This is a genomic window from Mesorhizobium sp. M0045 (genome assembly GCF_040323385.1).
In the GTDB taxonomy this organism is placed as follows: Bacteria; Pseudomonadota; Alphaproteobacteria; order Rhizobiales; family Rhizobiaceae; genus Mesorhizobium.
In genome coordinates this window covers 1-55,110 of the sequence record NZ_JAMYUY010000018.1, presented here as the reverse complement: position 1 = coordinate 55,110, position 55,110 = coordinate 1, and the positions used below count along the sequence as shown (strand labels likewise).

The window sequence follows — 55,110 nt, the reverse complement described above, 5'->3', positions numbered from 1 at the left end:
CGCCGACCAAACGGCTGGCGATGCGGTTGTCGGCACCTGAAAGCGGCCAGGCCTCCTCGACGACGTAAGGCCCGCCACCGACCGAATCGCGCGACGACATCAGCACGAAGCGGCCGACCCGGAACGGCAGCGTCGAAAAATTGCCGCGTGCCGACAGGTACTGGGCGACATCGAGCGGGCTCGAATTGCGCAGGCGGGCCAGCGTCACATGCGGCATGAACTTGCGCGGGTCGGCCGGGATGCCGAGCCGCTGGCAGATGCGCACGATCTCGGCCTGCAACGCGGAAAGATCGGGCGAAGCGGCGACCCCGGCCCACACCGCATGCGGCTTCTTCTGGCCGAAGGCGCCGACGCCGGACAGCGTCAGCGGGAAGGAGGAGCGGTGAACACGGTCGAGCGCGTTGGCGATTTCGTCGGCGACATGGCCCTCGACATCGCCGATGAAGCGCAGCGTCAGATGGTAGTTCTCGACGTCGATCCAGCGGGCTCCGGGCAGGCCGCCCCTGAGCAGGGACAGCGAAAGAGCGGCATCACGCGGTATTTCGAGGGCGGTAAAAAGACGCGGCATGGGAAGCCTCCTGTCCTCGAATCGAACTCTTGCACCTAGCGAATCATCGATATTCGAACGGGGCAAGCGGTTTGTTGGTCGCAGGGCTGCCTAAAAGCTTCCCCTACGGAATGTAGTGCGGCGGCGAACCCTCGCCTTCAGGAATTACCCCGCACCGTTGCAATGGCCTTCTCCACACCGGGCAGGATACCCTCGACGATGCGGTCGACGCCTCCGGCGTTCGGATGAAGGCCGTCCTCGAGCTGCAGGACGGATTGACCAGCGATGCCCTCGAGAATGAAAGGATAGAGCGGCACGCCGTATTTTTCAGCCAGTCGCGGAAAGATTGCGTCGAACGCCTTCTGGTAGTCGGCGCCGAGATTGGGCGCCGCGCGCATTCCGGCAAGCAAAACGGCGATCTTGCGCTGCTTCAGTTTTGCCAGCATGGCGTCCAGGTTTTTTTCCGCTATGGCGGGCGAAACGCCGCGCAGCATGTCGTTGGCGCCGAGCTCCAGGATGACGAGTTGCGTTCCGTCCGGCACCGACCAGTCGAGCCGTGACAGGCCGCCGCTCGTCGTATCGCCGGAGACGCCAGCATTGGCGACCGTGACATCGTAGCCCTTGGCGCGAAGCGCCGCCTGCAGCTTTTCGGTGAAGCCCTGACCTGGCCCGAGGCCATAACCCGCCATCAAGCTGTCGCCTAAACCGACAATGGTGAAGGGTTCGGTGCTCGCCGACGAAATGGCGCCGCAAACGGCGAGGAAAAGGGCGAAGGCTGCGGCAAAGGTGTGTTTGAAAGCCATGCGGCAGGCCCCATATGAACCAGGAACATCTGTTGGCGAAGGCGGGTTTTCATCTTTGTCGAGCATCGGATGCTCTAGCCTTCATCCTCCATATAGGACGATTTGATTTTGGAAGAAGCCGTCATTTCGCTGAAAGACGTATCGCTGACGCTCGGTGAAGGTGGCTCCTCGGTCCATGTGCTGAAGGGCGTCAGCCTCAATGTGGCGGGCGGCGAGGCGACAGGCATCGTTGGACCCTCCGGTTCGGGAAAGTCGACACTGCTGATGGTTTTGGCTGGGCTTGAAAGGGTCGATTCGGGCACGGTTCGAATTGCCGGCGAGCTGCTCAACGGCAAAAGCGAAGACCAGATCGCATCGTTTCGGGGGCGAAACATCGGCATCGTATTCCAGTCTTTCCATCTCATCCCCAATATGACGGCGCTGGAAAACGTTGCCGTCCCGCTGGAGCTTGCCGGCCATGCCGATCCGTTCGGCGTGGCGGCGCGCGAGCTGGCGGCGGTCGGTCTCAGCGATCGCGTCACCCATTACCCCGGCGAATTGTCTGGCGGCGAGCAACAGCGCGTGGCTATCGCCCGGGCGCTGGCGCCGTCGCCGCGCATCTTGATCGCCGACGAGCCGACCGGCAATCTCGACCAGGCGACGGGGCGGCACGTCGCCGACCTGCTGTTTGCCAAGGCCGCCGAGCGCGGCATGACGCTGGTGCTGGTCACACATGACCCGGTACTCGCCGCGCGCTGCTCGCGCCAGGTGTCGATGCGGTCGGGGCTGATCGAGGACGCGCCTGAGCCGGCCACCAGGGCCGGCAAGGTGACCGCCTGATGCCGCTGTCGCAAACACTGAGGCTCGCCTTTCGGTTTTCGCTGCGCGAAATGCGTGGCGGGCTGTCCGGCTTCCTGATCTTCCTTGCCTGCATCGCGCTCGGCGTCGCGGCAATCGGCGGCGTCAATTCTGTCGCGCAAGCGATTTCCGCCGGTGTTGCCGACCAGGGCCAGACGCTGCTCGGCGGCGATGTCCAATTCCAGCTCAACCAGCGCGATCTTACCAGAGCCGAACGCAGCTTCCTCGACCGGCTTGGCACGGTTTCGCACAGTGCCAACATGCGCTCGATGGCCAGGCTCGAGGACGGCTCCGACCAGGCGCTGGTCGAGGCCAAGGCGGTCGACGGCGCCTATCCGCTCTATGGCGCGCTGGAGACCGAGCCGGTGCTGTCGCGAGAGGATCTGTTCGGCGAAAAATCCGGCGTCTTCGGCGCCGCCGCGCCGGACCTTTTGTTCGAGCGGCTGAACCTTGGCATCGGCGACCGGCTGAAGCTCGGCAGCGCGACATTCGAGCTGCGTGCAAGGCTGGTCAACGAGCCGGATGCGGTGTCGGATGGCTTCGGCTTTGCGCCGCGGCTGATGGTGTCGACCGACGGGCTTGCCGCTTCCGGCCTGATCCAGCCGGGCAGCCTGGTCGAGAACGCCTATAAGGTCCGGCTGCCCGGCGGCACCGGCGACGCACAGATCAAGGCGATCCAGGAGCAGGCGGCAAAAGAGTTCCCGCAGGCCGGCTGGTCGATCCGCACGCGCAGCAACGCGGCGCCGGCGTTGTCCTCGAACATCGAGCGGTTCTCGCAATTCCTGACGCTGGTTGGGCTGACGGCGCTGGTGGTCGGCGGCGTCGGCGTGGCCAATGCCGTGCGTGCCTATCTCGACGGCAAGCGCGGCGTCATCGCCACCTTCAAGAGCCTAGGGGCTTCGGGCGGGTTCGTCTTTACCGTCTATCTGGTCCAGATCCTGATGATCGCCGCCCTCGGTATCACGCTGGGCCTGGTGCTCGGCGCATTGATGCCATTCGCGGCCAGCGCCGCACTCCAATCGGTTATTCCTGTGCCGGCGGAAGGTGGGTTCTATCCCGGCGCCCTCGGCATGGCAGCGCTGTTCGGGCTGCTGGTGACGCTGGCTTTCGCCTTGCTTCCGCTCGGCCGCGCCCGCGACGTGCCGGCAACGGCGCTGTTTCGCGAAATGGGTTTCGAGGGCCGCGGTTTTCCCCACCCGCTCTACATCGCCGCGGCATTGGGCATCGCCCTGCTCCTGGCGGTACTGGTGATCCTGTTTTCCGACGACCGCCGTATTGCCTCGATCTTCATTGGGGCCACGGTGGTGTCGTTCCTGGTGCTGCGTGTCGTCGGCTCGCTGGTGCAGTGGGCGGCAAAGAAAAGCCCGCGCGTGCGTTCGACCGCGCTCAGGCTCGCCATCGGCAACATCCATCGGCCAGGCGCCTTGACGCCATCGGTGGTTCTGTCGCTTGGCCTCGGGCTGACGCTGCTGGTGACGCTGGCGCTGATCGACGGCAATCTCAGGCGGCAGATCTCGGGCAGCCTGCCGGAACGGGCACCGAACTTCTTCTTCGTCGATATCCAGAGCGGCGACGTCGATGCTTTCTCTGCGCTGGTCGCCAAAGAGGCGCCGCAGGGCAGGCTGATCAAGGTGCCGATGCTGCGCGGCCGGGTGATGGCGCTCAACGGCGTCGCTGTCGACAAGGTCAAGGTTCCGGCCGAGGGCGCCTGGGTGCTGCGCGGCGATCGCGGCCTGACCTATGACGCAAAGATGCCGGAGAATGCGACGCTGACCGAGGGCAGCTGGTGGCCGGAGAACTATGCCGGCGAGCCGCTGGTCTCGTTTTCCGCCAAGGAAGGCAACGAGATCGGGCTGAAGCTCGGCGACACCGTCACCGTCAACGTGCTCGGCCGCAACATCACGGCCAAGATCGCCAATTTCCGCCAGGTCGAATGGGAAACAATGGGCATCAATTTCGTCATGGTGTTCTCGCCCAACACATTCGCCGGGGCGCCACACGGCTGGTTGGCGACGCTTACCGAGACGAATGCGTCGGCAGCCGACGACGCTCATCTTCTCAATGCCGTCACGCGTGCCTTTCCCGCGGTCACGACGGTCAGGGTCAAGGACGCGCTCGAAATCGTCAACCGGCTGGTGGCGCAGCTCGGCACAGCAATCAGGGCGGCAGCGGGCGTGGCGTTGATCGCCTCGGTGCTGGTGCTGGCCGGCGCGCTCGCCGCCGGCAACCGGGCTCGCATCCACGACGCGGTGGTGCTGAAGACCCTGGGTGCGACCAGGAAAACGCTGATCGCCGCGTTTTCGCTGGAATACATGCTGATCGGCCTTGCCACCGCGATCTTCGCGCTGGCGGCGGGCGGTGTGGCGGCATGGTTCGTCGTCGCGCGCATCATGACGCTGCCATCGCACTTCATGCCCGAGGTGGCGGTGGCGACCATCGGCTTTTCACTGGTGGTCACGGTCGGCATCGGCCTTGCCGGCACGTGGCGGGTGCTGGGCCACAAGGCGGCGCCGGTGCTGCGGAATCTTTGAGCCAGAGCCGGTTTTGATTAAATCTCGTTAATGTTCCGGGCGGGAAGGCCAATAAAACCGGATCTCCCGCACTTCACGGCGCATTACGTTTGGTTACGGTCTTGTCCTTTACACCAAGAACCATCATATTTCGGCGCAGGCATGCTGGAGCCCCGCCAGCGGCGCCTGGGTTCAAATGGACCTGACACCGGACGGGGCAGAAGCAATATGAGGATTTCCATGGCTGATCCCGTTCGCAATTATCAGACGCGCGCCGTGCCCGGCGCCGGCGTCGATGCTGCCATCGACCAGGGCCTGCGGGCCTACATGATCAAGGTCTACAATCTGATGGGGCTTGGCCTCCTCATCACCGGCCTTGCCGCGGTCGGCACAATCATGCTGGCCACGACCAGCGATCCCGCCTCGGCGGTCGCGACGTTGCCAAGCGGCGAGATGCTGACCTCGTTCGGCTACGCGATCTTCGGCTCGCCGCTGAAATGGCTGGTGATCTTTGCCCCGCTGGCAGCGGTGATGTTCCTGTCGTTCCGCGTCCAGTCGATGAGCGTTTCGGCCGCGCAGACGACGTTCTGGGTCTACGCCGGCCTCGTCGGCCTGTCGCTGTCGTCGATCTTCCTGGTCTACACCACCGCCAGTATCTCGCAGACCTTCTTCGCCACCGCCGCCGCCTTTGGCGGACTGTCGCTCTACGGCTACACGACCAAGCGCGATCTCTCGGCATTCGGGTCGTTCCTGGTCATGGGCCTGGTCGGCCTGATCATCGCGATGGTGATCAACATCTTCCTGCAGTCGTCGGCGCTTTCCTTCGCCGTTTCGGCGATCGGCGTGCTGATCTTCGCAGGCCTCACCGCCTACGACACGCAGAACATCAAGGAGATGTATTTCGAGGGCGACGAGACTGATGTCGCCGGCCGCAAGGCGATCATGGGCGCACTGAGGCTCTATCTCGACTTCATCAACCTGTTCATGTTCCTGCTGCAGTTCATGGGCGACCGTCGCTAAATACGGTTTCCTGGACCAGCGAGTTTGGAAAGGGCGGCCCAATGGCCGCCCTTTTCTTTTGTGCCGGCTTTTGCTGTGATATAGGGCAGATGAACGACGTGCCTAAATTATGAGCAGCATCACCTTGCGGGCCGCGACGTCGGCCGATCTCGACCGGATCACGGAAATCTATGCCGACGCGGTGACGAATGGCACTGCCAGCTACGAACTCGAGCCACCAAGCCGCACCGAGATGGGCGCGCGCTTCGACAACCTGATGGCGGGCGGCTTTCCCTATCTCGTTGCGGAAAAGGCCGGCAGCGTGCTCGGCTATGCCTATGCCGGGGCGTTCCGGCCGCGCCCGGCCTACCGCTTCGTCGTTGAGGATTCCGTCTATGTCGCGCCCAAGGCCAAAGGGCAAGGCGTAGGGCTGCTCTTGATGCAAGGGCTGATCGAAGCGGCCAAGGCGGCAGGTTTTCGCCAGATCATCGCGGTGATCGGCGACGGCCGGCCCGATAGCGCCTCGGTGCGGTTGCACGAGAAGCTCGGCTTTCGTCATTCCGGCCGCCTGGAAGGCTCAGGGTATAAGCACGGACGCTGGCTCGACACGGTGTTCATGCAGTTGCCGATCAATGGCGGGGCGTCGATCCCGCCTGATCCGCAGTCGCTGCCCGAGCAGAAGTTCCGCGAACAAAAATAAGAGGTTACGCTTCGACCAGCTTCAGCGTTCGGTCGAACACGCCAAGCACCCGGCCGAGCTCCTGGCCGCGCTTGAGGATGCGTCCGCCGGCGGCGATGACGGCGAACGCGCCTTGCCGGCGCGCCAGCTTCGGATCCTTGACGATCTGGAAAAGCGGCACTTCGCTGGTGCGGCGGAAGACAGAAAAAACGGCGCGGTCGGCGAGATGGTCGATGGCATAGTCGCGCCACTCATTGGCGGCAACCATACGGCCATAGAGCCTGAGGATCTGGTCCAGTTCGCGCCGGTCGAACTGCACCGGCTGGTCGAGGCGTTCGCGTCTTGCCTCATGCAGCGGGATCAGTATTGCGGATGCGTCCCCATCCTCCATCCCGCTGCTGCGATCAGTCATGCCTGGATCCTCGCAATGAATCGTACGCCGACCAAAGTTGGCGCTTTCGTTGCCGAATTGCAAGGCCCGGCCGGGCAAGGGCAGCGCCGTGCGGTTTCTCCAGCGTCCAGTCACGTTTGCGAAACGCCTGTTGGAATTGGTGATGCTTCGCCACAATCCTGCCTTTTTTTATCCGTGCTCATGCCCCAATGTCCGACGAATTTACCGGTGTTGCCTGAGACGGTTCGGTCCGGCACCGGCTCGTAAACCCCAAGCCCCCCGCCCACGGGTCTGCGTCGGATCGAACCAACCTCGGTTTTTCCTTGGAAAGATCGGGTGCGACGATCCCAAAACCTAAATGACCGGCGTCAGAAGCAAGCTGACGCCGGTTTTTTATTGGCCCGAGCCGTGGCGGTGCGATCCCTCCAGTAGGCTGTCGTCGGAGGCTTGAGCGCGGTTATCCCTTCTCCCACAGGGAACAAGGAGGAGCGCTCTATCTAAGGCTTGCGGATAAAGGCTGCGCCCAGGATCGGACCGGGCATGCCGTCCTTGCCGACCGACTGCAGCAGCACGGCGCAGCCGCCCTTCTTGGCGATCTCGCTCATCGGCAGTTCGTAGCGCTGCGCCTTGCCGTGCCACATGCCGGCGGTCTGGATGCTGGAGACGGCGTTCCAGTAGGTCATGCTGCGGCCGCTGTTTTCGCCCTTGCCGATCTTTATCGTCTGCGGCGGGTTGAAATAGACGATGACGACATGCGCGTCGGCGGGGCCGGTCACGGCGTCGCCGGCATCGATCATGACGCGATCGCTGGTCCGGCTGACTTTGATGCCGACGCGCATGCCTTCGCCGACCCTCTCCATGCGGGCCAGCGCGCCGTCGACTTCCTTGCGGCTGGCGCCGTTGACATGGCTGCGGCCGTTTATGACGGCTTGCGGGGTGTAGACGGAACGGCTGCCGAAGGCGCGCATATACTCGTATTGCCGCTCGGTATTTTCCTTGCGGCTCAGCGTGTCCTGCCAGCCGAGGTAATCCCAATAATCGACATGATAGGCGAGCGCGACGATGTCGTCCTTGGCGGCGAGCTCGGCGAAGAATTCATCTGCCGGCGGACAGGAGTTGCATCCCTGGCTGGTGAAGAGCTCGACGACGCCTAACGGCTTGTCGGTTGGCTCGGCAAAGGCACTTCCGGCAAATGCCGAGAGGGCCAGCGCAAGGGCCGCAAGCCGCAATGGTCTTCGAGATGGCATGGCCGTTCCGATCCCGCCGGTGACGCCGGCTTTGTTCTGGTTGTCGAAATATGTGGCAGAAGCGGCAGTCAACGGGAAGTCACGTTGCGGTGAAATTTTGCCGTTGCAACCGCTGGCAAGGGCGCAATAGGTGGACTTGCACTAGACGATGGAAGCGATTCGGGCGGCAATCAGCATGTGGCAATCTCTCCTGGCGCCGGTCGACCTGTACTGCGAGCGGACCGGGCCGGAACTCTGGGCCGAACCGCTCAATGCGCTCAGCAATCTGGCTTTTTTTGCCGCCGGGCTGTGGGGTGTCTGGCAGGTGCGCAAGCGCGGCACCGGTATCTTCGCCGAAGTGCTGGCCTGGTGGGTGGTGGCGATCGGCGTCGGCTCGTCGCTGTTCCACACCTTTGCCAACCGTGGCACGGTCTGGGCCGACGTGCTGCCGATCGCCGGGTTCACGCTGGCCTACACGCTGTTCAACCTGCGGCGTTTTCTCGGCATGAAATGGGGCAAGGCGATCGCCATCTTCGTCGCCTTCTATGCCGTCGCCGGGCTGGTGACCTTTGCCGTGCCGGACTGGCTGCGCGAGGCGTCGAACGGCACGACCGGCTATCTGCCGCCCTTCCTGGCGCTCGCCTTCTTCGGCGCCTTGGTGGCGGCGAGCGGCAACCGTGCCGGCTGGTACAATCTGGCGGGCTCGGCGATCTTCGTCGTGTCGGTCATCTGCCGGATGATCGATCCGCTGGTCTGCGGCAGCTTCCCGCTCGGCACGCACTTCCTGTGGCACATCCTCAACGGGCTGATGCTCGGTGTGCTGCTGGCGGCGACAGCACGGTTTGGAAAGCCGGGAATAGGGGAATAGGGGAAGCGTTCCCTATTCCCTTACTGCCGTACTCCCCTCTCTCTATGCTGCCAGATCGCGCAGCACGTATTGCAGGATGCCGCCATTCTTGAAGTAGTCGAGCTCGTCCAGCGTATCGATGCGGCAGATGATCGGGACCTCTTTGACGCTGCCGTCGCCGTAGGTGATTCTGGCGATCATCTTCTGCCGCGGCTTGATGTTGCCCAGTCCGTCGATCTCAACCAGTTCGTCGCCCTTGAGGTTGAGCGAGGCCCATGAGGTGCCTTCCTCGAAGACGAAGGGGATGACGCCCATACCGACAAGATTGGAGCGGTGGATGCGCTCGAAGGACTGGGCGATGACGGCGCGGACGCCCAGCAAATTGGTGCCCTTGGCCGCCCAGTCGCGCGACGAGCCGTTGCCATATTCGACGCCGGCGAAGATGACCAGCGGCACGCCTTCCTTCTTGTAGCGCATGGCGGCGTCGTAGATCGATTCCTCTTCTTTCGACGGGTAATGGATGGTGTAGCCGCCCTCGCGGCCGTTCTCGCCCAGCATGTGGTTGCGGATGCGGATGTTGGCGAAGGTTCCGCGCATCATTACCTCATGATTGCCGCGGCGCGTGCCGTACTGGTTGAAATCGGCGACGCCGACACCGTGGTCGGTGAGGTACTTGCCGGCCGGGGAGGCCGCCTTGATCGAACCGGCCGGTGAAATGTGGTCGGTGGTGATCTTGTCGCCGAACAGACCGAGCACACGTGCGCCCTTGATATCGCCGATCTTGCCGAAGCCTGACGTCATGCCGGCGAAATAGGGCGGGTTCTGCACATAGGTGGAATTGTCGTCCCAGGCGTAGGTCTGGCCTTCCGGCGCCTTGACGTTCTGCCAGTACTCGTCGCCCTTGAAGACGTCGGCATATTTGCGGGCGAACAATTCGCGCGTGACGTTCTTCTCGATGAATTCCTGGATCTCGACCGAACTCGGCCAGATATCCTTGAGATAGACCGGATTGCCGTTGCGATCCTCGCCGAGCGGCTCGGTGGTCAGATCCTTGGTCACGGTCCCAGCCAGCGCGTGGGCGACGACCAGTGGCGGCGAGGCGAGATAGTTCGCCTGCACGTCGGGCGAGACGCGGCCTTCGAAATTGCGGTTGCCGGACAAGACTGCCGCGGCAATCAAGCCCTTATCATTGATGGTCTTGGAGATCGGCGCCGGCAGCGGGCCGGAATTGCCGATGCAGGTGGTGCAGCCGAAGCCGACCAGGTTGAAGCCGATCTGGTCGAGTTCCTTCTGCAGGCCGGATTTCTCGAGATATTCGGCCACGACCTGGCTGCCCGGCGCCAATGAGGTCTTGACCCACGGCTTCTGCTTGAGGCCGAGCCGGTTGGCGTTGCGCGCCAACAGCCCGGCGCCGATCAGCACGCTCGGGTTCGAGGTGTTGGTGCAGGAGGTGATGGCGGCGATGACGACATCGCCATGGCCAAAATCGTAGTCCGTCCCCTCGACGGCATAGCGCTTGTCGATTTCGGCGGCCTTCTTGTATTCGGTCTCCATCGCCTTGGCGAAGCCGGCCGGAATGTCTTCAAGGGCGACCCGGCCTTCCGGCCGCTTGGGGCCGGCCATCGACGGGACGACGCTGCCGAGATCGAGCTCCAGCAGGTCGGTGAAGACCGGATCGGCCGAGCCGGCATCGCGCCACAGGCCTTGTGCCTTCGAATAAGCCTCGACCAGGGCGATGCGGCTTTCGTCGCGACCGGACATGGTGAGGTAGCGGATGGTTTCGCTGTCGACCGGGAAGAACCCGCAGGTGGCGCCATATTCCGGCGCCATGTTGCCGATGGTGGCGCGATCGGCCAGCGTCATGTTGGATAGGCCCGGACCGAAAAATTCGACGAACTTGCCGACGACGCCCTTCTTGCGCAGCATCTGGGTGACTGTGAGCACCAGGTCGGTAGCGGTGACGCCTTCCCTCAACCTGCCGGTGAGGCGAAAGCCGATGACTTCCGGCAGCAGCATGGAAACCGGCTGGCCGAGCATCGCGGCCTCCGCCTCGATGCCGCCGACCCCCCAGCCGAGCACACCAAGACCGTTGATCATGGTGGTGTGCGAATCGGTGCCGACGCAGGTGTCGGGATAGGCGGTGGTCTGGCCGTCTTCGCTGTTGGTCCACACCACCTGGCCGAGGTACTCGAGATTGACCTGATGGCAGATGCCGGTGCCGGGCGGCACCACGCGGAAATTGCGGAACGCCTGCTGGCCCCATTTCAGGAATTTATAGCGTTCCTCGTTGCGCTCATATTCAAGCTCGACATTGCGGGCGAAAGCCAGCGGCGTACCGAATTCATCGACGATGACCGAATGGTCGATGACCAGATCGACCGGCACCAGCGGATTGATCTTTTGCGGGTCGCCGCCGAGCGAGGCCATGGCGTCGCGCATGGCGGCAAGGTCGACCACAGCCGGAACGCCGGTGAAATCCTGCATCAGAACGCGGGCCGGGCGATAGGCGATCTCGACGCCGGCAGTGCCCCGGTCGGTCAGCCAGCCGGCGACCGCCTGGATGCTCTCCCTGGTAACGGAACGGCCGTCCTCGTTGCGCAACAGGTTCTCCAGCAGCACCTTCATCGAATAGGGCAATTGGGCAATGCCTGTGAGGCCGTTCTTTTCGGCCTCGACAAGGTCATAGTAGATGTACTCGGTGCCGCTGGCGGTCAGCGTGCGGCGGCAATTGAAGCTGTCGAGTGATTTGGACACGTGCGATCCCTAACTGTCGGTTGCCGGGAGGGAACGGACGCCAGTGGGCATGCAAATCACGCGCAAAGGTGCGGGTACGGCCATTTCCGCTGTCCGTTCCCAAGCGTCCGGGCCGTTCAAGGCGGCACGCGCGCTGGTTCGGCGCAAATTCGGTTCCCGCGCCGACCGCTGGCACGGATGATGCGGATATAGAGAATTTTCTGGAATAGTTCTAGACACGGAATCGCCATTTTTGCTGCGGCGCACCGAAGCCGCATTTGTACTTTTCGGCGAAGGGGAACGGATGCGGCTGATCGCCGAAAATCTGGGCGGCGAACGCGGCGGCGAGTCGGTATTTTCCGCCATCGAATTCGCGCTGGGGGATGGCCAGGCGCTGGTCGTCACCGGGGCGAACGGCGCCGGCAAATCGACGCTGCTCAGGATCATCGCCGGTCTGTTGCCGGTGGCGGCAGGCCGTGTGCGGTTCGAAGGTGGTGGCGAAGACTTCCCGTCGGTCGCCTCGGCCTGTCACTATCTCGGCCACCTCAACGCGATGAAGACGGCGCTGAGCGTCAAGGAGAATCTGTGCTTTTGGCGCGATTTTTCGGGCGCGGGCTCTGCGGGTGTCGAAGAGGCGCTGGAAACCGTCGGCCTGGGCCGCATCGGCCATCTGCCGTTCGGCTATCTCTCGACCGGCCAGCGCCGGCGCGCGGCGATTGCAAAACTGCTGGTCAGCCATCGGCCATTGTGGCTGCTTGATGAGCCGACCGCAGGACTGGACAAGGTTTCGGAGGAGAGAGTCGGCGAATTGATGGAGAAGCACCTCGAGAGTGGTGGGATCGTGGTCGCGGCGACGCATTTGCCGCTGGGGATCGAGCGGGCACAAGGGCTGGTGATGGGCGAGGCCGTTTGATGTTGGTGCTCTACGGCGCCCCCCTCTGTCCTGCGACGGAACTCCATCCTTTGCTTGGCCTTCACGCCTGCATCGGGACCAAACCATAATGTGGTCCCTCTTCCTGCGCGACATCCGCCTGAGCATCCGCGCCGGCGGCGGAGCGCTGACTGGAGTGATTTTCTTTCTCGCCGTCATCGCGACCATCCCCTTCGGCGTCGGTCCCGACCTGAGGCTGCTGGCCCGCATCGGCCCGGCGATCCTGTGGATTGCCGCCTTGCTTGCCTGCCTGCTCGGCCTCGACCGGCTGTTCCAGGCTGATCGGGAAGACGGCTCTCTCGATCTTCTGGTGCTTGGCAACGACCGGCAAATGCTGGCCTTGACCGTGCTGACGAAATGCCTGGCGCATTGGGCGGGAAGCGTGCTGCCGCTGGTCGTCGCCGCTCCCCTGCTCGGCCTGTTCATGAACATGGAGCCGGCCGGCATCGGCGCCACGGCGCTGACGCTGCTGGTCGGCACGCCGGCGATTACTTTCATCGGTGCCGCCGGTGCTGCGGTGGCGGTAGCGTTGCCGCGCGGCGGGCTGCTGATCTCGGTGTTGGTACTGCCGCTGACCATTCCCGTGCTGATCTTCGGCGTATCGGCAAGCTATGGCGCGGTAGCGGACCCCGATCCGTTCCTGCAGCCCTTCCTCATTCTTGCCGCGCTGACCCTGTTCCTTGCCGTGCTCGGGCCGGTGGCGGCGGCGCTGGCGCTGCGGCACGGAACGGATTGAATGTGTTGGCTTCAGCTCATCCCTGCGGCGCGGCGAACAATTGCGGAGCCGATGGCGCGGCGTTAAGAGAAGACATGTCGGAACAAGGCGAGACGGACCGTTTGGAAAGCGCCGCGGAGCGAAAAGCATGAGCGTACACGCGCTTTATGTCACCGCCGCCTATGCGATCACGGCCGTGGTGCTGGGCGGGCTGATCGGCTGGATCCTGCTGGACCAGCGCGGCCGCAAGCGAGAACTCGCCGAGCTGGAAGCATCCGGCGTGCGCCGGCGCTCCGATAGGGCAGTCAAGCCATGAGCACGGAAACGGAAACACCGGCGCGCCGCCGCCTGATCGTGCTGCTGCCGCTGCTGGTCTTTCTCGGGCTGGCGGGATTGTTCCTGGCGCAGCTCTTGTCCGGGCGCGACGTGTCGGAAGTGCCGTCGGCGCTGATCGGCCTGCCGGCGCCGCAGACCAACCTGCCGGCGCTCGAGGGCACCAATTTGCCGGGCCTCGATTCAAAACAGTTCGCCGGCAAGGTGACGCTGGTCAACGTCTTCGCGTCGTGGTGCGCGCCGTGCCGCGAAGAGCATCCGGTGCTGCTGGCGCTGTCGCGGGACAGACGCTTCGTCATGGCAGCGTTGAACTACAAAGACCAGCCGGAAAACGCCCGTCGGTTCCTTGGCGATCTCGGCAATCCGTTCCAGGCAATCGGCGTCGATCAGGCCGGGCGCACGGCGATCGACTGGGGTGTCTACGGCGTGCCGGAGACCTTCGTCATCGGCAAGGACGGCAAGATCGCCTACAAGCATGTCGGGCCGCTGACGCCGGACTCGGCGCAGACGCTGCTGCTGCCGGAGATCGAGAAGGCGCTGGCCGTGCCGGGCTGATTGCCCGCCGTTTGTGATAGGTTGACCGAAGACTCAGCCGTAGATCTGCTTGTGGACCTGGTAGAGCATTTCTGAGCGATCGGCGCGCATGTCGGCGAGGTCGCGGCTGGTGAAGCTGTCGATTTCGGCGACGAGGCGGTTGTAATGCCGGCGCTTGGCGATGCTGGCGCGAGCGCGGCTCATGAGGCTGTCGATGATCATAGCGAGTCTCCTTTTGCGCCGCATTTGCGGCCAGTTGTTCCTCCCTTGATCGATACGAAGCATGACATAGTTATGGTGCGTTGCAAAAATAAGATGTTGCAATGCACCATTGCGCTGGGCGCATAGCCGGTTAACCGGATGTGACCTGCCGTCCGGGCCAGCATTCGCTTCCACAATGCTTCTGACGCATCATCGATCTTGCCATATCGATCGCAGGCTGGCTTGATCGCGCCTCGCCAAGCGACTGCTACCGGGAGGAACCATGGCCAGCGAATTCTACGAAGTTCTCGATCCGCGCTTTTCGCGGCTGTTCAACGGCAATGCACAGGTCGACAGGCTGTTTACCGGCTGCCGATGGGCGGAAGGACCGGCCTGGTTTGCAGCCGGGCGCTATGTGGTATGGTCCGACATCCCGAACAATCGCATGCTGCGTTACGACGAGACCGACGGCAGTGTCAGCGTGTTCCGTCAGCCGTCGGGCAATTCCAACGGCAACACCGTCGACCGGCAAGGCCGGCTGGTTACTTGCGAGCATTCCGGCCGCCGTGTCAGCCGCACCGAGCATGACGGCTCGGTCATCACCATCACCGACAAATGGCGCGGCAAGCGGCTTAACTCGCCCAATGACGCGGTGGTCAAGTCCGATGGCTCGATCTGGTTCACCGATCCGAGCTACGGCATCGATACCGATTACGAGGGCGACAAGGCCGAAAGCGAGATCGGCGCCTGCCATGTCTATCGGGTCGATCCCGGCACCGGCGAGACCGAGGCGGTGATCACCGACATGGTCAGGCCCAACGGGCTCGCCTTCTCGCTCGACGAGCGCCAGCTCTATGTCGCGGACACCGGCCGCACGCATGGTGCGCAAAACCCGGCGCACATCCGGGTGTTCAATGTCGGCCAGGGCGGCAAGACGGTCTCAGGCGGAAAGGTCTTTGCCGACTGCACCGCCGGCCTGTTCGACGGTTTCAGGCTGGATGCGGACGGCCGCATCTGGACCAGCGCCGCCGACGGCATCCACTGCTACGATCCAGACGGGACGCTGATCGGCAAGGTCAAGGTACCGGAAGTCGTTGCCAATTGCGTGTTCGGCGGCAACAAGCTGAACTGCCTCTATATCGCCGGCACGACCTCGCTCTACATGGTCCGGCTCATGGTCAACGGCGCCAAAACCTACTGAGCGGCCGCCAAGCATATCCAAGGGAGGGAACCATGCCGTTCGTGAACATCCGCCTGGTCAAGGAGGTGATTGCCGATGACCCGGCCGGCAAAAAGGCCGCGATCGCCGCCCAGGTGACAGCGGCCATAACCGGCGTCACCGGCCTGACCAACAACGATGTCTGGGTGGTCTTCGAGGAGGTCGCTGCACGCGACTGGTTCGTCGGCGAGACCGACGTCGAGACGCGGAGAGGCAAGGGTTGAGCGCCGCTCAGCCGACGCGGATGAACTCGGCGAAATCCGAAACGGCGCCGCGCATCGCCAGCCGGTTTTCCGGTTCCGCCAGGATTTTCTCCACCTCCGGCCGCCTCTTGCCGAGCAGCGCGATTTCGAGCGCTGCTTCCTCATAGAGCGCGAAAGACATTGTCCGCATGACCTCGACCAGTGCGGCGCGGGCAAACAGCGAGCGCGGCGAGGCATGCACCAGCATGGCTGGCTTGCCGACGGCGGCATCGCGCGACACCAGCCAGTCGAGCGCGTTCTTCAGGCCGCCTGGCACGCCGTGTGCGTATTCCGGGCAGGAGACGATGACGCCGTCAGCGGCGGTGACCGCATCGATCAGCGCCGCTGCTTGCGGCGGCGTCCGCTCGCCTTCGTCGTCGGGGTTGAAGATCGGCAGCCGACCAAGCCCGTCATAAACGGAGACGTGACAGTCCGGCGGCGCGTTTTGCGTGAGGGCCGCGACCAGGGCCGAATTGGTCGAGGCGGCGCGCAGGCTGCCGGAAATGGCGAGAATGTTCAGCAAAGGGAGCGGCTCGGCGATTCGTTGCCGGGCACGCTACCACATGGTCTGCTTGTAATCCTCGTCAAGCCAGCGGTCGGTGGCCTCCGCCGTTTCGGCAAGCGCCAGCTGGTCGCGCAGGATCTGGCCAAGCGTCGGCAGCGTCGCGCGGTCGTACCAGGTTTCGGGCTTCCACAGTTCGGAGCGCATGAAGGCCTTGGCGCAATGCATATAGGCGGCCTTGACCGTCACCACGACGACGCTTTGCGGTGCCTTGCCGTCGACCGCCAGCCGCTCGCGCAATGCCGCATCGACGGTGATGCGGGCATCGCCGTTGACACGCAGCGTCTCGTTCATGCCGGGAATGAGGAAGAGCAGCCCGACCGAGGGATTGAGAAGAATGTTCTCCAGCGTGTCGAGCCGGTTGTTGCCCGGCCGGTCGGGGATGGCGATGGTCTTCTCGTCGAGCACTGCCACAAAGCCCGGCCTGTCGCCCTTGGGCGTCACATCGGCATTGCCGGCGCCGTCGGACGAGCCGATCAGCACGAACGGGCTCTTGCCGATGAAGGAACGGCAGTGGCCGTCCAATGTCTTCAATTCCTTGCGGATCGAGCCGTCGGTCGGCCGAGGCGTCTTGTAGATCGTCCTCAGCTCGTCGCGCGTGATGATGAATTCCATCCTCGTCCCCTCCTATTCTGACGCAATTCCCAGGGAAACCGCAGCACTCATCTTTTCCTGGAATTGCTACTTGCTGGCCTTTCCCGCTTTCTCGGTCTTGTCCTCGAGCGAATGGCGCAGGATCAGCGGCATCTGGCTGAAGGTGAACAGAAGCGTGATCGGCATGATGCCCCAGACCTTGAAGGTAACCCATGTATCGGTGGAAAAATTCCGCCAGACCGCTTCGTTGACAAGGGCTAGGAACAGGAAGAACAGGCCCCAGCGGAAGGTGAGCTTGCGCCAACCCTCGGCGTCGAGATTGAAGGCCGATTCGAAGACATAGCCGAGCAGCGATTTGCCGAAGAACAGGCCGCCGAGCAACACGCCGCCGAACAGCGTGTTGACGATGGTCGGCTTCATCTTGATGAAGATATCGTCCTGCAGATAGAGCGTCAGCGCGCCGAAGATGAAGACGACGACGCCCGACACCATCGGCATGATCGGCAAGGTACGGGTCAGCAGCCAGGAAGCGATCAGCGCGATCGCGGTCGCGGCCATGAACAGGCCGGTCGCGACGAAGATCGGTCCGCCGAACTCGCCCAGCGCCGGGAATTTCTGCACCAGCCATGCGCCGCGCGCATTGGCGAAGAAGAATACCATCAGCGGGCCAAGCTCCAGCACCAGCTTGAGCAGCGGATTGACGGCTTCCTTCTTCTGCTTTTGCGGGTCGGATGGGTCGCGTTCGAGAATGGGTGGGCTCATAAGGTCCTTCTTACGCATGATTCAATCCAAAAAGCCTGCACCTTATTGGGATCATGCTCGTCAAGCCACGCCAGCGATCGCCCTGGCGAATTCGCTTGCGGAAAAGGGTTCGAGGTCGTCGACCTGTTCGCCGACGCCGATGAAATAGACCGGCAATTTATGCTTTGCCGCGATCGCCACCAGAATACCGCCGCGCGCCGTGCCGTCCAGCTTGGTCATCACCAGGCCGTTGACGCCGGCGACATTGCGGAAGATCTCGACCTGGTTGAGCGCGTTCTGGCCGGTGGTGGCATCGACCGTCTGCAGCACCGTGTGCGGCGCTTCCGGATCGAGCTTGCCCAGCACGCGGACGATCTTTTCCAGTTCCGCCATCAGTTCGGTCTTGTTCTGCAGCCGCCCGGCGGTGTCGATGATCAGCACGTCCGAGCCGGCCTCCTTCGCCCGCTCGAATGCGTCATAGGCGAGGCCAGCGGCGTCGGCGCCGAGCTTCGAGGCAATGACTGGCGAGTTGGTGCGCTCGCCCCAGATCTTCAGCTGCTCGATGGCGGCTGCGCGGAAAGTATCGCCGGCGGCGAGCATCACCGAGAGGCCGCCATCGGTGAGCTTTGCGGCGAGCTTGCCGATAGTCGTTGTTTTCCCGGTGCCGTTGACGCCGACCACCAGGATGACATGCGGCTTATGGCTGAGGTCGAGTTCCAGCGGCATGGCGACATGGGACAGCACCTTCTCCACCTCGGCCGCCATGATGGCGCGGACTTCGGTATCGGAGACGTCCTTGCCGTAGCGGCTGGCGGAGAGTGCATCGGTTACGCGCAAAGCCGTCTCCATGCCGAGATCGGCGCGGATCAGCACGTCCTCCAGGTCCTGCAGCGTGTCCTCGTCGAGTTTCCGCTTGGTGAAGACGCCGGCGATGTTGCCCGACAACTCCCGGGAGGAGCGCGCAAGCCCGTCTCGCATGCGCTGGAACCAGGAGCGCCTCGGCGTCGGTTCGGGCGCCTTCTGCGGCTCGGCTTTCTGCTCGACCTTCTTGGTTACGGTGACTTTGCCGGGGGCGGGCTTTGGCTCCGGCGATGGTTGCGGGACGGCCTCCGGCTCGGGCGCGATCTCGGCGAGCGGCGGCTTCGTCTCGACGGGCGCTGGCTGGCGGATCGGGGGCGGGATTTCGGCCGGCGGCGGCGCTTCGGGTGCTGGTGGCGTGATTTCGGCAGTGGGTGCCGCGTCTTGCGCAGGTTGGCGCTGCCCCTCACCCTCACCCGTTCCGGGGCGCGCCGCTTGTCTCACCCGTCCTTCGGACCCCCGTAAGGGACGGGGAGAGGGGGGCGTCAGCGCCGGAGCTTTTTCTTTGCCGCTTTCAAAACGAGGCTCGGCGTGACGATCAGCACCCTTCTCCCCGTCACTATACGGGGAGAACGTGCCTGCAGGCGGATGAGGGGCAGCGCCACGTTCGGATGGCGGAGGCTCAGTCTGGACGATTTCTGGCTGCGTCGGCTCTGGCTCAGGAATTTCCTTCGGCTCTGGCTCCGGGGCTGGCTCGGGAACGACGGGAGCGGCGTCTGACGCAGCCTGTTCAGCAGGCGCCTCTGGCTCCTCGACCGGAGCGGGTTCTGGCTGGGTGTCCGGCTCGACCAGAAGGGTCGGCGCAGGTTCGGGCTCGGCCTCTTCAACAGGCGCCGGCTGCGGCGCGGGTGCTTCCGCCTCGACCGGCGGTACGGCTTCGGGGCGAGGCTCTTCGCGTTTCAAAAACTCCGGAACGGTCTGCTCGGCGGCCGGCTTCAGCGCCTCCAGTTCGTCCCATTTGATCGGCGGCAGCGGTGCGGTCTCGTCGGGCCGCTCCTCGACCACTTCCTTCTTGCCGAACGAAAATATCTTCTTGAAAAAACCAGCCATGTCTTGCGCTCTCAGACGCCGCGGGCGGCAAGCGGCGCGGCGATCAGTCTGATACCGTCATGGCCGGCGATATCAGCCTCGACGATGTCGCCAGGCGCGCCCGCCGACAACACTGCCAGCGTAAACCCCTCGGTGCGGCCAAGGCCGTCACGCTCGACCAGGATCGACTGATGCGTTCCGGCGAGCGAGGCAAGATGGCGGCGATAGGCGGCCTCGCCGGCGGTGCGCAGGCGTGCCGCGCGTTGCTTGACGACGTCGCGGCGGAGCTGCGGCATGCGCGCGGCGGGCGTGCCTTCGCGCGGCGAAAACGGGAAGACATGAAGATGCGTCAGGCCGCATTCCTCGACGATCTCCAGCGAGTTTTCGAACATGGCGTCCGTCTCGGTCGGGAAGCCGGCGATGATGTCTGCGCCGAAAACGATACCGGGGCGCAGTTTGCGCACATCCTCGCAAAAGCGGATCGACTGGTCGCGGCTGTGCCGGCGCTTCATCCGCTTCAGGATCATGTCGTCACCCGATTGCAGCGACAGATGCAGATGCGGCATCAGCCTGGGCTCGGTGGCGATGGCGTCCAGCAGATCGTCGTCGGCCTCGATCGAATCGATGGAGGAAAGCCGCAGGCGCTTCATGTCGGGCGCCTGCTTCAGGATGGTCTTGACCAATTTGCCGAGCTTCGGTGCGCCAGGCAGGTCGGCGCCGAAACTGGTCATGTCGACGCCGGTCAGCACGATCTCGGCATAACCATTGCCGACGAGTCGCTTGACCTGCTCGACCACGGCGCCCATCGGCACGGAGCGCGAATTGCCGCGACCGTAGGGAATGATGCAGAAGGTGCAGCGGTGGTCGCAGCCGTTCTGCACCTGGACGAAAGCGCGTGCCCGGCCCTCGATGGCGTCGACCATGTGGGCGGCCGTCTCGCGTACCGAAAAAATATCGTTGACGCGCGCCTTTTCGGTGTCGTTGACGCCGAAATCCGGCAGCGCGCGATAGGAATGCGCCTTCAGCTTTTCCTCATTGCCGAGGACGAGGTCGACCTCGTCCATGGCGACGAAATCCTGCGGGCCGGTCTGCGCGGCGCAGCCGGTGACGATGATGCGGGCGGCCGGGTTCTCACGGCGGGCTTTTCTGATCGACTGCTTGGCTTGGCGTACAGCCTCGCCGGTGACGGCGCAGGTGTTGAAGATGATGGCGCCGCCTTCGAGGCCGCCGAGGCCCGCACTTTCGGCTTCACGCCGCATCACCTCGGATTCATAGGTGTTCAGCCGGCAACCGAAGGTGACGACCTCGATGCCCTTGTTGCCAAGAGGAGCCATCAGGCGGCGCTTTCGGTGTCGCGCGCCCACGCCCCGGTCGCCGGATCGAAGCTGCCGGAAAATTCCCATTCGGCGGCACCCGTGAGGATGACGTGGTCGTCGTCGCGCCACAGAACATGCAGCGAGCCGCCGCCGGGCGTTATCAGTGTGACGCTGCGGCCGGTGCGCCGGGTGCGGGCCGCGGCGACCACGGCGGCGCAAGCGGCCGAGCCGCAGGCCCTGGTCAGGCCGGCGCCGCGCTCCCAGGTGCGGATGATCATGGTCTCCGGCGAAGTCACCTGCGCGATGGTGATGTTGGCGCGCTCGGGGAAGATCGGGTGGTTTTCGAGCAGCGGGCCGAAGCGCTCGAGCTCGTAGGACCAGACGTCGCGGTCGACCCAGAAGATAGCGTGCGGATTGCCCATCGAGACGACCGACGGCGAATGCAGCACCGGGGCATCGATCGGGCCGATCTGCAGCTCGATCATGCGGGTGTCGCGGAATTCCTCGGCCAGCGGGATGTCCTGCCAGCCAAAGCGCGGCCTGCCCATGTCGACCGAGATCATTCCGTCGGCATGTTCCTCGGCGTTTAGGATGCCGGCGACTGTTTCAAAGGCAAATGTCTTCTGGCCGGTCTCGGCGGCGAGCGCCTGGACGACACAGCGCATGCCGTTGCCGCAAGCTTGCGCGCTGGTCCCGTCGGAATTCAAGATATCGATGAAAAAGGCGGTGCCCGGCGTCCTGGCGTCGTGGATCGCCATGATCTGGTCGAACCGGGTCGACGTGTCGGCATTGAGCGCGACGGCTGCCGCAGACGCCACGCGATCGGCACGGCCACGCATATCGGCAACGATGATTTCGTTGCCGATGCCGTTCATCTTGGCGAAAGGGGCCGCGCTTGCCATCGATCGAAAGGTCTCTTGCCGGTTTGGCGCCTATATGGCGGATAGCGGCAGAAATTACCAGCGCGGCGTGATTCTCACGTCACCGCGAAAACGCCAAGCACGATCAGCAGGAAGATGATCAGCACGATGCCGATGAGGATGCGCGCGCCGGTGGCGGCGGCTCCGGCCAGTACCGGCATGCCGAGCAGGCTCGCCGCGGCCGCGATAATCAAAAGAATGATAATCCACCTGATCATAAGAGGCACCTCGCAACCGACAGGTTTGAACAACCTACAAACGTCTATGTGATGCCTCAGGTTCCGCCGCGCTAAACCTCCGGTACGTCCCAGACTTCCCCCGGCCGCAAGGCGCGAAAACGTTGCCGCGGCAGGCCGGCAGCATCGAGCGCTTCGCCGAGCTTTCTGGGCGGCTCCTCGATCGGCTCGTTGGTGAGCCGGAACGTGCCCCAGTGACAGCCGGCGGCATAGGCGGCGTTGCACAAAAGCATGCCTTGCACCGCCTCTTCCGGATCCTGGTGATGAGGCGCCATGAACCAGCGCGGCTCGTAGGCGCCGATCGGCAGGATGGCGAGGCGGAAGCCGCCGTGCTTTTGCGCCATCAGCCGGTAATTGATGCCGCCGTGGAAGCCGGTGTCACCGGCGAAATAGATCTTTGCGTCGGGCGTCTCGACGACGAAACCCGCCCACAGCGCCATGCGCCGGTCGCGGGTACCGCGGGCCGACCAGTGATGCACCGGCTCGACATGGACGGCGACGCTATCGCCGATATCGACCCGGTCGCCCCAGTCATGCGCGGAAAGCCGCATACCGGGCACGGCAGCGCCGATGATTGTGTCGTTGCCGAGCGGCGTCAGCAGCAGCGGATCGTGTCTTGCCTTCAGGCGCTTCAGCGTGGCGAGGTCGAGATGGTCGTAATGGTTGTGGCTGACCAGCACGAGGTCGATCGGCGGCAAATGCGAAAAGGCGATGCCGGGCGGATTGACGCGTTTCGGCCCGGCGAAGGAGAGCGGCGAGACACGCCGCGACCAGACCGGATCGGTCAGGATGTTCAGGCCTGCTGTCTGGACGAGCAGCGAGGAATGACCGACCATGGTGAGGCGCAGCGCAGAACCATCGATGCGCTCGACCGGTCTTGCCGGCGGAAACGGGCTCGGATCCGCCGTCGGCCATTTCGAGCGCTCGCGGCTCAGTTGCCACTTCAACAGATCGGCAAAGCGACCCGGCGGCCGTCCGCCGGGATTGAAGAACAAGGTGCCGTCGAAATGATCGCTGGGCGGCCCGCTGTAATAGCGGTTGGCGGCTCTCTTTCTCGCGGCCAAGAAATCGGCTCCCTGCAGCTTGCTGATCGCCAAGAGATAATGCCGGAGCCGGCCCGCACAAGCATTGAGGTGAACGCCAAGGAAACGCCAAGGATTTGACGCCAGCGCGCCGTATCGCATCAACCGGAGGTGCCGGCCAAAGGCCAAGGCGCGACGCAATTCAGGCAATGTGCATTTTGCGACAAATTTGCAACATTAGCGGCGCAAACCGTATTTTAACCATATCGGGTTGAAATTTCGCCACCTTCTCCATCTTGGTGAGGGGGACATTGCGCGGACGGCTTCCCCAGCTCGATCCGACGGAGGTTGAAGAATGAAATTTTCGAAAACCGGCCTGCTGGCCGTATCGCTGGCCGCGCTCGTTGCGAGCGGCTGTTCGACCTCGCGGTTCTCATCGATGGACGAGCAGCAGCCGGCGCCGCTGGAAGCTGCGCCCGCCGGCAAGGTGACTGCAAACCAGTTGCCGCCACCGGCGACACCCGGCGCCGCCGACCCGTCGAAATTTCCGACTGCGCCGCAGAACACGCAGGTCGCCTCGCTGCCGCCCGACGGGACGGCGCCGGCCGGTGCGGCCGACCTGACCGCCTCTAGCGTCGCTGGTGTGTGGAAAGCAAGCGTGTCCGGCCAGAGCTGTCAGGTGGCGACGCCGCAGACCAAATTCGGGTCGGGCTACCGCGCCGGACCGCTGCATTGCCCGGCGCCGATCGACGGCATCAAATCCTGGAACGTCGCCGGCAAGCAACTGACGCTCTATGACGAGAATGGCGGCACGCTGGCACGGCTTTATTCCTCGGGCGGCGAGAAATTCGACGGCCAGACTTCCAACGGCCTGCCGATCTCGCTTACAAGGTAAGAGAACGGCCCCCATTGTTACGCAATTCCGGGCAGAAAACCGCCACACACTTTTCCTGGAATTGCTCTCTTTTGTTTTTTACGCAATTCCGGACAGAAAACCGCAACACACTTTTCTTGGAATTGCTCCGGAACGACGTGACCGATGCATCTGCGTGACGGCCTCCAGACCCATGCGACCGTCAAGCAGCGCTACGACCATCTGGTCGAGACGGGCGCCATCGGGCGCGATCCGGCGCAGGAGCGGATCGCCGCTGCGCTCGACCGACTGATCGACGAGATATCGGCAAAGCGGCTGGCGCATAAATCAAGCGCGCTGGGGTGGTTGTTCGCCCGCAAGCGCGAGGGGCACGAGGCGGTCAAGGGCCTCTATATCCATGGCGGCGTCGGCCGCGGCAAGACCATGCTGATGGACATGTTCTTCGAGCTGCTGCCGGTGCGGCGCAAGCGCCGCGTGCATTTCAACGATTTCATGGCCGACGTGCAGGACCGCATCCAGAATCACCGGCAGGCGCGTAAAGAGGGTACGGTCAAAGAGGACGACCCGATCCCGCCGGTGGCGCGCGCGCTTGCCGAGGAAGCCTGGGTGCTGTGCTTCGACGAGTTTTCGGTCACCGATATCGCCGATGCGATGATCCTGTCCAGGTTGTTTTCGGCGTTGTTTGCCAATGGCGTGGTGCTGGTCGCCACCTCCAATGTCGCGCCGCAGGATCTCTACCGCGACGGCCTGAACCGTCAGTTGTTTTTGCCGTTTGTCGCTATCCTGGAGCGCCACGCGCACGTGCTGGCGCTGGACGCCCACAAGGATTACCGCCTAGACAAGCTCAGCCGCATGCCGGTCTACATCACCCCGGCCGATGCCGCCGCCGACCATGCGCTCGACGAGCTGTGGGTGGTGATGACGCATGGCAGGCCGACGGCCGAGACGATACTGACGGTTAAGGGCCGACACGTCGTGGTGCCGCGTACTGCCGGCGAGGCGGCGCGGTTTTCGTTCGCCGATCTCTGCGAGAGGCCGCTCGGGGCCCGCGACTATCTTGCCATTGCCCGCCGTTTCTCGACCATCGTCATCGACCGGGTGCCGGTGCTCGGCGAAGGCAAGCGCAACGAAGCCAAGCGCTTCATCCTGCTGGTCGATACGCTTTACGATCATCATGTACGGCTGGTGATGAGCGCCGCGGCACCGCCGGCGCAGCTCTATACGGCCAAGCGCGGCAACGAAGTCTTCGAGTTCGAGCGCACCGCATCGCGGCTGATCGAGATGCAGAGCCACGACTGGCTGGAGAACTGGGCGGAGAGGCAGAGGGCGCGGGGATCATCGACCGAGGCACGGCAGGCTCAGGCGTGAGGGATAGTACAGAAGAGGCCCCTGCCGCCGGCGCCTATAACCGATAAATATACATGACGAACCCCTCCGCCGGCCCACGCGGCTCTTTTCGCGACTCGTAAAGTGCGCGAGCAGCAACATTGTCCGGCTCGGTGCCGACCCACGCCTCCTCACAGCCATGCTCGCAACCGAGTGCGAACATGGCGTCGAGCATCCTCGTCGCAATGCCCTGGCGTTGAAAGGCCGGCGCCACGCCGACCTCGTCTATGTAGAGTTCGCTCACCTTGTCCGGGTGGCGGTGGATGACGGCTGCGCATTGGCCAACGACGATGCCGTCGGCGACGGCCACGACCATGAAATGACCGGGCTCCGCAAGATAGGCGGAGAGCCGATCCGGCCTGACCGGCTCGTCGAAGACTTCGTCGGCAACCCGCATCACAAGGGCGTCATCGCCAGGAAACAGCCTTCTGATTTCCAGTGCCATTGTGTAGAATTCCTCTAGCCGGCTTCAGAATTTTGACGTTTACGTAAGTCCCATTGTTTCTAACCGATTGAAATTATTCACTGCAAAATAATCGTTTGAATTTTTGTGCGGCCGGGGCTATTGCGTGCGGCGAATTTCGCGGTTCCGCAGCATTCCGGCCTCTTCCTCCGACGCCGTCATCAAATCGTCAAGGATTTGGGCGCCGTCATAGTCAAAGGGAAAACATCCTGACATGGCACGCAACAAGATAGCGCTCATCGGCTCGGGCATGATCGGCGGCACCCTCGCCCACATGGTCGGCCTCAAGGATCTCGGCGACGTCGTGCTGTTCGATATCGCCGAAGGCATCCCGCAAGGCAAGGGGCTGGACATCGCGCAGTCGTCGCCGGTCGATGGGTTCGACTCCAGGCTGACCGGCGTCAACGACTATGCCGGTATCGAGGGCGCCGACGTCTGCATCGTCACCGCCGGCGTGCCGCGCAAGCCCGGCATGAGCCGCGACGATCTTCTGGGCATCAATCTGAAGGTGATGGAGCAGGTCGGCGCCGGCCTCAAGAAATACGCGCCGAAAGCCTTCGTCATCTGCATCACCAACCCGCTCGACGCCATGGTCTGGGCGCTGCAGAAGTTTTCCGGCCTGCCCAAGAGCCATGTCGTCGGCATGGCCGGCGTGCTCGACAGTTCGCGCTTCCGTTATTTCCTGGCCGAGGAATTCAAGGTCTCGGTCGAGGACGTCACCGCCTTCGTGCTCGGCGGCCATGGCGATTCCATGGTGCCGATGATCCGCTATTCGACGGTTGCCGGCATCCCGCTGCCCGACCTCATCAAGATGGGCTGGACCTCGAAGGAGCGGCTCGACCAGATCGTGCAGCGCACCCGCGACGGCGGCGCCGAGATCGTCGGCCTGCTCAAGACCGGCTCTGCCTTTTATGCGCCGGCCGCCTCGGCCATCGCCATGGCCGAAGCCTATCTCAAGGACAAGAAGCGGGTGCTGCCCTGTGCGGCGTACCTCTCCGGCCAATATGGCGTCAAGAACACCTATGTCGGCGTTCCCGTGGTGATCGGCGCCGGCGGCGTCGAGCGGACCATCGAGATCGAGCTCACAAAGAACGAGCAGAAGATGTTCGAAAATTCGGTCGCGGCGGTGCAGGGCCTGTGCGACGCCTGCGTCAAGATCGCTCCACATCTCGCGGCCAAGTAAGCCGGTAACCAAGCCCGCCAAGCAAGCTGGAGACATAGCGCATGAACATCCATGAGTATCAGGGCAAGGCGCTGCTGAAAGGCTTTGGCGCACCGGTGGCCGAGGGCGTGCCGGTGTTCAAGGCGAGCGAGGCGGAAGCTGCCGCCAAGGCGCTGCCCGGCCCACTCTATGTGGTCAAAAGCCAGATCCATGCCGGCGGCCGCGGCAAGGGCAAGTTCAAGGAGCTCGGGCCCGATGCCAAGGGCGGCGTCAGGCTGGCGAAGTCGGTGGCCGAGGTCGTCGCCAACGCCAAGGAGATGCTCGGCCACACGCTGGTCACCAAGCAGACCGGCCCGGCCGGCAAGCAGGTCAACCGGCTCTATATCGAGGACGGCGCCGACATCGAGCGCGAGCTCTATCTGTCGATCCTGGTCGACCGCTCGGTCGGGCGCGTCGCCTTCGTCGTCTCGACCGAGGGCGGCATGGACATCGAGGCGGTCGCCCACGACACGCCGGAAAAGATCATTACCGTCGCCATCGACCCGGAAAAGGGCGTGACGGCCGACGATGTGAAGAAGCTCAACGCCGCACTGAGGCTCGACGGCGACGCCGCCAAGGATGGTGGCAGGCTGTTTCCGATCCTCTACAAGGCGTTTGTCGAGAAGGACATGAGCCTGCTCGAGGTCAACCCGCTGATCGTCATGAAGAGCGGCCGGCTGCGCGTGCTCGACGCAAAAGTGTCGTTCGACAACAATGCGCTGTTCCGTCACCCGGACGTGCTCGAATTGCGCGACACCACCGAAGAGGACGAGAAGGAGATCGAGGCGTCGAAATACGACCTCGCCTATGTCGCGCTCGACGGCAATATCGGCTGCATGGTCAACGGCGCCGGCCTTGCCATGGCGACGATGGACATCATCAAGCTCTACGGCGCCGAGCCCGCCAACTTCCTCGATGTCGGCGGCGGCGCGTCGAAAGAAAAGGTGACGGCGGCGTTCAAGATCATCACCAAGGATCCGGCGGTCAAAGGCATCCTGATCAACATCTTCGGCGGCATCATGAAGTGCGACATCATCGCCGAGGGCGTCATCGCCGCGGTCAAGGAGGTCGGCCTGCAAGTGCCGCTTGTGGTGCGGCTGGAAGGCACCAATGCCGAGCTCGGCAAGAAGATCATCAACGACAGCGGACTGAACGTGGTGTCGGCCGATGACCTCGATGACGCAGCCAAGAAGATTGTCGCGGCGGTGAAGGGCTGAGTCTGTGCCTCCGCATAAGATAAACCTCGTCGAAGCGGCCGATGCGAAGATCAAGAAGGCGTTCGATCCGCACATTGCCGGCGACGTGAATGACAGCCAGGTCAAGATCGCCAAGTTCGGCGACGTCTTCGACTGGCACGCGCATGACAATGAGGATGAAGCGTTCCTCGTGCTGCGCGGCCGCATTGCCATCGATTTCCGCGACGGCACGGTGGAACTTGGCAGCGGCGAGTTCATCGTCGTGCCGCGCGCCGTCGAGCACCGGCCGCGCTCGCTGAGCGAGGAACCTGTCGTGCTGATGTTCGAGCCGGCGACGACGCTCAACACCGGCAACGCCAAAAGCGACCTCACCGTCGCCGACCTGAAGCGGTTGTGACCATGAGCGCGCGGCCTTCCCCGATCAACGGTTTTTAAAAAGGACCATCATGTCCATTCTCGTCGACAAGAACACCAAGGTGCTGGTGCAGGGCCTGACCGGCAAGACCGGCACGTTCCACACCGAACAGGCGCTCGCCTATCACGGCACAAAGATGGTCGGCGGCATCCACCCCAAGAAGGGCGGCGAGACCTGGACCGGCGCCAAGGGCGAGACGCTGCCGATCTTCTCCACCGTTGCCGAAGGCAAGGCCAGGACCGGTGCCAATGCCTCCGTCGTCTACGTGCCGCCGGCGGGTGCTGCCGAAGCGATCCTGGAAGCGATCGAGGCCGAGATCCCGCTGATCGTCTGCATCACCGAGGGCATACCAGTGATGGACATGATCAAGGTAAAGGCAAGGCTCGACCGCTCGACATCGCGGCTGATCGGGCCGAACTGCCCCGGTGTGCTGACGCCCGACGAATGCAAGATCGGCATCATGCCCGGCAACATCTTCCGCAAGGGCTCGGTCGGCGTTGTTTCGCGCTCGGGAACGCTTACCTATGAGGCGGTGTTCCAGACCACCAATGTCGGCCTCGGCCAGACCACCGCCGTCGGCATCGGCGGCGATCCGGTCAAAGGCACGGAGTTCATCGACGTGCTGGAGATGTTCCTCGCCGACGACGAGACCAAGTCGATCATCATGATCGGTGAGATCGGCGGTTCGGCCGAGGAAGACGCCGCGCAGTTCCTCAAGGACGAGGCAAAGCGCGGCCGCAGCAAGCCGATGGCCGGCTTTATCGCCGGGCGCACCGCGCCGGCCGGCCGCACCATGGGTCATGCGGGCGCGGTCATCTCCGGTGGCAAGGGCGGTGCGGAAGACAAGATCGCGGCGATGGAATCGGCCGGCATCAAGGTTTCGCCATCGCCGGCCCGGCTCGGCACGACGCTGGTCGAGGCGATCAAAGGTTAGTGAGTAGCGAGTAGTGAATAGCGAATAGGTAAGAACAGAGTAACGGCGCGAACCAGGGAAAATCCCTACTCGCTATTCGCTACTCTCTATTCGCTCTGAAAAGGAGACGGAGCGCGGCTCCGCGGACAAAAATGGCAAGACAAGATCAGGCCAACGACCAGTTTTCGCTTACCTCTTTCCTCTATGGCGGCAATGCCGGTTATATCGACGCGCTTTATGCCGCCTATGAGGACGATCCTGCTTCGGTCGATCCCGAATGGCAGGATTTCTTCGCGGCGCTGAAGGATGACGCCGGCGACGTGCGCAGGAACGCCAAGGGGGCCTCTTGGGCCAAGCCCTCCTGGCCGATGCAGGCCAATGGCGAGCTGGTCTCGGCGCTGGACGGCAATTGGGGCCTGGTCGAAAAGCACATCGAAAAGAAGGTCAAGGACAGGGCAGCCGGCAACGGCGCAGCGCTTTCCGACGCCGACGTGCATCAGGCGACGCGCGATTCCGTCCGCGCCATCATGATGATCCGCGCCTTCCGCATGCGCGGCCACCTGCACGCCAATCTCGATCCGCTTGGCATTGCCAAGCCGCTGGAGGATTATAACGAGCTGTCGCCGGAGAATTACGGCTTCACCGAAGCCGACTACGACCGGCCGATCTTCCTCGACAATGTGCTCGGGCTGGAATTCGGCACCATCCGGCAGATGCTCGATATCCTGACCCGGACCTATTGCTCGACGCTCGGCGTCGAATTCATGCATATTTCCGATCCCGAGGAGAAGGCCTGGATCCAGGCGCGCATCGAGGGCACCGACAAGGAGATCTCCTTCACCGCCGCCGGCAAGAAGGCGATCCTGCAGAAGCTGGTCGAGGCCGAAGGCTTCGAGCAGTTCATCGACGTCAAATACAAGGGCACCAAGCGCTTTGGCCTCGATGGCGGCGAGTCGCTGATCCCGGCGCTGGAGCAGATCATCAAGCGCGGCGGCCAGCTCGGCATGAAAGAGATCGTGCTCGGCATGGCGCATCGCGGCCGGCTGAACGTGCTGTCGCAGGTGATGGCCAAGCCGCACCGCGCCATTTTCCACGAGTTCAAGGGCGGCTCGGCCGCGCCCGACGAGGTCGAAGGCTCGGGCGACGTGAAGTACCATCTCGGTGCCTCGTCGGATCGCGAGTTCGACGGCAACAAGGTGCATCTGTCGCTGACCGCCAATCCCTCGCATCTGGAAATCGTCGATCCGGTGGTGATGGGCAAGGCGCGCGCCAAACAGGACTATCTGTTCGGCCGCAGCCGCGAGGAGATCGTGCCGCTGGAAGAGCGTGCCAAGGTGCTGCCGTTGCTGCTGCATGGCGACGCCGCCTTTGCCGGCCAGGGCGTGATTGCCGAAATCCTCGGCCTGTCCGGCCTGCGCGGCCACCGCGTCGCCGGCACGCTGCATTTCATCATCAACAACCAGATCGGCTTCACCACCAACCCGCGCTTTTCGCGCTCCTCGCCCTATCCGTCCGACGTGGCCAAGATGATCGAGGCGCCGATCTTCCACGTCAACGGCGACGATCCGGAAGCCGTGGTCCATGCGACCAAGGTGGCGATCGAATTCCGCATGAAGTTCCACAAGCCTGTCGTGGTGGACATGTTCTGCTACCGCCGCTTCGGCCACAATGAGGGCGACGAGCCCGCCTTCACCCAGCCGATCATGTATCGCAAGATCCGCAACCAGAAGACGACGGTGCAGATCTATGCCGACCGGCTGATTTCCGAAGGCCACATCACCCAGGCCGAGTTCGAAAAGATGAAGGCCGATTGGCGAGCGCATCTCGAGCAGGAATTCGAAGTCGGCCAACATTACAAGCCGAACAAGGCCGATTGGCTGGACGGCGCATGGTCCGGCCTGCGCTCGGCCGACAACCAGGACGAGCAGCGGCGCGGCAAGACCGCCGTGCCGGTCAAGACGCTGAAGGAGATCGGCAAGAAACTGACCGAGGTGCCGAAGGATTTCGAGGCGCACAAGACGATCATCCGCTTCCTCGACAATCGCCGCCAGGCGATCGAGTCCGGCGAAGGCATCGACTGGTCGACGGCCGAGGCGCTGGCCTTCGGCGCCATCCTGCTCGACGGCAATCCGATCCGGCTGTCCGGACAAGATTCTGAGCGCGGCACCTTCTCGCAGCGCCATTCCGTGCTCTACGACCAGCGCGACGAGACACGCTATATCCCGCTCAACAATCTGTCGGCGGCGCAGGCCGGCTTCGAGGTCATCAACTCGATGCTGTCGGAAGAGGCCGTGCTCGGCTTCGAATATGGCTACTCGCTGGCCGAGCCGAAGGCGCTGACGCTGTGGGAAGCGCAGTTCGGCGACTTCGCCAACGGCGCCCAGGTGGTGTTCGACCAGTTCATCTCGTCGGGCGAGCGCAAATGGCTCAGAATGTCGGGCCTCGTCTGCCTGCTGCCGCATGGCTATGAAGGCCAGGGGCCCGAGCATTCGTCGGCCCGGCTCGAGCGCTTCCTGCAGCTTTGCGCCGAAGACAACATGCAGGTCGCCAACGTCACGACGCCGGCCAATTACTTCCACATCTTGCGCCGGCAATTGAAGCGGGACTTCCGTAAGCCGCTGATCCTAATGACGCCGAAGTCGCTGCTGCGCCACAAGCGGGCGGTGTCGACGCTGCCGGAAATGTCGGGCGAAAGCGCCTTTCACCGGCTGTTGTGGGACGACGCGCAGCTGCTGTCAGGCCAGGCCATCAAGCTCACCAAGGATTCGAAAATCCGCCGTGTCGTGCTCTGTTCCGGCAAGGTCTATTACGACCTCTACGAAGAGCGCGAGAAGCGCGGCATCAACGACATCTATTTGCTGCGCGTCGAGCAGCTCTATCCGTTCCCGGCCAAGGCGCTGATCACCGAACTGTCGCGCTTCCGTAATGCCGAGATGGTGTGGTGCCAGGAGGAGCCCAAGAACATGGGCGCCTGGTCGTTCATCGACCCGTATCTCGAATGGGTGCTGGCGCATATCGACGCCAAGCATCAGCGGGTGCGCTATACCGGCCGGCCGGCCGCCGCCTCGCCGGCGACCGGATTGATGTCGAAGCATCTCGCCCAGCTTGCCGCCTTGCTCGACGACGCGCTTGGTGAATAGAACAGAACCGAAAGAAACGGACAGGCACAATGGCAACCGAAATCCGCGTTCCGACACTTGGTGAGTCAGTCACCGAGGCGACCATCGGCAAGTGGTTCAAGAAGGTCGGCGACGCGATCGCCGCCGATGAGCCGCTCGTCGAGCTCGAAACCGACAAGGTGACGGTGGAAGTGCCGGCCGCCGCCGCGGGCACGCTCGCCGAGATCGCCGTCAAGGAAGGCGAGACGGTCGGCGTCGGCGCACTGCTCGGCACGATTTCGGCAGGCGCCGGCGCGGCAGCCAATGCCGCCGCCGCTCCGGCAACGAAGCAGGAGGCGGTGTCGCAGGCCTCGGCTCCGACTGCGGCCTCGAGCGTCAAGCAGGCTGCGGCCGAGACGGCCAAGATTGCCGGCGACGCCGGCGCGATCGAGACGCGCACCATGCCGCCGGCGCCGTCGGCGGCAAAGCTGCTGGCCGAGCACAATCTCGCGGTCGACCAGGTGTCGGGCTCGGGCAAGCGCGGCCAGGTGCTGAAAGGCGACGTGCTCGACCTTATCGCCAGGGGCGCGCCGTCGCAGCCGGCAGAAATGCCCAAGGCCGCGCCTGTACCGGCACCCGTAGCCGCGCGCGCGCCGTCCCCTGCCGACGATGCGTCGCGCGAGGAGCGTGTGCGCATGACCAAGCTGCGCCAGACCATTGCGCGCCGCCTCAAGGAAGCGCAATCGACCGCCGCCATGCTGACCACCTTCAACGAGGTCGACATGAGCGCGGTGATGGCGCTGAGGAGCAAATACAAGGACGTGTTCGAGAAGAAGCACGGCGTGAAGCTCGGCTTCATGGGCTTTTTCACCAAGGCCGTCACCCATGCGCTGAAGGAGATCCCGTCGGTCAATGCCGAGATCGACGGCACCGACATCATCTTCAAGAACTACGCTCATATCGGCGTTGCCGTCGGTACAGAGAAAGGCCTTGTCGTGCCGGTTGTGCGCAATGCTGACCAGATGTCCATCGCCGAAATCGAGAAGGACATCGGCAGGCTGGGGCTTGCGGCGCGCGACGGCAAGCTCTCCGTCGCCGATATGCAAGGCGGCACGTTCACGATTTCCAACGGTGGCGTTTACGGGTCGCTGATGTCGACGCCGATCCTCAATGCGCCGCAGTCCGGCATTCTGGGTATGCACAAGATCCAGGAGCGGCCGGTGGTGGTCGGCGGCCAGATCGTCATCCGGCCGATGATGTATCTGGCGCTGTCCTACGACCACCGCATCGTCGACGGCAAGGAAGCGGTGACCTTCCTGGTGCGGGTCAAGGAAAGCCTGGAGGATCCTGAGCGGCTGGTGCTCGACCTCTAGGGCGCGGCCGACGTGGGCCGGAGCATGGATCTGCGCCGCCGGATGAGTTCGTGTCGTTTCCGGTCCGGTTTGTTTGTCACAATCTGCGCACTCGGCGTGCAGACGGTCTCCGCCGCCCTCGCCGCCTGCCCGCTCGAACTGGCCGTCTATGGCGATCCTGAGAACGCCGCCGAGATCGATTTCAGGCCGACCATGGAGTCGGCTACCGTCACCAATACCTTCAAGATGGTGCTCGACAACGGCGTCGTGCTCGACGGCATCGTCATGTGGACGGAGGGCGTGGCGCGGCCGCACGGCTCGCTGATGTACAAATGCCCGGCCGGCGACGTCACCGGCGACGAGCTCGCCGCCTGCACCGTGTGGGAGGGCGTCATCTACACTGCCGACGACCAGGGCAACATCGCGTTGCTGCCGGGCGAAGCAAAGGATGCGCCGAAGAAGCTGATCTTGCCTGACTTGGGAGCGTCGTTGCAGATGTCGGCTGCCTATGGCGCCAACGGCTTTTCCAGGGTGCCCTGGGACGTCTTTGCCCTGAAGGGATGTCAGGAATGAGCGCGAGCGGAAAGATCCTGCTGGTGACCGGCGGCAGCCGCGGCATTGGCGCCGCTACATGCAGGCTTGCTGCCAAGGCCGGCTATCGCATTGCGGTCAATTACGCGTCGAATGCAAAAGCCGCCGAAACGGTGGTCGCCGACATCGAGGCTGCTGGCGGAGAAGCCTTCACAGTCAAGGCCGATGTCGGCAACGAGACGGACGTATTGGCCATGTTCGAGGCTCTCGACGCCCGTTTCGGTCGGCTCGACGCGCTCGTCAACAATGCCGGCGTGGTCGACCAGAGCGCGCGCGTCGACGAGCTTAGCGCTGCAAGGCTGGAGCGCATGATGCGCATCAATGTGATCGCGCCGATGCTTTGCGCCCGCGAGGCGGTGAAGCGGATGTCGACCAGGCATGGCGGCAAGGGTGGCGCCATCGCCAATGTGTCTTCGATCGCGGCAAGGCTTGGCGGGCCGGGTCAATATGTCGACTACGCCGCCTCGAAGGGCGCGATCGATTCCTTCACCATCGGGCTTGCCCGCGAAGTGGCCGGCGAAGGCATTCGTGTCAACGCGGTCAGCCCGGGCATCATCGACACCGAAATTCATGCCTCCGGCGGTCAGCCGGATCGCGCCGAGAGAATGCGCAAGGTGGTGCCCATGCAGCGCGTCGGAACCGCCGAGGAAGTCGCAGCCGCAATTCTGTGGCTGCTGTCGGACGAGGCGTCCTACACAACAGGCGCCAATCTGGAAATCGGCGGCGGCCGCTAAAGCAAAAGGGACAGTATCATGGCCTATGATGTCGTTATCATCGGATCGGGACCAGGCGGCTATGTCTGCGCCATCAAGGCGGCACAGCTCGGTCTGAAGACGGCGGTGGTCGAAAAGAACCCGACCTTCGGCGGCACCTGCCTCAATATCGGCTGCATCCCGTCAAAGGCGCTGCTGCATGCGACCGAGATGTTTGCCGAGGCCGGCCATTCCTTCGAGGCGCTCGGCGTCGAGATCGGCGCGCCCAAGCTCAACCTTGGGAAGATGATGGCACACAAGGATGCGACGGTGACCGCCAACGTCAATGGCGTCGCCTTCCTGTTCAAGAAAAACAAGATCGACAGTTTTCGTGGCACCGGCAAGGTAGTTGCGGCCGGCAAGGTGTCGGTGACCTCCGATGACGGCAAGGTCGAGGAGATCGAGACCAAGAACATCGTCATCGCCACAGGCTCCGACGTCGCCGGCATTCCCGGCGTCGAGGTCGATTTCGATGAGAAGGTGATCGTCTCGTCGACCGGCGCGCTGTCGCTGGACAAGGTGCCGGGCCATCTGGTGGTGGTCGGCGGTGGTGTCATCGGTCTGGAGCTCGGCTCGGTATGGGCGCGGCTCGGCGCCAAGGTGACCGTGGTCGAGTTCCTCGACACCATCCTGGGCGGCATGGATGGCGAGGTCTCCAAGCAGTTCCAGCGCCTGCTGTCGAAGCAGGGCTTTGAGTTCAGGCTGGGCGCCAAGGTGACCGGCGTCGCCAAGGCCAGGAAGGGGGTGACGGTTACCTTCGAGCCGGTCAAGGGCGGAGCAGCCGAGACGATCGAGGCGGACGCGGTGCTGATTGCGACGGGACGACGGGCCTATTCGGACGCTCTCGGGCTGAAGGAGACCGGCGTCGACGTTGATGAGCGCGGCCGGGTCAAGACCGACGGCCATCTCAGGACCAACGTGCCTGGCATCTATGCCATCGGCGATGTCATCGCCGGGCCGATGCTTGCACACAAGGCCGAGGACGAGGGCGTGGCGGTGGCCGAAACCATCGCCGGCCAGGCCGGGCATGTGAACTATGACGTGATTCCGAGCGTCGTCTACACCACGCCGGAAATCGCCTCGGTCGGCAAGACCGAAGAAGAATTGAAGAAGGCCGGCATCGACTACAAGGCCGGAAAATTCCCCTTCAGCGCCAATGGACGGGCGCGCGCCATGCTGCACACCGACGGCTTTGTGAAAATCCTGGCCGACAAGGCCAGCGACCGTGTGCTCGGCGTCCACATCGTCGGCTTCGGCGCCGGCGAGATGATCCACGAGGCGGCCGTGCTGATGGAATTTGGCGGCTCGTCGGAAGACCTGGCCCGCACCTGTCACGCCCATCCGACAATGTCGGAAGCGGTAAAGGAGGCGGCATTGGCGACGTTCTTCAAGCCGATCCATATCTGAGCAAACGCGGTGAATCGCAAACCTTAGAGATTGGCTGAAACGTCCAAAGCCCTCGACGGCTGCTCCCAAAAACAAAACGGCCCGCTTTTTCAGCGGGCCGTTCATATATCAAATCAGCAGTTTGATCACTGAGCCGGGGCAGGTGCTGGTGCCGGGGCCGGGGCCGGGGCTGGCGCAGGGGCCGGAGCGGGTGCAGGCTCTGCCGGAGCGGGAGCCGGAGCCGGTGTTGCCGGAGCTGGCGCAGGAGCCGGTTCGGCTGGTTTCATCGGCTCGGCGGGCGCTGGGGCCGGAGCTGGTGTGCTGGCTGCGGGCGGTTCGGCAGGCGCAGGTGCCTCGCTACGTCTTCCAAAAACATAATAGGCGACAATTGCCAGGATAACGACGACCAGGGCAATCAGCCAGCCGCTGCCGCCGCCGCTTGGCCGCGCGGAGCCCGGCGAGGTGAATGGGTCGTTCGGATTGGGTGTGTTCGCCATAAAAGTGTCCTCCGTGGATGAAAAACATCAAGTAATAGCCATCAACGTACAATCGTTGAATCGGTTTCACATTAGGCGTTGAAAACGCCGAAAACAGGGCAATTCTGATCCGGAATCGCTTGCAGGCATGCATTTCCACCGCAAAATGGGTTCGGTCGAGCCAAAGCGAACCTTTTTCAGTTTCTTGACACGAAGCGCTGCCGGTCCGCCGTCGCGCCGCGAGTAGGGGTTGACCCAGGCGTGGCGATGATTCGGTGTGCAACTCCGCCGTGTTGTTCAGTTGACGGCAGTCACAGTATAGCCGGTCTTGCGGAAACCCTCGACCAAGCCTTGCGCTCCGGGAAGGTGCATGGCGCCGACCGCCATGAAGACATTGCCGTGGGCGAGGATCGGCGCTGCACGATCAACCATCACCCTGTTGCGGCTGGTGATCATGGTCTGCTCGAATTCGGCGTAACCCGATTGGTCGTCGACCTGTTCGGGGACGACAGCCCGAAACAGCGGTACGTACATGCCAGTGTCGCCACGGCGGTAAAGCACGATCATGGTTTCGTTGACGTCGTTCACCTTGTCGCCAAGCTTCAGCGTATCGACGAGCCCCTTCAGGTGAAAGGCGATCGGCAGCGAAGCCATGGCGCGCAGCTGGTCGGCGATTGTCTCGAGCCCCTCGACTGATTTGCCCGCAGCCTCGGCGTCCTTGGCAAGCTTGACGTCGAGCACCGGCGCGCCGCCAGCCTGGCGGGCGACTTCGCATGCTGGTAGCGCCACCATCGCCGACAGCAACCAAGGTTTCATCTTGGCGACGGTCGCTGGCGGGATGCCACGCGCGTCGAGCGCCTTGTCGACCACCGCCGCGTCCTCCGGCGACAGCAGCGACGAAAGCGTCGTCTTGTCGGTGAACATCATCAGATCCGGCTCTTTCAGCAATGCTGCCATCATCTTCTGCTTATCGAGCACTTCGGTGGTTTCGATGATGACGGTGCCAGCTGCATCGAATGCCTTCTGCGCGGCGGGTGGCAGCGTGGTGACGCGCGGGTCGGTAAGGTGCATGGTGCCGAACAGGAAGGACGGTTTTTCGCCCGATTTTTCCAGCTTCCACAGCAAGCCCTTGCCGTTCGGTGTTGCTGCCGCGTCCGCCTCGATCTTGCGGTAGCTAGCCGGGTCGTTCTTTTGCAGCGCGCTCAGCATATCGGTACCGACGCAGACCGGGGCCTCGGCGCGTGCCTTGCCCACGGCGAGTAGCGTGATGATGAGGAAGGAGAGGAAAAACAGGGCGTTGAGCGCGACGAGCAGCTTCAGCGACACTTGGGTCGCGCGGTCGGCGATGGCGATGAGGCGTTTCATGCTGCGCTTGTAGGCGCAAAAAGCGGCAAAACGGTTAATCAGCGCATCAAAATTGTTGCGAGATCGTCACCGATTCCGAGCGTCCATCACGCACGAGGATGAGCTGCTTCGTAAATCTCGAGCAGCCTCGCGGTGTCGACGCCGGTGTATATCTGGGTTGTCGACAGGCTGGCGTGGCCGAGCAACTCCTGGATGGTGCGCAGGTCGCCGCCGCGCCCAAGCAGATGCGTGGCGAAGGAATGGCGCAGCGCATGCGGCGTCGCGGTGTCGGGCAGGTTGAGCGCCGAGCGCAGCTTGGCCATGTCGCGCTGAACGATCGCCGGGTTGAGCGGGCCGCCGCGGGCACCGCGAAACAGCGAGCCCTTGGGATCGAGATGCCAGGGACAGAGGCGGCGATATTCGGCAATCGCCCGCAGCGCCACCGGCAGCACCGGCACCAGCCGCGTCTTGCCGCCCTTGCCGGTGACGCGCAGCACGGTCTCACCAGGTGAGGACAGATCGGCGCCCGACAGGCCGAGCGCCTCGGAGATCCGCAAGCCGGACCCATAAAGCAGAGTCAGCACGGCGGCGTTGCGCGCGGCGATCCACGGCTCCTCCGCCAGTTGGCCTTCCACCGAGACGACGTGTTTTGCATCGCTTGCGGTCAGCGGCTTGGGCAGCGATTTCGGCTGCCGCGGCGCGCGCAAGGCTGCCGCACCTGCCGCATTGGCGAGGCCGCGCCGTTCCAGGAAACGCAGCAGCGAGCGGATGCCGGCTAGCCCGCGCCCGAGCGTGCGGGCGCCGGCGCCCTCGGCACGGCGGGCAGCGAGAAAGCCGCGCAGATCGGCTGGGCGCAGATCGGCGATGTCTGAAATACCAGGCGAGCCGCCGCAATGGCCGGTCAGGAAATGCAGGAACTGGCGCGTGTCGCGCTCATAGGCCTCGACGGTTTCGGGCGACAGCCGGCGTTCGCGCGCCAGCATCTTCAGCCAGGCCTCGCGCGCCGCCTGAAGATCGGGTTTTGCCGGTATGAGGAATTCCTGCATTGCGCTCTTCCAGTGCCCCGCCATTTTCCGGCATGCGGGTTAGTAAGCGGTGAAGAGCGGCATCATTGAAATGACGATGGGCTGGGGTTAGAGCAAGGCAAAGGATTTTCCGCAGATGAGCAAACCGCAAAACCCCGTCCAGATGGCCGTGATCGGTGCCGCGCACGGCATCAAGGGCGAATTGCGCGTCAAGAGCTTTACCGGCGACCCGCTGGCGCTGGCCGATTACGGTCCGCTCTACGCCAGGGATGGCCGCGCCTTCCAGATCGTCGACATCAGGCCTGCCAACACCGTCGTGGTGGTGCGCTTCAAAGGCGTCAACGATCGCAATGCCGCCGAGGCGCTTGCCGGCACCGAATTGTTCGTCGACCGTTCGGTGTTGCCTGATGAGGGCGAAGAGGACGAATTCTACCACACCGATCTCGTCGGGCTGGAGGTCAAGGACGACACCGGTGCCATTATCGGCAAGGTCGTCGCCGTGCATAATTTTGGCGGCGGCGACATTCTCGACGTGACGCTGGCGGGGCGCAAAGGCGTGCTTATCCCGTTCACGCAGGCCGCTGTTCCGGAAGTGTCGATCGCCGGCGGCTTTGTCCGCATCGATCCGGCTGCGGCAGGGTTGGTCGAGGACGAGGACGAGGACGGAGAGTCTGCCGAGCGCGACAGCTTCGACCCCAAGGGCCGGCCGCGCGGGCCGAGGGACGCCGGAGGCAACCGGTGAGTTTTTCGGCTTCGGTGCTGACGCTCTATCCCGAGATGTTTCCCGGCGCGCTTGGCCTGTCGCTGGCTGGCCGCGCGCTCGAGACCGGCATTTGGTCGCTCCAAACGATCCAGGTCCGCGACTTTGCCCGCGATCGTCACCGGACCGTGGACGACACGCCGGCCGGCGGCGGCGCCGGCATGGTGATGCGGGCAGACGTGCTGGCCAGCGCTATCGACCATGCCTCGCCGGCAGGCGATCCACGTCCGCGCCTGCTGATGAGCCCTCGCGGCAAGCCGCTGACACAGCGCCGTGTGCGTGAGCTCGCCGCCGGGCCGGGTGCGGTGATCGTCTGCGGCCGCTTCGAAGGCGTCGACCAGCGGGTCATCGAATCGCGAGGCCTCGAGGAAGTCTCGATCGGCGATTTCATCCTGTCCGGCGGCGAGCCGGCGGCACTCGTGCTGCTCGACGCCGTGGTGCGCCTGCTGCCCGGCGTGATGGGCAATGCGGTATCAGGCGAGGAAGAGAGCTTTGAAAACGGCCTGCTCGAACATCCGCATTATACGCGGCCGCAGGAATTCGAGGGCCGGCCGATTCCCGAAGTGTTGATTTCGGGCAATCACAGCAAGATCGCGGCGTGGCGGCGGGCCGAAGCGGAGAGGCTGACGAAGGAGCGACGGCCGGATCTTTTAGCCGCTCAGCCCTTATCGAAATAGTAGAAGGCCAGGAACAGGCCGACGGCAATGACGAAGCCGCGCACCGCGTTCTGCGGCACGCGCCTGGCGATCCAGACGCCGGCATAGCCGCCGAGCGCGCCACCCGGGATCATGATGATCGCCTGCAGCCAGGCGATGACGCCGCCAGAGACGAAGACCAGGATGGCAACCGCAGCGATGACCACGGCCAGCATGTTCTTCAATGCGTTCAGCCGATGATAATCGCCGGACTGGGTGAGACCGAGCGTCGCCAGCATCATGACGCCCATGCCGGCGCCGAAGAAGCCGCCATAGACGGCGGTGGCGAACTGCGCCAGCGACCCGACCAGCGAACCCACGGCGGCTTCATGCTCCGGCTTGGGGGCCGGCTTCAGCCATGGCCCGGCAGCGAACAACGCTGTTGCCGCCAGCAGCAGCCACGGCACCAAGGCGCGGAACGACGGGTTGTCGAGGCCTAGAAGGATGAGCGCGCCAGACAGCGCACCGAGAGCCGAAATGAGGCTGAGCAGCAGTGCGCCGCGCCAGAAATGCTTGATGTCGTGCCAATAGGCCAGCGTCGAGGTGATATAGCCAGGAAATTGCGTCACCGACGATGTCGCGTTGGCGACGATCGGCGGCAGGCCGGCCAGGGTCATGGCGCCAAAGGTTATGAACGTGCCGCCGCCGGCAACGGCGTTGACCGCGCCTGATAGAAAGCCGGCGAGAAAGAGCAGGACCGCGTCCAAGATTGGCATGGGGGGTGTCGTCGCTGGAGGAAAACGCCTATCATCCGGCTTAGAAAGCTTGACGCGCGGGCGCAACCCCCTGGACCACAAGCGATCACGGGACTGCCACAGCGGCGCCAGCCAAAAAGAAGCAGTGCCAAAAAAGAAACGGCGAAGGCGTGACAAAGCGCCGAAATAGCTGTATGTGCGCGCCGAACCGGAAGAAAATTCTCCCGGACCCGTCAACAGTGACGGTGTAGTCGCCCCTGCCCGATGTTCTCGAACAGAAGTTCTCGAACGAAGGGCATAGCCGAGCGGTCGATGCGACTGCAAGGCGAGTGTCGGACGCTCTGACTGTCGGAAGAACAAGAAGTGGATTATTGAGATGGACATCCTCCGTCAGCTCGAGGCCGAGCAGGCCGCCAAGATCGAAGCCAAGCGCAAGCTTCCCGAATTCCAGCCCGGCGATACCGTGCGCGTTCAGGTCCGCGTGACCGAAGGCACCCGCACCCGCGTCCAGGCCTATGAGGGCGTCGTCATCGCCCGCGCCGGTGCCGGCTTCCAGGAAAATTTCACCGTCCGCAAGATCTCCTACGGCGAAGGCGTGGAGCGTGTGTTCCCGGTCTATTCGCCGATGGTCGAGGGCGTCGAGATCGTGCGTCGTGGCAAGGTGCGTCGCGCCAAGCTGTACTATCTGCGTGACCGTCGCGGCAAGTCGGCCCGTATTTCGGAAAACACCGGCGTGCGCGCCCGCAAGCTCAACGATGAAGAGCGTGATGCGCTGAACGCCGAGAAGGCGCGCATCGAGGCCGAGAAAGTGGCCGCCGCCCAGGCGCTGGCCGCCGAGAAGGCCGCGCAGGACGCCGCCGAAAAGAAGGCCGCCGACGAGGCCGCCAAGGCCGCGGAAGCAGCTGCCGCCGAATAAGGCGTCTTCAAAACCCATGGTTCGGAAAGGCGGCTTCGGCCGCCTTTTTGTTTCGCGAGGTGGATTCGATTTTGCCGGTCCTCAATCGATACGGATCGTTCCGTAATGCCGCCATTGAAAGCATCGGAAACTCATTTTCGTGCAGAGCGGCGCATCGGAGCGGCTTGCAAGGCGCCTGCGGAAAGCTAAAGTCGGCGCCGGATTTCCTGCATGCCTCGGTCGATCGAGGCGGTTCAGTTCTTGGGGAGCGTGTCATGACCAAATCGAAACTGCTGCTGGCCGGCCTGCTGGCTTGCCTTCTCGTGCCCATCGCGGCCCTGGCGCAGGCGCTGCCCGATCTTGGCGGCAGGAAAGTGGTGGTGGTGACCGAAAACGCCTATCCGCCGCTGCAGTTTATCGATGCCAAGACCGGTAAGCAGATCGGTTGGGAATATGACGCGATGAACGAGATCGCCAAACGGCTGAACTTCAAGGTCGAGTACCAGAACACCTCGTGGGACGCGATGATCCAGGCGGTTTCCGACAACCAATACAACATCGGCATGACCGGCATCACCATCAAGGACGACCGCAAGCAGAAGGTCGATTTCTCCGATCCCTATATGCGCTCGGAACAGTTCATGCTGGTGCGCGGCGACGAGAAACGCTTCACCGATGCCAAGACGTTCGCTGCCTTCAAGGACGGGCTGATCGGTGCGCAGGCCGGCACCACGCCGTTCTACACCGCCGTCTATAGCGTGCTCGACGGCAATGAGCAGAACCCGCGCATAAAGCTGTTCGAGACATTCGGCGCGACGGTGCAGGCGCTGAAGGCGGGCGACGTCGATGTCGTGCTCACCGACGGCACTGCCGGCAAGGGCTATGTCGATGCGTCCAATGGCGGGCTGAAGCTGATCGGCGGGCCGCTCGGCACCGAGGATTTCGGCTTCATCTTCCCCAAGGGCTCCGACCTGGTGAAGCCGGTCAACGCGGCGATCGCCGCGCTCAAGGCCGACGGCACGCTCGACGCGCTCAACAAGAAGTGGTTCCTCGACTACAAGATGGGGCAGTAGGACTTTTGTCGCGGGTGCCGGGTGATGCGCGGGAGTGCGTGCTGACTCTGGGCGACTCTATAACCGGTATTGCTTGATGCCGTCGCCGCCTCTCGCCTCGGCCAAATCCGACTTCCCGTGGTGGCTTGCCGTGGCTGTGGCGATCGCCTTGGCCGCCGCCGTCTTCATCGTTGCCAGCGACCTCTATGCCCAGGTCTTCGTAACCGTCGCCAAGGGCATCGGCGTCACCATCTTCGTCACCGTGGTCGCCTTCGCGCTGGCTTGCGCGATCGGGCTCGGCGTCGCGCTGATGGGCCTGTCAGGCTCACGCTGGCTCAGCCAGATCGCCCGCTTCTACGTCGAGATCATCCGCGGCGTACCGATGCTGGTGCTGTTGTTCTGGATCGCCTTTGCCGGCGCGCCGGCCTTCGTCGCGGCGTGGAACGCGCTGACGGCGCCGTTGCAAAGCGCCGGCCTTTTCGGTGAGCTGCTGGTACGCGACGTCTCGCTTTTATGGCGCGCCGTCATGGCGCTGACCATCGGCTATTCCGCCTTCATCTCGGAGGTGTTCCGCGCCGGCATCCAGGCGGTCGAGAAAGGCCAGATCGAGGCGGCGAAGGCGCTCGGGCTGACGCGCACGCAGCGCTTCCGGCTGGTCGTCTTTCCGCAGGCGATCCGCACCATCCTGCCGCCGCTCGGCAATGATTTCGTCGCCATGGTCAAGGATTCCTCGCTGGTCTCGGTGCTCGGCGTCGCCGACATCACCCAGATGGGCAAGATCTACGCCGCCGGCTCGTTCCGCTTCTTCGAAACCTATTCGATCGTCGCCTATATCTATCTCATCCTGACCGTCGGCCTGTCGCTGGCCATGCGGGCGCTGGAGAAGCGGCTGCGCCACCAGCATGGGGAATAGAAGGCGGGCAAAAACGGCGCTACCATCGAGCCGACGCGACCGGAGAGGACCCATGATCATCGACGAGGCCAATGCGGCGCTTGAAGCGGTCTACACGGCCGACACGCCTGAGGCGCTCGCCAAGGCCTATGCGCAATGGGCCGCGACCTATGATGGCGAAACCGCGGCGCTCGGCTATCTCCTGCCGTTCCTGATCACCGCCTGGGTGGCGCGCTACGTGCCGCCGGGCGAAGGACCGCTGCTCGACGCCGGCTGCGGCACCGGCCTGTCGGGGCCGTCGCTCAAGGCGCTCGGCTACCACGACGTTGCCGGCCTCGACCTGTCGCATGACATGCTGAAAATCGCCGGCGGCCGGCAGGCCTACAGCGAGCTGAAACAGGCGATGCTCGGCGGGCCATTGCCCTGGCCGGACGGCTATTTCCGTGCCTTTTTCTCGACCGGCGTGTTCACCATCAGCCACGCGCCGGCGTCGGGCCTGCGTGAGCTGGTGCGCATCACCCGGAAGGGCGGCCACGCCATCTTTACGGTCCGTGACCAGGTGTTTGAAAGCAGCGGGTTCAAGGCCGTGTTTGGCGAACTGGAGCAGGCGAAAAAATGGCGGCCGGTCGAGGAGAGCCCATGGTTCCGCTGCTACGCGATCGCCGAGCCCGACGCGCTGGTGAAAACCTTCGTGTTCGAGGTGCTGTGAAGCGCCTGCGAAGGCAGACGCGATTGCTGAAAAGCCAAAACATTGATATGAGCAGCGCCATGGAAGAGCTTTTTGGCGATCCGGCCTATAAAGGTTTCGTGCTGCAGGACAGGAAACGCCTGCCGTCGCGATTTTCCGCGCGCGTCTGCGGGGCGCTGACCAGCCGACTTCGCTAGGGCGGACTCGCCAGGCTGTTTCGCCGGCCGACCGGCGTCCCTTTTCCCTTTTTAAATCGACGGATTTACGCACATGAGCGCACCGCGCACCCTCTACGACAAGATTTTCGACGACCATGTCGTCGACCGCCAGGACGACGGCACCTGCCTGCTCTATATCGACCGCCACCTCGTCCACGAAGTCACCAGCCCGCAGGCTTTCGAAGGCCTGCGCATGACCGGCCGCAAGGTTCGGCATCCGGAAAAGACGCTGGCTGTCGTCGACCACAACGTGTCGACTTCGCCGGAGCGAAAGTTCGGCATCAAGAACGAGGAAAGCCGCATCCAGGTCGAAGCGCTGGCCAAAAACGCCAAGGATTTCGGTATCGAATATTATTCCGAGAAGGATATCCGCCAGGGCATCGTCCACATCATCGGTCCCGAGCAGGGCTTCACGCTGCCCGGCATGACCATCGTCTGCGGCGACAGCCATACCTCGACGCATGGCGCGTTCGGGGCGCTGGCGCACGGCATCGGCACCTCGGAAGTCGAGCATGTGCTGGCGACGCAGACGCTGATCCAGCGCAAGGCCAAGAACATGCTGGTGCGCGTCGACGGCGCACTGCCGGGAGGCGTCACCGCCAAGGACATCATCCTCGCCATCATCGGCGAGATCGGCACAGCCGGCGGCACCGGCTATGTCATCGAATATGCCGGCGAGGCAATCCGTGCGCTGTCGATGGAAGGCCGCATGACGATCTGCAACATGTCGATCGAAGCCGGCGCGCGCGCCGGCCTGATCGCGCCGGACGAGACCACCTTCGCCTATGTCAAGGACAAGCCGCGCGCCCCCAAGGGCGAAGCCTGGGATGCCGCGCTCGCCTATTGGAAGACGCTGCAGTCCGACGAAGGCGCGCATTTCGACAAGGTCGTCGTGCTCGACGCGGCAAAGCTGCCGCCGATCGTCTCCTGGGGCTCCTCGCCCGAGGACGTGGTCTCGGTGCAAGGCATCGTGCCGAACCCGGACGACATCACCGACGAGAACAAGCGCACGTCCAAGCAGCGTGCACTCGACTATATGGGCCTGACACCGGGCACCAAGATCACCGATATCGAACTTGACCGCGTCTTCATCGGCTCCTGTACCAATGGCCGCATCGAGGATCTGCGCGCCGCCGCCAAGGTGATCGAAGGCAAGAAGGTCAATCCACGGGTCAGCGCGATGATCGTGCCGGGCTCCGGCCTGGTCAAGGAACAGGCCGAGGCCGAAGGCCTCGACAAGATCTTTGTCGCGGCCGGCTTCGACTGGCGCGAGCCGGGCTGCTCAATGTGCCTTGCCATGAACGACGACCGGCTGAAGCCGCATGAGCGCTGCGCCTCGACCTCGAACCGCAATTTTGAAGGGCGCCAAGGCTTCAAGGGCCGCACCCATCTGGTGTCGCCGGCAATGGCGGCGGCGGCGGCAATTGCCGGCCATTTCGTCGACATCCGCGAGTGGAAATAGCGCAGGGCGCGCCCAGTCGGAGAGTGCCCGAGCCGCAATGCGGTTCGGGCATTCTTCAGCCGGGCCGCCTGACGAATTCGTGAAATCCCTCACGTCGGCCGGGTTGGTCCTTTGCAACGATCAGCGCCAGTTGGCGCTCGTCGAAGAGTTTGAACCATTCATCCCATTCGACCAGTTCATAGCCGCCGGCATTGACCGGACGTTCGGGCTCATCCTGGTCCTGATAGGCATGCTGGCCGAAGACCAGCCTCAGCATGGGCTGCGTTCCGGCTTCGGGCGACACGTCGACGATCGCCGGAAAGCCGGCGCGCGCCGCCGCCCATGAGCGAATTGCATCGTGATCGGTCAGCATGATCGTGTCGGCCATCGGAGCGTCTCCTGGTTGCCGTCGTGAAACGCCGCTCGCCGTTCGCGGTTCCGCCCAGCGGCTGCGTCGACGCACCTGTCGTATATTCGCTTTCGCTTAACCGCTTGTTTGGGCTTCCGCTCTAACGTCTCCTGAGGGAAGCGAGGGGAAATTACAGCGCTTGGACACCGGCCTGCTCATAGCGCTGCTCAATCCAGGCATCGCCCTCACACTCGGCACTGCATTTCTCGTGCTGTGGTTCTATCAGCGTCACCGTCCCTATCTGGCCGTACTGGCGGCGGGCTACTCGGCCTCGGCCGCAGGCTTCCTGCTCCAGTATTTCACGCTGCCTGTCGGTATGGCGCCCACCAAGCTCATCTCGATCCTGTGCTTCACCTTTGCCACTTGCTGTCTCGCCGGCGCGGTCATTGCGCGCTATGGGCGGCGCGTGCCTTACACGGCGGTCGGCATTCTGGCCTGCGGCGGACTGGCCGCGTTCTCGTGGTTTCTTTTTGCCCGGCCGGATCTCACCTGGCGCATCCTTGCCATCAATTTCAGCTTCGGGGGCATCAGCCTGGTTGTTGCCGCCGAGTTGCGCGCGGTGCGCAACAACGGCCCGACAGAAATGGTCCTGTTCGTGCTGTCGCTGCTTTCCGGCATGAACTTCCTGGCGCGGACCCTTGCCGTCGTCATCGCGCATGGGCCGTTCACCAGCTATGAAGGGCTTTACACCTCGTCCTATTGGACGACGGCGCTGCTGTCGCATGCATTGCTGTCGCTGCTTATTGCACTTTGCCTGTTCGGCGCCGCCGCGCTCGATGTGATGAAGGCCCTGAAGACCGAAACCCTGACAGACCCGCTGTCGGGCCTGCTCAATCGCCGCGGCTTCGAGGAGCGCGCCACGCTGGTGCTGCAGCACTGTGCCACGGCCCGATCGGCGGTTACGCTGGTGCTGGCCGATCTCGATCATTTCAAGGCACTCAACGATCAGCATGGCCACGCGGCCGGCGATCGCGTCATCGTCGATTTCGCCGCCAAGCTTCTGTCGACTGCAGGTGCGTGCGGCGTTGCCGGCCGCATCGGCGGCGAAGAGTTCGCCGTGCTGTTGCCGCTCAGCGACCTTGGCGCGGCAAGACTGTATGCCGAAACCGTTCGCACGCTCTATTCGGCGGGCCGAATCGACGGGCTTCCGCCCGAGACAAGAGTGACCGCGAGCTTCGGCGTGGCCGCCCGCACCAGCGACGAAGGGCTGGACCCGCTGATGCGCCGCGCCGACGAAGCGCTCTACAAAGCCAAGAGGAATGGCCGCGACAGCGTGTGCCTGTCCTATCAGCGGCTTGAAACGGTCGTCCTTCCCAATCGGACCAGTGCTGGCTGAGCATCAGCGGCGGCTTCGAATTAACGTCTTTTTCGCGCGTTGGTGATCTGCTGTTCCGGGGGAGTGCCAAAACGCCATGGGCAGCGCCAATTTCATCCTGCTGATCAACCTGTTCGTTGCCGGGCTGCTGGCGGCGGCCTTCATGACGATCGCGGTCTATGACGCCGGCCGGGTGTCGGCGCGCTGGCTAGCGTTCGGCTATGTGCTCGGCATGGCTTATTTCGCGATCGAGTTCAGCATTCCTGCCTTCGACAATGCGCGCCCCGTAGTTGGCGCCGCCTTTGCCGCTTTCCTTGCTGCTACCATCGCCTTCAATGGCGGGCTTGCCCATAAATACCGCGTTTCGCCGCCTTGGGCGCCGATGCTGTTCTTCCTGATCTTCGCCACCCTCGCGGTCTACTTCGTCCAGGACCTGCCACGCCAATCCTTTGTGCGAATGGCGGCCTACCAGCTTCCCTATGCGGCCATGCAATTCACCGGGCTGGCGATCGTCTTGTCGTCCAGGCAAAGACGCGAGCGGCTCGACTATATGCTGATGGCTGTCCTGGCGGCCAGCACCTTGCAATTCGCCAGCAAACCCTTCATCGCCCATGCGCTTGGGGGCTGGGGTGCCAACCCGCAATCTTATGCGCAGACCAGCTATGCGTTGGTGTCGCAGTCTGTCGGCACCGTGTTCGGCCTGGCGCTTGCGCTGGTGACATTGGCTATCCTGGTCCGCGACGTGCTCGCCGAGGCGACGTCGAAATCGGAAACCGACACGCTTTCGCGGCTGCTCAACCGTGGCGGCTTCGAGCGCCATGCCGAGATCGCACTGCGTGACGCCATGCGGCGCGCCGTTCCAGCGGCACTGGTCATTGCCGATCTCGACCATTTCAAGCGCATCAACGATACTTACGGCCACGCGTCGGGCGATCGGGTCATCGAGGCCTTTGCCGGTTTTCTCCGCGATGCCGCGGCCGACCATCATGTCGCCGGACGCATCGGCGGCGAGGAATTCGCTATTTTTCTGCCGGGGACCAATCTAGCCGCCGCCCGGCTCTTTGCCGAGGGCACGCGCAGCGCCTTCGGTGCCACGCCGATCGACTGCCTGCCCGCGAATCATCGCTGCAGCGCCAGCTTCGGCGTTGCCGAGCTTGGTCCGGGCGAAAGCTTTTCCGACCTGCTGCGGCGCGCCGACAAAGCGCTCTATCAGGCGAAGGGCAGCGGCCGCGATTGCGTGCGTGTCTCGGTGGGGCCGGCTGTTGCCCTGCCGGCGCCGTCAACCAAGGGCGGCGTGGCCGTCAGCGGCAGGGGCTGAGCTCCGGCATCTCGCCGTCGGAGAGGCCGTACATATAGCTGCGGCCCTTGACGAAAACCGGTGGCCTGTAGCAGTCGCCGCCGCGGACATCGTCCGATTCGTTTTCGTAGATCACGTTGGGCTGGCCGGCGCCGGTGTAGTCGGACAATTCCTTGGCCAGCTTGCCTTCGCCGACGAGGATACGCTTGTAGCCGGCGGCGCTTTCGATGACCAGATTGCCGAAGGAATCGGCATAGACGCGGTCATGATGGCGCGCCCCGGCGAATGCCGGTGCGACGACGCCGACGGCGAGCGCCGCCAATAGGAACCAGGGAAGGCGCGATCCTGCTGAATTCGAATGCATGGCGTGCTGCTCCATTGCTGAGAGGCAAGCCTCCTCGAATCAGAAATTAACCTTTTATTAACCTTTGTTAAGAGGGCAACCGCAGTCGGGGCCAGGTCCTGGAAAATATGGTTAATACCTGATCGCCCACCGGCCATCATTCGGCCATGCCTTGTTCCCACCATCGCCGGCATCGGGCGCGACTCATGAAAATCCGGGGGGCTCGATGCGCGGGGGAAAGCAGCATGAGATTACACCGCAGGTTTCGGGTGGCGCTGGCCATTCCGCCGTTACTGGCGGCCGCCGCCTGCGCGCCGCAGACCAGGGCGCCCAAGCTTGGCAATACGGCCGCCGCTTCCGTGTCGCTTGCTCCCGCCGCCAGCGAACCGACGGCACCGCAGCCGCGCATTGCTACTTACAACTGCGCCGATGGTAGCGTGATGACCATCGAGAACCTGGGCACGTCGGTGCGCGTGCTCGGCCAGGACGGCACCAGTGCCGAGCTGCCGGCCTCACCGGCCAATCAGACCAGCCGTTACGGCGAGGCGCATGACGCAATCGTGATCGACGGGCGTGACGCGCTGGTGATGAAGGGCGGTGCCTCACCGCTGGCCTGCAAGCGCTGATCCGCCCCCTTGTGGCAGCCATATTTTGCAGTGCAGCGACATTGTGCCGGCTCAAGGCGATAGTCCTAATCGATTGAAGCTGAAAATGCCGCTTTCATCAGACTAAATTACGTTTTCGAAACGGTTTTCCGGCTTTGACGCGGTGCAAAAAGAGCATTAGAAACCGGCTGTCCGAAGTCGCAACCGGAAGCGGCAATGCCGCATTCCCACCTGAGGCTCCAGAGACGCCGAACTGGGGGAGCCATGAGCAAATCACCAGCCACCCGCGAATTTGCCAGACGTGAACGGCCGCTTTCGCCGCACCTGACCGTCTATCGGCCGCCGATCACCATGACGATGTCGATCGTCCACCGCATCACCGGCGGGGCGCTCTATTTCGGCACGCTTCTGGTCGCGCTGTGGCTGATGGCGGCGGCGAGTTCGGAGGCGACCTTCAATGCCGTCAACTGGGCCTTCGGCTCGTGGCTGGGACGGCTGGTGCTGTTCGGCTACAGCTGGGCGCTGATGCACCACATGCTGGGCGGTGTGCGCCATCTGATCTGGGACACTGGGGCAGGGCTGGAAAAGCATACCGCGTCGAGGATCGCCTGGGCGACGCTGGCCGGCTCGGTCACGCTGACGCTGCTGATCTGGATCGCCGGCTACATGGCGCGGGGGAGCCTGACATGAGCGGCAAAAACACCGACATGCGTACGCCGCTGGCCAAGGTCCGCGGCCTCGGTTCCGCCCGCGAGGGCACCGGCCATTTCTTGCGCCAGCGGCTGACGGCGATCTCCAACATCCCGCTGGTCCTGTTCTTCGTGGGTTTCCTGATCGCACTCAACGGTGCCAGCTATATCGAGGTGCGCGCCGCACTTGCCAATCCATTCGTGGCACTGGTGCTGGCGCTGGTCCTGCTGTCGGTGCTCTACCACATGCGGCTCGGCATGCAGGCAATCATCGAAGACTATGTGCATGGCGAAGGCGCCAGGCTGGCGCTGCTCGCCCTCAACACATTCTTTCCCGTAGTCGTCGGCGTCGCTTCGGTCTTCGCCCTGCTTAAACTGGCATTTGGAGGCTGAGTTTTGGCCAAGGACGCGAAGAACGCCAACACGGCTTCCGCCTATAGCTATGTCGACCACAAATTCGACGTCGTGGTCGTCGGCGCCGGCGGCGCCGGCCTGCGGGCCACGCTCGGCATGGCCGAGCAGGGCCTGCGCACCGCCTGCATCACCAAGGTGTTCCCGACGCGCTCGCATACGGTTGCGGCGCAGGGCGGCATTGCCGCCTCGCTCGCCAATATGGGTCCCGACAACTGGCAGTGGCATCTCTTCGACACCGTCAAAGGCTCGGATTGGCTGGGCGACACCGACGCGCAGGAATACATGGTGCGCGAAGCGCCGGCGGCAGTCTACGAGCTCGAGCATTACGGCGTCCCCTTCAGCCGCACCGAGGACGGGAAAATCTACCAGCGGCCGTTCGGCGGCATGATGATGAATTTCGGCGAGGGGCCGCCGGTGCAGCGCACCTGCGCGGCCGCCGACCGCACCGGCCACGCCATGCTGCACACGCTCTACGGCCAGTCGCTGAAGCACAATGCGCAGTTCTTCATCGAGTATTTCGCGCTCGACCTGATCATGGAGCCGGACGGCACCTGCACCGGCGTCGTCGCCTGGAACCTCGACGACGGCACCATCCACCGCTTTTCGGCGAAAATGGTGGTGCTGGCGACCGGCGGCTATGGCCGCGCTTATTTCTCGGCCACCTCGGCGCATACCTGCACCGGCGATGGCGGCGGCATGGCCGCACGCGCAGGGCTGCCGCTGCAGGACATGGAGTTCGTGCAGTTCCACCCGACGGGCATCTACGGCGCCGGCTGCCTGATCACCGAGGGCGCGCGCGGCGAGGGCGGCTATCTCGTCAATTCCGAGGGCGAGCGCTTCATGGAACGCTACGCGCCGTCAGCCAAGGATCTGGCTTCGCGCGACGTGGTCTCGCGCTGTATGACGCTGGAGATCAGGGAGGGCCGCGGCGTCGGCCCGAAGAAGGATCATATCTTCCTGCACCTCGACCATCTCGACCCGGCCGTTCTGCACGAGAGGCTCCCGGGTATTTCGGAATCGGCAAAGATCTTTGCCGGCGTCGACCTGACCAAGGAGCCGATCCCGGTGCTGCCGACGGTCCATTACAATATGGGCGGCGTGCCGACCAATTACTGGGGCGAAGTGCTCAACCCTACTGCCTTGAACCCGGACCAGGTGTCGCCCGGGCTGATGGCGGTCGGTGAGGCCGGCTGCGCCTCGGTGCACGGCGCCAACCGGCTGGGCTCGAACTCGCTGATCGACCTGGTGGTGTTCGGCCGTGCGGCGGCAATCCGGGCCGGCCAGGTGATCGACCGGACATCGGCGATCCCTTCGCCCAACGAGGCCGCCGTCGAAAAGATCATGGACCGCTTCGACCGGCTGCGTCACGCCAACGGCTCGACGCCGACAGCGGTTTTGCGCGAAAAAATGCAGAAGGCGATGCAGGAGGACGCGGCGGTGTTCCGCACCCAGGAATCGCTGGAAAGCGGCTGCAGGCGCATTTCGCAGCTTTGGGGCGAGCTCAAGGACGTCAAGGTGTTTGACCGCTCGATGATCTGGAACTCCGACCTGGTCGAGACGCTGGAGCTGGAAAATCTGATGGCCAACGCCATCACCACCGTCTACGGCGCCGAGGCGCGCAAGGAAAGCCGCGGCGCGCACGCGCGGGAGGACTTTTCGGCCCGCGACGACGCCAACTGGCGCAAGCATACGCTGGCCCGGCTCAACGAGGCCGGCGAGGTGGCGCTCAGCTACCGGCCGGTGCACACCGAGACGCTGCTCAAGGAGGCAGATGGCGGCATCAATCCGGCCAAGATTGCGCCGAAGGCCAGGGTGTATTGATGGTGGCGCTGGCGGTTGCAGGATATTCCGGCACGCCCCTTCCGGCCAAGCTCGGCCTGAAGGACGGGATGATTGCCGCCTTCATCGCCTTGCCGCCTGAACTCGACGATCTGGCCGAGGCCGTCGATTTCGCCCATGTCGACCGGCTGGCCGACTGGTCGAAGATTTCAAATGCTGCATTGAAATACGATGCCGTTCACGCCTTCACCAGACAGCGTGCAGAGATCGAGGACCGTCTCGCCGATGTCGAAGCGGCGATCAAGCGCGACGGCATGGTCTGGGTGTCCTGGCCGAAAAAGGCGTCGAAAGTGCCGACCGACGTCACCGAGGACGTTATCCGCGCCGAGGCGCTGAAGCTCGACCTCGTCGACGTCAAGGTCGCCGCCGTGAACGAGATCTGGTCCGGGCTGAAGCTCGTCATCCGAAAGGACCTGAGGTAATGGTCGAACTGACGCTTCCGAAAAACTCGAAGATCATGGCCGGAAAAACCTGGCCGAAGCCGGAGGGCGCGACCAATCTGCGCGAATACCGCATCTACCGCTGGTCGCCGGACGATGACGAGAACCCGCGGATGGATACGTATTTCGTCGACATGGACGATTGCGGGCCGATGGTGCTCGACGCGCTGCTCTGGATCAAGAACAAGATCGATCCGACGCTGACCTTGCGCCGCTCCTGCCGCGAAGGCATTTGCGGCTCCTGCGCCATGAACATCGACGGATCGAACACGCTGGCCTGCACCAAGGGCTGCGACGACATTTCCGGCGCGATCAAGGTCTATCCGCTGCCGCATATGGCCGTGGTCAAGGACCTCGTGCCCGACCTCACCAATTTCTACGCCCAACACGCCTCGATCGAGCCGTGGCTGAAGACGGTGTCGCCCGAGCCGGCCAAGGAATGGCTGCAAAGCCACGAGGACCGCGAAAAGCTCGACGGGCTGTACGAGTGCATATTGTGCGCCTGCTGCTCGACCTCCTGCCCGAGCTACTGGTGGAACGGCGATCGCTATCTCGGCCCGGCGACGCTTCTGCAGGCCTATCGCTGGCTGATCGATTCCAGGGACGAGGCGACGGGCGAGCGGCTCGACAATCTCGAAGACCCGTTCCGGCTCTATCGCTGCCACACCATCATGAACTGCGCCCAGACCTGCCCCAAGGGGCTCAACCCGGCCAAGGCGATCGCCGAGATCAAGAAAATGATGGTGGAGCGACGGGTATAGGGGGTGATCGGCTTTGCCGATCGTGTTGTCCGTAGCGATCCTTCGCGCCCCCCTCTGTCCTGCCGGACATCTCCCCCGCAAGGGCAGGGGAATCGCATATGGCGATTTTGGGGTTGAGTTTAGGCTGAGAAAGGATTCTTTGGAGAGGCAGTTGAGCGAAGGAGC

At 63.7% G+C, this 55,110-nt stretch carries 57 protein-coding genes (1 of these 57 only partly in view); 37 read left to right on the top strand and 20 right to left on the bottom strand.

Features of this window, described 5'->3' with window-relative positions; all coding sequences use genetic code 11:
* Both thpR and NKJ72_RS23955 read right to left on the bottom strand, forming a co-directional pair.
* Positions 1-568, bottom strand: the 5' portion of a protein-coding gene (gene thpR / locus NKJ72_RS23960) for an RNA 2',3'-cyclic phosphodiesterase (RefSeq protein ID WP_352479683.1). Its footprint begins 29 nt before the window's first position; only the first 568 of its 597 coding nucleotides appear in the window; it begins with the start codon at positions 566-568; its stop codon lies off the left edge, out of view.
* A gap of 137 nt (positions 569-705) precedes the next feature.
* Positions 706-1,350, bottom strand: a complete 645-nt coding sequence (locus tag NKJ72_RS23955) for an arylesterase (RefSeq protein ID WP_352479682.1) — start codon at positions 1,348-1,350, stop codon at positions 706-708.
* A 108-nt stretch (positions 1,351-1,458) separates the two neighbouring features.
* Here NKJ72_RS23955 and NKJ72_RS23950 point away from each other — a divergent pair, with 108 nt between their 5' ends.
* The 4 genes from NKJ72_RS23950 to NKJ72_RS23935 all read left to right on the top strand — a co-directional run bounded on the left by NKJ72_RS23950 (position 1,459) and on the right by NKJ72_RS23935 (position 6,396).
* A complete protein-coding gene (locus NKJ72_RS23950; RefSeq protein ID WP_352479681.1) occupies positions 1,459-2,169 on the top strand; it encodes an ABC transporter ATP-binding protein in 711 nt (236 codons plus the stop codon).
* The gene (locus tag NKJ72_RS23945) at positions 2,169-4,718 is read left to right on the top strand and encodes an ABC transporter permease (protein ID WP_352479680.1); all 2,550 of its coding nucleotides are present in this window, start codon (positions 2,169-2,171) and stop codon (positions 4,716-4,718) included. The genes NKJ72_RS23950 and NKJ72_RS23945 overlap by 1 nt, the downstream gene beginning before the upstream one ends.
* A 219-nt stretch (positions 4,719-4,937) precedes the next feature.
* The gene (locus tag NKJ72_RS23940; RefSeq protein WP_254817871.1) at positions 4,938-5,717 is read left to right on the top strand and encodes a Bax inhibitor-1/YccA family protein; all 780 of its coding nucleotides are present in this window, start codon (positions 4,938-4,940) and stop codon (positions 5,715-5,717) included.
* 109 nt (positions 5,718-5,826) lie between these two features.
* On the top strand, positions 5,827-6,396 hold the full coding sequence (locus NKJ72_RS23935; RefSeq protein ID WP_352479679.1) for a GNAT family N-acetyltransferase: 570 nt from the start codon (positions 5,827-5,829) through the stop codon (positions 6,394-6,396).
* A gap of 4 nt (positions 6,397-6,400) precedes the next feature.
* Here NKJ72_RS23935 and NKJ72_RS23930 read toward each other — a convergent pair whose 3' ends face one another.
* Together NKJ72_RS23930 and NKJ72_RS23925 are read right to left on the bottom strand one after the other, a co-directional pair.
* Entirely contained in the window at positions 6,401-6,787 is a 387-nt protein-coding gene (locus NKJ72_RS23930) for a DUF2794 domain-containing protein (RefSeq protein ID WP_254817869.1), read from the bottom strand.
* Positions 6,788-7,263: 476 nt separating this feature from the next.
* Positions 7,264-8,013 carry a DUF1223 domain-containing protein gene (locus NKJ72_RS23925; protein ID WP_352479678.1) on the bottom strand — a complete coding sequence of 250 codons (750 nt, stop codon included), beginning with the start codon at positions 8,011-8,013 and terminating at the stop codon, positions 7,264-7,266.
* A gap of 175 nt (positions 8,014-8,188) precedes the next feature.
* On the opposite strand from NKJ72_RS23925, the gene NKJ72_RS23920 reads away from it, so the two are divergent.
* Positions 8,189-8,860: a ceramidase domain-containing protein gene (locus NKJ72_RS23920; RefSeq protein ID WP_352479677.1), complete on the top strand. Its 672-nt coding sequence runs from the start codon at positions 8,189-8,191 to the stop codon at positions 8,858-8,860.
* Between the two features lie 42 nt (positions 8,861-8,902).
* Here NKJ72_RS23920 and acnA read toward each other — a convergent pair whose 3' ends face one another.
* Entirely contained in the window at positions 8,903-11,593 is a 2,691-nt protein-coding gene (acnA, locus tag NKJ72_RS23915) for an aconitate hydratase AcnA (RefSeq protein ID WP_352479676.1), read from the bottom strand.
* 283 nt (positions 11,594-11,876) lie between these two features.
* Between acnA and ccmA the strand changes: the two genes are divergently transcribed.
* The 4 genes from ccmA (at position 11,877) to NKJ72_RS23895 (ending at position 14,106) form a co-directional block, all read left to right on the top strand.
* Positions 11,877-12,485, top strand: a complete 609-nt coding sequence (gene ccmA, locus NKJ72_RS23910; RefSeq protein WP_352479675.1) for a heme ABC exporter ATP-binding protein CcmA — start codon at positions 11,877-11,879, stop codon at positions 12,483-12,485.
* 88 nt (positions 12,486-12,573) lie between these two features.
* On the top strand, positions 12,574-13,239 hold the full coding sequence (ccmB, locus tag NKJ72_RS23905; RefSeq protein ID WP_352479674.1) for a heme exporter protein CcmB: 666 nt from the start codon (positions 12,574-12,576) through the stop codon (positions 13,237-13,239).
* Positions 13,240-13,366: 127 nt separating this feature from the next.
* Positions 13,367-13,534, top strand: a complete 168-nt coding sequence (gene ccmD / locus NKJ72_RS23900; RefSeq protein ID WP_352479673.1) for a heme exporter protein CcmD — start codon at positions 13,367-13,369, stop codon at positions 13,532-13,534.
* On the top strand, positions 13,531-14,106 hold the full coding sequence (locus tag NKJ72_RS23895) for a DsbE family thiol:disulfide interchange protein (RefSeq protein ID WP_352479672.1): 576 nt from the start codon (positions 13,531-13,533) through the stop codon (positions 14,104-14,106). The genes ccmD and NKJ72_RS23895 overlap by 4 nt, the downstream gene beginning before the upstream one ends.
* 33 nt (positions 14,107-14,139) lie before the next feature.
* Here NKJ72_RS23895 and NKJ72_RS23890 read toward each other — a convergent pair whose 3' ends face one another.
* Positions 14,140-14,307, bottom strand: coding sequence for a hypothetical protein (locus tag NKJ72_RS23890; RefSeq protein WP_254817861.1), 168 nt, complete (start codon positions 14,305-14,307; stop codon positions 14,140-14,142).
* 262 nt (positions 14,308-14,569) lie between these two features.
* On the opposite strand from NKJ72_RS23890, the gene NKJ72_RS23885 reads away from it, so the two are divergent.
* Complete coding sequence (locus NKJ72_RS23885; protein WP_352479671.1) at positions 14,570-15,487, top strand: SMP-30/gluconolactonase/LRE family protein; 918 nt, start codon at positions 14,570-14,572, stop codon at positions 15,485-15,487.
* Positions 15,488-15,519: 32 nt separating this feature from the next.
* On the top strand, positions 15,520-15,729 hold the full coding sequence (locus NKJ72_RS23880) for a tautomerase family protein (protein WP_254817859.1): 210 nt from the start codon (positions 15,520-15,522) through the stop codon (positions 15,727-15,729).
* Between the two features lie 7 nt (positions 15,730-15,736).
* Here NKJ72_RS23880 and NKJ72_RS23875 read toward each other — a convergent pair whose 3' ends face one another.
* The 8 genes from NKJ72_RS23875 to NKJ72_RS23840 all read right to left on the bottom strand — a co-directional run bounded on the left by NKJ72_RS23875 (position 15,737) and on the right by NKJ72_RS23840 (position 23,067).
* The gene (locus tag NKJ72_RS23875) at positions 15,737-16,270 is read right to left on the bottom strand and encodes an NADPH-dependent FMN reductase (RefSeq protein WP_352479670.1); all 534 of its coding nucleotides are present in this window, start codon (positions 16,268-16,270) and stop codon (positions 15,737-15,739) included.
* A gap of 33 nt (positions 16,271-16,303) precedes the next feature.
* Positions 16,304-16,924: a pyridoxamine 5'-phosphate oxidase family protein gene (locus NKJ72_RS23870; protein WP_352479669.1), complete on the bottom strand. Its 621-nt coding sequence runs from the start codon at positions 16,922-16,924 to the stop codon at positions 16,304-16,306.
* Between the two features lie 66 nt (positions 16,925-16,990).
* Positions 16,991-17,665 (bottom strand): septation protein A, encoded by a 675-nt coding sequence (locus NKJ72_RS23865; protein WP_352479735.1) that lies wholly within the window; start codon positions 17,663-17,665, stop codon positions 16,991-16,993.
* 60 nt (positions 17,666-17,725) lie between these two features.
* A complete protein-coding gene (gene ftsY / locus NKJ72_RS23860) occupies positions 17,726-19,552 on the bottom strand; it encodes a signal recognition particle-docking protein FtsY (protein WP_352479668.1) in 1,827 nt (608 codons plus the stop codon).
* Between the two features lie 11 nt (positions 19,553-19,563).
* Positions 19,564-20,865, bottom strand: coding sequence for a tRNA (N(6)-L-threonylcarbamoyladenosine(37)-C(2))-methylthiotransferase MtaB (gene mtaB / locus NKJ72_RS23855; protein ID WP_352479667.1), 1,302 nt, complete (start codon positions 20,863-20,865; stop codon positions 19,564-19,566).
* Positions 20,865-21,749: a diaminopimelate epimerase gene (dapF, locus tag NKJ72_RS23850; protein WP_352479666.1), complete on the bottom strand. Its 885-nt coding sequence runs from the start codon at positions 21,747-21,749 to the stop codon at positions 20,865-20,867. The genes mtaB and dapF overlap by 1 nt, the downstream gene beginning before the upstream one ends.
* Positions 21,750-21,823: 74 nt before the next feature.
* Positions 21,824-21,985 (bottom strand): DUF1328 domain-containing protein, encoded by a 162-nt coding sequence (locus NKJ72_RS23845; protein WP_352479665.1) that lies wholly within the window; start codon positions 21,983-21,985, stop codon positions 21,824-21,826.
* 71 nt (positions 21,986-22,056) lie between these two features.
* A complete protein-coding gene (locus NKJ72_RS23840) occupies positions 22,057-23,067 on the bottom strand; it encodes an MBL fold metallo-hydrolase (RefSeq protein ID WP_352479664.1) in 1,011 nt (336 codons plus the stop codon).
* Between the two features lie 313 nt (positions 23,068-23,380).
* On the opposite strand from NKJ72_RS23840, the gene NKJ72_RS23835 reads away from it, so the two are divergent.
* Positions 23,381-23,920 carry a protease inhibitor Inh/omp19 family protein gene (locus NKJ72_RS23835; RefSeq protein ID WP_352479663.1) on the top strand — a complete coding sequence of 180 codons (540 nt, stop codon included), beginning with the start codon at positions 23,381-23,383 and terminating at the stop codon, positions 23,918-23,920.
* A 144-nt stretch (positions 23,921-24,064) separates the two neighbouring features.
* Positions 24,065-25,267, top strand: a complete 1,203-nt coding sequence (zapE, locus tag NKJ72_RS23830) for a cell division protein ZapE (protein WP_352479662.1) — start codon at positions 24,065-24,067, stop codon at positions 25,265-25,267.
* Between the two features lie 34 nt (positions 25,268-25,301).
* Here zapE and NKJ72_RS23825 read toward each other — a convergent pair whose 3' ends face one another.
* A complete protein-coding gene (locus tag NKJ72_RS23825; RefSeq protein WP_352479661.1) occupies positions 25,302-25,730 on the bottom strand; it encodes a GNAT family N-acetyltransferase in 429 nt (142 codons plus the stop codon).
* A gap of 232 nt (positions 25,731-25,962) precedes the next feature.
* On the opposite strand from NKJ72_RS23825, the gene mdh reads away from it, so the two are divergent.
* The 9 genes from mdh to lpdA all read left to right on the top strand — a co-directional run bounded on the left by mdh (position 25,963) and on the right by lpdA (position 36,673).
* Entirely contained in the window at positions 25,963-26,931 is a 969-nt protein-coding gene (mdh, locus tag NKJ72_RS23820; RefSeq protein WP_352479660.1) for a malate dehydrogenase, read from the top strand.
* A gap of 41 nt (positions 26,932-26,972) precedes the next feature.
* Positions 26,973-28,166: an ADP-forming succinate--CoA ligase subunit beta gene (gene sucC, locus NKJ72_RS23815; RefSeq protein WP_352479659.1), complete on the top strand. Its 1,194-nt coding sequence runs from the start codon at positions 26,973-26,975 to the stop codon at positions 28,164-28,166.
* Positions 28,167-28,170: 4 nt separating this feature from the next.
* Entirely contained in the window at positions 28,171-28,542 is a 372-nt protein-coding gene (locus tag NKJ72_RS23810) for a cupin domain-containing protein (protein WP_352470808.1), read from the top strand.
* Positions 28,543-28,591: 49 nt separating this feature from the next.
* Entirely contained in the window at positions 28,592-29,494 is a 903-nt protein-coding gene (gene sucD, locus NKJ72_RS23805; RefSeq protein ID WP_352479658.1) for a succinate--CoA ligase subunit alpha, read from the top strand.
* Between the two features lie 131 nt (positions 29,495-29,625).
* The gene (locus NKJ72_RS23800; RefSeq protein WP_352479657.1) at positions 29,626-32,613 is read left to right on the top strand and encodes a 2-oxoglutarate dehydrogenase E1 component; all 2,988 of its coding nucleotides are present in this window, start codon (positions 29,626-29,628) and stop codon (positions 32,611-32,613) included.
* Positions 32,614-32,642: 29 nt separating this feature from the next.
* Positions 32,643-33,944 (top strand): 2-oxoglutarate dehydrogenase complex dihydrolipoyllysine-residue succinyltransferase, encoded by a 1,302-nt coding sequence (gene odhB, locus NKJ72_RS23795; protein ID WP_352479656.1) that lies wholly within the window; start codon positions 32,643-32,645, stop codon positions 33,942-33,944.
* A gap of 42 nt (positions 33,945-33,986) precedes the next feature.
* On the top strand, positions 33,987-34,496 hold the full coding sequence (locus NKJ72_RS23790; protein WP_352479655.1) for a hypothetical protein: 510 nt from the start codon (positions 33,987-33,989) through the stop codon (positions 34,494-34,496).
* Positions 34,493-35,248 (top strand): SDR family oxidoreductase, encoded by a 756-nt coding sequence (locus tag NKJ72_RS23785; protein ID WP_352479654.1) that lies wholly within the window; start codon positions 34,493-34,495, stop codon positions 35,246-35,248. The genes NKJ72_RS23790 and NKJ72_RS23785 overlap by 4 nt, the downstream gene beginning before the upstream one ends.
* Before the next feature lie 18 nt (positions 35,249-35,266).
* Positions 35,267-36,673, top strand: a complete 1,407-nt coding sequence (gene lpdA, locus NKJ72_RS23780) for a dihydrolipoyl dehydrogenase (protein WP_352479653.1) — start codon at positions 35,267-35,269, stop codon at positions 36,671-36,673.
* Positions 36,674-37,425: 752 nt separating this feature from the next.
* Here the strand turns inward: lpdA and NKJ72_RS23775 are convergent.
* A complete protein-coding gene (locus NKJ72_RS23775; protein ID WP_352479652.1) occupies positions 37,426-38,493 on the bottom strand; it encodes a TraB/GumN family protein in 1,068 nt (355 codons plus the stop codon).
* Between the two features lie 86 nt (positions 38,494-38,579).
* A complete protein-coding gene (locus tag NKJ72_RS23770) occupies positions 38,580-39,518 on the bottom strand; it encodes a tyrosine recombinase XerC (protein WP_352479651.1) in 939 nt (312 codons plus the stop codon).
* 115 nt (positions 39,519-39,633) lie between these two features.
* Between NKJ72_RS23770 and rimM the strand changes: the two genes are divergently transcribed.
* Complete coding sequence (rimM, locus tag NKJ72_RS23765) at positions 39,634-40,239, top strand: ribosome maturation factor RimM (RefSeq protein WP_352479650.1); 606 nt, start codon at positions 39,634-39,636, stop codon at positions 40,237-40,239.
* Positions 40,236-40,934: a tRNA (guanosine(37)-N1)-methyltransferase TrmD gene (gene trmD, locus NKJ72_RS23760; RefSeq protein ID WP_352479649.1), complete on the top strand. Its 699-nt coding sequence runs from the start codon at positions 40,236-40,238 to the stop codon at positions 40,932-40,934. The genes rimM and trmD overlap by 4 nt, the downstream gene beginning before the upstream one ends.
* Here trmD and NKJ72_RS23755 read toward each other — a convergent pair.
* The gene (locus NKJ72_RS23755) at positions 40,916-41,668 is read right to left on the bottom strand and encodes a sulfite exporter TauE/SafE family protein (protein ID WP_023679781.1); all 753 of its coding nucleotides are present in this window, start codon (positions 41,666-41,668) and stop codon (positions 40,916-40,918) included. The two genes, trmD and NKJ72_RS23755, sit on opposite strands and share 19 nt — an antisense overlap.
* 355 nt (positions 41,669-42,023) lie before the next feature.
* Between NKJ72_RS23755 and rplS the strand changes: the two genes are divergently transcribed.
* From rplS to leuC, 5 genes are all read left to right on the top strand, one after another.
* Positions 42,024-42,563, top strand: coding sequence for a 50S ribosomal protein L19 (rplS, locus tag NKJ72_RS23750; RefSeq protein WP_254817835.1), 540 nt, complete (start codon positions 42,024-42,026; stop codon positions 42,561-42,563).
* 254 nt (positions 42,564-42,817) lie between these two features.
* On the top strand, positions 42,818-43,615 hold the full coding sequence (locus NKJ72_RS23745; protein ID WP_254817834.1) for a transporter substrate-binding domain-containing protein: 798 nt from the start codon (positions 42,818-42,820) through the stop codon (positions 43,613-43,615).
* A gap of 76 nt (positions 43,616-43,691) precedes the next feature.
* Positions 43,692-44,507: an amino acid ABC transporter permease gene (locus tag NKJ72_RS23740; protein ID WP_352479648.1), complete on the top strand. Its 816-nt coding sequence runs from the start codon at positions 43,692-43,694 to the stop codon at positions 44,505-44,507.
* Positions 44,508-44,559: 52 nt separating this feature from the next.
* A complete protein-coding gene (locus tag NKJ72_RS23735; RefSeq protein ID WP_352479647.1) occupies positions 44,560-45,195 on the top strand; it encodes a class I SAM-dependent DNA methyltransferase in 636 nt (211 codons plus the stop codon).
* 249 nt (positions 45,196-45,444) lie between these two features.
* Positions 45,445-46,854, top strand: coding sequence for a 3-isopropylmalate dehydratase large subunit (gene leuC, locus NKJ72_RS23730; RefSeq protein ID WP_352479646.1), 1,410 nt, complete (start codon positions 45,445-45,447; stop codon positions 46,852-46,854).
* Between the two features lie 55 nt (positions 46,855-46,909).
* Here leuC and NKJ72_RS23725 read toward each other — a convergent pair whose 3' ends face one another.
* On the bottom strand, positions 46,910-47,221 hold the full coding sequence (locus NKJ72_RS23725) for a hypothetical protein (protein ID WP_352479645.1): 312 nt from the start codon (positions 47,219-47,221) through the stop codon (positions 46,910-46,912).
* A 160-nt stretch (positions 47,222-47,381) separates the two neighbouring features.
* Between NKJ72_RS23725 and NKJ72_RS23720 the strand changes: the two genes are divergently transcribed.
* Both NKJ72_RS23720 and NKJ72_RS23715 read left to right on the top strand, forming a co-directional pair.
* Complete coding sequence (locus tag NKJ72_RS23720) at positions 47,382-48,578, top strand: GGDEF domain-containing protein (protein ID WP_352479644.1); 1,197 nt, start codon at positions 47,382-47,384, stop codon at positions 48,576-48,578.
* Between the two features lie 76 nt (positions 48,579-48,654).
* On the top strand, positions 48,655-49,875 hold the full coding sequence (locus NKJ72_RS23715; RefSeq protein WP_352479643.1) for a GGDEF domain-containing protein: 1,221 nt from the start codon (positions 48,655-48,657) through the stop codon (positions 49,873-49,875).
* On the opposite strand, the gene NKJ72_RS23710 is transcribed toward NKJ72_RS23715, so the two are convergent.
* Entirely contained in the window at positions 49,859-50,218 is a 360-nt protein-coding gene (locus tag NKJ72_RS23710) for a hypothetical protein (RefSeq protein ID WP_352479642.1), read from the bottom strand. The genes NKJ72_RS23715 and NKJ72_RS23710 overlap by 17 nt on opposite strands.
* A gap of 224 nt (positions 50,219-50,442) precedes the next feature.
* Here NKJ72_RS23710 and NKJ72_RS23705 point away from each other — a divergent pair, with 224 nt between their 5' ends.
* The 6 genes from NKJ72_RS23705 to NKJ72_RS23680 all read left to right on the top strand — a co-directional run bounded on the left by NKJ72_RS23705 (position 50,443) and on the right by NKJ72_RS23680 (position 54,945).
* Positions 50,443-50,823 (top strand): hypothetical protein, encoded by a 381-nt coding sequence (locus NKJ72_RS23705; RefSeq protein WP_352479641.1) that lies wholly within the window; start codon positions 50,443-50,445, stop codon positions 50,821-50,823.
* Positions 50,824-51,066: 243 nt separating this feature from the next.
* Positions 51,067-51,492 (top strand): succinate dehydrogenase, cytochrome b556 subunit, encoded by a 426-nt coding sequence (sdhC, locus tag NKJ72_RS23700; protein WP_352479640.1) that lies wholly within the window; start codon positions 51,067-51,069, stop codon positions 51,490-51,492.
* Positions 51,489-51,884, top strand: coding sequence for a succinate dehydrogenase, hydrophobic membrane anchor protein (sdhD, locus tag NKJ72_RS23695; protein ID WP_352479639.1), 396 nt, complete (start codon positions 51,489-51,491; stop codon positions 51,882-51,884). The genes sdhC and sdhD overlap by 4 nt, the downstream gene beginning before the upstream one ends.
* 3 nt (positions 51,885-51,887) lie before the next feature.
* Complete coding sequence (sdhA, locus tag NKJ72_RS23690) at positions 51,888-53,726, top strand: succinate dehydrogenase flavoprotein subunit (RefSeq protein WP_254817824.1); 1,839 nt, start codon at positions 51,888-51,890, stop codon at positions 53,724-53,726.
* Positions 53,727-53,728: 2 nt separating this feature from the next.
* Entirely contained in the window at positions 53,729-54,166 is a 438-nt protein-coding gene (locus NKJ72_RS23685) for a DUF3052 family protein (RefSeq protein ID WP_352479734.1), read from the top strand.
* On the top strand, positions 54,166-54,945 hold the full coding sequence (locus tag NKJ72_RS23680) for a succinate dehydrogenase iron-sulfur subunit (RefSeq protein WP_352479638.1): 780 nt from the start codon (positions 54,166-54,168) through the stop codon (positions 54,943-54,945). Before NKJ72_RS23685 ends, NKJ72_RS23680 begins: the two co-directional genes overlap by 1 nt.
* The last annotated feature ends 165 nt before the right edge of the window (positions 54,946-55,110 follow it).

Bases quoted from the DNA above. Each gene is read 5' to 3' on its own strand.
- ftsY (WP_352479668.1), bottom strand. From the start codon at position 19,552: ATGGCTGGTTTTTTCAAGAAGATATTTTCGTTCGGCAAGAAGGAAGTG.
- NKJ72_RS23870 (WP_352479669.1), bottom strand. From the start codon at position 16,924: ATGGAATTCATCATCACGCGCGACGAGCTGAGGACGATCTACAAGACG.
- NKJ72_RS23715 (WP_352479643.1), top strand. From the start codon at position 48,655: ATGGGCAGCGCCAATTTCATCCTGCTGATCAACCTGTTCGTTGCCGGG.
- NKJ72_RS23775 (WP_352479652.1), bottom strand. From the start codon at position 38,493: ATGAAACGCCTCATCGCCATCGCCGACCGCGCGACCCAAGTGTCGCTG.
- ccmA (WP_352479675.1), top strand. From the start codon at position 11,877: ATGCGGCTGATCGCCGAAAATCTGGGCGGCGAACGCGGCGGCGAGTCG.
- sdhC (WP_352479640.1), top strand. From the start codon at position 51,067: ATGAGCAAATCACCAGCCACCCGCGAATTTGCCAGACGTGAACGGCCG.
- NKJ72_RS23705 (WP_352479641.1), top strand. From the start codon at position 50,443: ATGAGATTACACCGCAGGTTTCGGGTGGCGCTGGCCATTCCGCCGTTA.
- NKJ72_RS23955 (WP_352479682.1), bottom strand. From the start codon at position 1,350: ATGGCTTTCAAACACACCTTTGCCGCAGCCTTCGCCCTTTTCCTCGCC.
- NKJ72_RS23735 (WP_352479647.1), top strand. From the start codon at position 44,560: ATGATCATCGACGAGGCCAATGCGGCGCTTGAAGCGGTCTACACGGCC.
- NKJ72_RS23885 (WP_352479671.1), top strand. From the start codon at position 14,570: ATGGCCAGCGAATTCTACGAAGTTCTCGATCCGCGCTTTTCGCGGCTG.
- NKJ72_RS23865 (WP_352479735.1), bottom strand. From the start codon at position 17,665: ATGAGCCCACCCATTCTCGAACGCGACCCATCCGACCCGCAAAAGCAG.
- leuC (WP_352479646.1), top strand. From the start codon at position 45,445: ATGAGCGCACCGCGCACCCTCTACGACAAGATTTTCGACGACCATGTC.
- NKJ72_RS23935 (WP_352479679.1), top strand. From the start codon at position 5,827: ATGAGCAGCATCACCTTGCGGGCCGCGACGTCGGCCGATCTCGACCGG.
- ccmD (WP_352479673.1), top strand. From the start codon at position 13,367: ATGAGCGTACACGCGCTTTATGTCACCGCCGCCTATGCGATCACGGCC.
- zapE (WP_352479662.1), top strand. From the start codon at position 24,065: ATGCATCTGCGTGACGGCCTCCAGACCCATGCGACCGTCAAGCAGCGC.
- NKJ72_RS23920 (WP_352479677.1), top strand. From the start codon at position 8,189: ATGTGGCAATCTCTCCTGGCGCCGGTCGACCTGTACTGCGAGCGGACC.
- sucD (WP_352479658.1), top strand. From the start codon at position 28,592: ATGTCCATTCTCGTCGACAAGAACACCAAGGTGCTGGTGCAGGGCCTG.
- odhB (WP_352479656.1), top strand. From the start codon at position 32,643: ATGGCAACCGAAATCCGCGTTCCGACACTTGGTGAGTCAGTCACCGAG.
- NKJ72_RS23740 (WP_352479648.1), top strand. From the start codon at position 43,692: ATGCCGTCGCCGCCTCTCGCCTCGGCCAAATCCGACTTCCCGTGGTGG.
- NKJ72_RS23785 (WP_352479654.1), top strand. From the start codon at position 34,493: ATGAGCGCGAGCGGAAAGATCCTGCTGGTGACCGGCGGCAGCCGCGGC.
- NKJ72_RS23790 (WP_352479655.1), top strand. From the start codon at position 33,987: ATGAGTTCGTGTCGTTTCCGGTCCGGTTTGTTTGTCACAATCTGCGCA.
- lpdA (WP_352479653.1), top strand. From the start codon at position 35,267: ATGGCCTATGATGTCGTTATCATCGGATCGGGACCAGGCGGCTATGTC.
- NKJ72_RS23770 (WP_352479651.1), bottom strand. From the start codon at position 39,518: ATGCAGGAATTCCTCATACCGGCAAAACCCGATCTTCAGGCGGCGCGC.
- mtaB (WP_352479667.1), bottom strand. From the start codon at position 20,865: ATGGCTCCTCTTGGCAACAAGGGCATCGAGGTCGTCACCTTCGGTTGC.
- sdhD (WP_352479639.1), top strand. From the start codon at position 51,489: ATGAGCGGCAAAAACACCGACATGCGTACGCCGCTGGCCAAGGTCCGC.
- NKJ72_RS23800 (WP_352479657.1), top strand. From the start codon at position 29,626: ATGGCAAGACAAGATCAGGCCAACGACCAGTTTTCGCTTACCTCTTTC.
- NKJ72_RS23835 (WP_352479663.1), top strand. From the start codon at position 23,381: ATGAAATTTTCGAAAACCGGCCTGCTGGCCGTATCGCTGGCCGCGCTC.
- ccmB (WP_352479674.1), top strand. From the start codon at position 12,574: ATGTGGTCCCTCTTCCTGCGCGACATCCGCCTGAGCATCCGCGCCGGC.
- NKJ72_RS23890 (WP_254817861.1), bottom strand. From the start codon at position 14,307: ATGATCATCGACAGCCTCATGAGCCGCGCTCGCGCCAGCATCGCCAAG.
- NKJ72_RS23755 (WP_023679781.1), bottom strand. From the start codon at position 41,668: ATGCCAATCTTGGACGCGGTCCTGCTCTTTCTCGCCGGCTTTCTATCA.
- NKJ72_RS23940 (WP_254817871.1), top strand. From the start codon at position 4,938: ATGGCTGATCCCGTTCGCAATTATCAGACGCGCGCCGTGCCCGGCGCC.
- dapF (WP_352479666.1), bottom strand. From the start codon at position 21,749: ATGGCAAGCGCGGCCCCTTTCGCCAAGATGAACGGCATCGGCAACGAA.
- NKJ72_RS23710 (WP_352479642.1), bottom strand. From the start codon at position 50,218: ATGCATTCGAATTCAGCAGGATCGCGCCTTCCCTGGTTCCTATTGGCG.
- rimM (WP_352479650.1), top strand. From the start codon at position 39,634: ATGAGCAAACCGCAAAACCCCGTCCAGATGGCCGTGATCGGTGCCGCG.
- NKJ72_RS23845 (WP_352479665.1), bottom strand. From the start codon at position 21,985: ATGATCAGGTGGATTATCATTCTTTTGATTATCGCGGCCGCGGCGAGC.
- NKJ72_RS23745 (WP_254817834.1), top strand. From the start codon at position 42,818: ATGACCAAATCGAAACTGCTGCTGGCCGGCCTGCTGGCTTGCCTTCTC.
- NKJ72_RS23895 (WP_352479672.1), top strand. From the start codon at position 13,531: ATGAGCACGGAAACGGAAACACCGGCGCGCCGCCGCCTGATCGTGCTG.
- NKJ72_RS23930 (WP_254817869.1), bottom strand. From the start codon at position 6,787: ATGACTGATCGCAGCAGCGGGATGGAGGATGGGGACGCATCCGCAATA.
- rplS (WP_254817835.1), top strand. From the start codon at position 42,024: ATGGACATCCTCCGTCAGCTCGAGGCCGAGCAGGCCGCCAAGATCGAA.
- NKJ72_RS23945 (WP_352479680.1), top strand. From the start codon at position 2,169: ATGCCGCTGTCGCAAACACTGAGGCTCGCCTTTCGGTTTTCGCTGCGC.
- NKJ72_RS23825 (WP_352479661.1), bottom strand. From the start codon at position 25,730: ATGGCACTGGAAATCAGAAGGCTGTTTCCTGGCGATGACGCCCTTGTG.
- NKJ72_RS23925 (WP_352479678.1), bottom strand. From the start codon at position 8,013: ATGCCATCTCGAAGACCATTGCGGCTTGCGGCCCTTGCGCTGGCCCTC.
- mdh (WP_352479660.1), top strand. From the start codon at position 25,963: ATGGCACGCAACAAGATAGCGCTCATCGGCTCGGGCATGATCGGCGGC.
- sucC (WP_352479659.1), top strand. From the start codon at position 26,973: ATGAACATCCATGAGTATCAGGGCAAGGCGCTGCTGAAAGGCTTTGGC.
- NKJ72_RS23725 (WP_352479645.1), bottom strand. From the start codon at position 47,221: ATGGCCGACACGATCATGCTGACCGATCACGATGCAATTCGCTCATGG.
- NKJ72_RS23880 (WP_254817859.1), top strand. From the start codon at position 15,520: ATGCCGTTCGTGAACATCCGCCTGGTCAAGGAGGTGATTGCCGATGAC.
- NKJ72_RS23680 (WP_352479638.1), top strand. From the start codon at position 54,166: ATGGTCGAACTGACGCTTCCGAAAAACTCGAAGATCATGGCCGGAAAA.